Annotated in this window: 59 protein-coding genes and 4 tRNA genes (2 of these 63 only partly in view); 44 read left to right on the top strand and 19 right to left on the bottom strand. The window is 70.0% G+C overall.

The window, feature by feature from the left end:
• The 3 genes from WFK95_RS08610 to WFK95_RS08600 form a co-directional block, all read right to left on the bottom strand.
• A protein-coding gene (locus tag WFK95_RS08610) for an NAD(P)H-quinone oxidoreductase (protein ID WP_336670725.1) crosses the window boundary here: on the bottom strand, positions 1-275 show its 5' end (the start). Its footprint begins 697 nt before the window's first position; only the first 275 of its 972 coding nucleotides appear in the window; it begins with the start codon at positions 273-275; its stop codon lies off the left edge, out of view.
• Between the two features lie 50 nt (positions 276-325).
• Positions 326-1,231: an acetoacetate decarboxylase family protein gene (locus WFK95_RS08605; protein WP_336670443.1), complete on the bottom strand. Its 906-nt coding sequence runs from the start codon at positions 1,229-1,231 to the stop codon at positions 326-328.
• A gap of 91 nt (positions 1,232-1,322) precedes the next feature.
• On the bottom strand, positions 1,323-1,556 hold the full coding sequence (locus WFK95_RS08600) for a hypothetical protein (protein WP_224645685.1): 234 nt from the start codon (positions 1,554-1,556) through the stop codon (positions 1,323-1,325).
• A gap of 484 nt (positions 1,557-2,040) precedes the next feature.
• Between WFK95_RS08600 and WFK95_RS08595 the strand changes: the two genes are divergently transcribed.
• Positions 2,041-2,538, top strand: coding sequence for a hypothetical protein (locus WFK95_RS08595; protein ID WP_336670442.1), 498 nt, complete (start codon positions 2,041-2,043; stop codon positions 2,536-2,538).
• A 69-nt stretch (positions 2,539-2,607) separates the two neighbouring features.
• On the opposite strand, the gene WFK95_RS08590 is transcribed toward WFK95_RS08595, so the two are convergent.
• The 3 genes from WFK95_RS08590 to WFK95_RS08580 form a co-directional block, all read right to left on the bottom strand.
• Positions 2,608-2,682: transfer RNA gene (locus WFK95_RS08590), tRNA-Val, on the bottom strand.
• Positions 2,683-2,731: 49 nt separating this feature from the next.
• A tRNA-Cys gene (locus tag WFK95_RS08585) sits at positions 2,732-2,805 on the bottom strand.
• Positions 2,806-2,822: 17 nt separating this feature from the next.
• Positions 2,823-2,895: transfer RNA gene (locus WFK95_RS08580), tRNA-Gly, on the bottom strand.
• Between the two features lie 259 nt (positions 2,896-3,154).
• Between WFK95_RS08580 and WFK95_RS08575 the strand changes: the two genes are divergently transcribed.
• Positions 3,155-3,226: transfer RNA gene (locus WFK95_RS08575), tRNA-Val, on the top strand.
• 259 nt (positions 3,227-3,485) lie between these two features.
• The gene (locus WFK95_RS08570; protein WP_336670441.1) at positions 3,486-3,761 is read left to right on the top strand and encodes a helix-turn-helix domain-containing protein; all 276 of its coding nucleotides are present in this window, start codon (positions 3,486-3,488) and stop codon (positions 3,759-3,761) included.
• 56 nt (positions 3,762-3,817) lie between these two features.
• Here the strand turns inward: WFK95_RS08570 and WFK95_RS08565 are convergent, their stop codons facing one another.
• The 5 genes from WFK95_RS08565 to WFK95_RS08545 all read right to left on the bottom strand — a co-directional run bounded on the left by WFK95_RS08565 (position 3,818) and on the right by WFK95_RS08545 (position 6,548).
• Positions 3,818-4,288: a hypothetical protein gene (locus WFK95_RS08565; protein WP_224652038.1), complete on the bottom strand. Its 471-nt coding sequence runs from the start codon at positions 4,286-4,288 to the stop codon at positions 3,818-3,820.
• A gap of 210 nt (positions 4,289-4,498) precedes the next feature.
• Positions 4,499-4,723, bottom strand: a complete 225-nt coding sequence (locus tag WFK95_RS08560) for a hypothetical protein (protein WP_224652039.1) — start codon at positions 4,721-4,723, stop codon at positions 4,499-4,501.
• 82 nt (positions 4,724-4,805) lie between these two features.
• The gene (locus tag WFK95_RS08555; protein ID WP_336670440.1) at positions 4,806-5,471 is read right to left on the bottom strand and encodes a hypothetical protein; all 666 of its coding nucleotides are present in this window, start codon (positions 5,469-5,471) and stop codon (positions 4,806-4,808) included.
• A 67-nt stretch (positions 5,472-5,538) separates the two neighbouring features.
• Positions 5,539-6,102 carry a winged helix-turn-helix domain-containing protein gene (locus WFK95_RS08550; RefSeq protein ID WP_224652043.1) on the bottom strand — a complete coding sequence of 188 codons (564 nt, stop codon included), beginning with the start codon at positions 6,100-6,102 and terminating at the stop codon, positions 5,539-5,541.
• 107 nt (positions 6,103-6,209) lie between these two features.
• Positions 6,210-6,548 (bottom strand): hypothetical protein, encoded by a 339-nt coding sequence (locus tag WFK95_RS08545; protein ID WP_336670439.1) that lies wholly within the window; start codon positions 6,546-6,548, stop codon positions 6,210-6,212.
• Between the two features lie 280 nt (positions 6,549-6,828).
• On the opposite strand from WFK95_RS08545, the gene WFK95_RS08540 reads away from it, so the two are divergent.
• The 9 genes from WFK95_RS08540 (at position 6,829) to WFK95_RS08500 (ending at position 16,243) form a co-directional block, all read left to right on the top strand.
• Complete coding sequence (locus tag WFK95_RS08540) at positions 6,829-7,125, top strand: hypothetical protein (RefSeq protein WP_224652047.1); 297 nt, start codon at positions 6,829-6,831, stop codon at positions 7,123-7,125.
• Entirely contained in the window at positions 7,118-7,612 is a 495-nt protein-coding gene (locus tag WFK95_RS08535; protein WP_224652057.1) for a hypothetical protein, read from the top strand. Before WFK95_RS08540 ends, WFK95_RS08535 begins: the two co-directional genes overlap by 8 nt.
• The gene (locus WFK95_RS08530; protein ID WP_224652058.1) at positions 7,609-8,532 is read left to right on the top strand and encodes a hypothetical protein; all 924 of its coding nucleotides are present in this window, start codon (positions 7,609-7,611) and stop codon (positions 8,530-8,532) included. The genes WFK95_RS08535 and WFK95_RS08530 overlap by 4 nt, the downstream gene beginning before the upstream one ends.
• Positions 8,533-8,619: 87 nt before the next feature.
• On the top strand, positions 8,620-8,874 hold the full coding sequence (locus WFK95_RS08525) for a hypothetical protein (protein ID WP_224652060.1): 255 nt from the start codon (positions 8,620-8,622) through the stop codon (positions 8,872-8,874).
• Between the two features lie 219 nt (positions 8,875-9,093).
• On the top strand, positions 9,094-9,426 hold the full coding sequence (locus WFK95_RS08520) for a WXG100 family type VII secretion target (protein WP_224652062.1): 333 nt from the start codon (positions 9,094-9,096) through the stop codon (positions 9,424-9,426).
• Positions 9,427-9,509: 83 nt separating this feature from the next.
• Positions 9,510-9,806 carry a WXG100 family type VII secretion target gene (locus WFK95_RS08515; protein ID WP_107504231.1) on the top strand — a complete coding sequence of 99 codons (297 nt, stop codon included), beginning with the start codon at positions 9,510-9,512 and terminating at the stop codon, positions 9,804-9,806.
• A 327-nt stretch (positions 9,807-10,133) separates the two neighbouring features.
• A complete protein-coding gene (locus WFK95_RS08510; RefSeq protein ID WP_336670438.1) occupies positions 10,134-14,558 on the top strand; it encodes a DNA/RNA non-specific endonuclease in 4,425 nt (1,474 codons plus the stop codon).
• An 8-nt stretch (positions 14,559-14,566) separates the two neighbouring features.
• Positions 14,567-15,109, top strand: a complete 543-nt coding sequence (locus WFK95_RS08505) for a hypothetical protein (RefSeq protein ID WP_336670437.1) — start codon at positions 14,567-14,569, stop codon at positions 15,107-15,109.
• Positions 15,110-15,814: 705 nt separating this feature from the next.
• Positions 15,815-16,243 (top strand): hypothetical protein, encoded by a 429-nt coding sequence (locus WFK95_RS08500; protein WP_224644957.1) that lies wholly within the window; start codon positions 15,815-15,817, stop codon positions 16,241-16,243.
• Positions 16,244-16,434: 191 nt separating this feature from the next.
• On the opposite strand, the gene WFK95_RS08495 is transcribed toward WFK95_RS08500, so the two are convergent.
• Positions 16,435-17,127, bottom strand: a complete 693-nt coding sequence (locus WFK95_RS08495) for a GntR family transcriptional regulator (protein ID WP_224645184.1) — start codon at positions 17,125-17,127, stop codon at positions 16,435-16,437.
• A 180-nt stretch (positions 17,128-17,307) separates the two neighbouring features.
• Here WFK95_RS08495 and WFK95_RS08490 point away from each other — a divergent pair, with 180 nt between their 5' ends.
• Positions 17,308-17,739 carry a PaaI family thioesterase gene (locus WFK95_RS08490; RefSeq protein ID WP_224644958.1) on the top strand — a complete coding sequence of 144 codons (432 nt, stop codon included), beginning with the start codon at positions 17,308-17,310 and terminating at the stop codon, positions 17,737-17,739.
• 6 nt (positions 17,740-17,745) lie between these two features.
• Here the strand turns inward: WFK95_RS08490 and WFK95_RS08485 are convergent, their stop codons facing one another.
• Positions 17,746-18,291, bottom strand: a complete 546-nt coding sequence (locus tag WFK95_RS08485; RefSeq protein WP_224644959.1) for an isochorismatase family cysteine hydrolase — start codon at positions 18,289-18,291, stop codon at positions 17,746-17,748.
• 58 nt (positions 18,292-18,349) lie between these two features.
• On the opposite strand from WFK95_RS08485, the gene WFK95_RS08480 reads away from it, so the two are divergent.
• Positions 18,350-18,787, top strand: coding sequence for a VOC family protein (locus tag WFK95_RS08480; RefSeq protein WP_224644960.1), 438 nt, complete (start codon positions 18,350-18,352; stop codon positions 18,785-18,787).
• A 19-nt stretch (positions 18,788-18,806) separates the two neighbouring features.
• Here the strand turns inward: WFK95_RS08480 and WFK95_RS08475 are convergent, their stop codons facing one another.
• Both WFK95_RS08475 and WFK95_RS08470 read right to left on the bottom strand, forming a co-directional pair.
• Positions 18,807-19,148 carry a DUF1801 domain-containing protein gene (locus WFK95_RS08475; RefSeq protein ID WP_224644961.1) on the bottom strand — a complete coding sequence of 114 codons (342 nt, stop codon included), beginning with the start codon at positions 19,146-19,148 and terminating at the stop codon, positions 18,807-18,809.
• 69 nt (positions 19,149-19,217) lie between these two features.
• On the bottom strand, positions 19,218-20,627 hold the full coding sequence (locus tag WFK95_RS08470; protein WP_224644962.1) for a hypothetical protein: 1,410 nt from the start codon (positions 20,625-20,627) through the stop codon (positions 19,218-19,220).
• A gap of 453 nt (positions 20,628-21,080) precedes the next feature.
• Here WFK95_RS08470 and WFK95_RS08465 point away from each other — a divergent pair, with 453 nt between their 5' ends.
• The 11 genes from WFK95_RS08465 (at position 21,081) to WFK95_RS08415 (ending at position 32,206) form a co-directional block, all read left to right on the top strand.
• Positions 21,081-21,782 (top strand): hypothetical protein, encoded by a 702-nt coding sequence (locus WFK95_RS08465; protein ID WP_224644963.1) that lies wholly within the window; start codon positions 21,081-21,083, stop codon positions 21,780-21,782.
• 18 nt (positions 21,783-21,800) lie between these two features.
• Entirely contained in the window at positions 21,801-22,223 is a 423-nt protein-coding gene (locus WFK95_RS08460; protein ID WP_224644964.1) for a TIGR02611 family protein, read from the top strand.
• Positions 22,220-22,732 (top strand): (2Fe-2S)-binding protein, encoded by a 513-nt coding sequence (locus tag WFK95_RS08455; RefSeq protein WP_224644965.1) that lies wholly within the window; start codon positions 22,220-22,222, stop codon positions 22,730-22,732. Before WFK95_RS08460 ends, WFK95_RS08455 begins: the two co-directional genes overlap by 4 nt.
• A 150-nt stretch (positions 22,733-22,882) precedes the next feature.
• Entirely contained in the window at positions 22,883-24,880 is a 1,998-nt protein-coding gene (thrS, locus tag WFK95_RS08450; RefSeq protein WP_336670724.1) for a threonine--tRNA ligase, read from the top strand.
• 34 nt (positions 24,881-24,914) lie between these two features.
• Complete coding sequence (locus tag WFK95_RS08445) at positions 24,915-25,475, top strand: HIT family protein (RefSeq protein WP_068525168.1); 561 nt, start codon at positions 24,915-24,917, stop codon at positions 25,473-25,475.
• Between the two features lie 2 nt (positions 25,476-25,477).
• Positions 25,478-26,137, top strand: coding sequence for a phosphatidylinositol phosphate synthase (gene pgsA / locus WFK95_RS08440; RefSeq protein WP_336670436.1), 660 nt, complete (start codon positions 25,478-25,480; stop codon positions 26,135-26,137).
• Positions 26,137-27,051: a phosphatidylinositol mannoside acyltransferase gene (locus WFK95_RS08435; RefSeq protein ID WP_336670723.1), complete on the top strand. Its 915-nt coding sequence runs from the start codon at positions 26,137-26,139 to the stop codon at positions 27,049-27,051. Before pgsA ends, WFK95_RS08435 begins: the two co-directional genes overlap by 1 nt.
• Complete coding sequence (locus WFK95_RS08430) at positions 27,051-28,175, top strand: glycosyltransferase family 4 protein (protein WP_336670435.1); 1,125 nt, start codon at positions 27,051-27,053, stop codon at positions 28,173-28,175. Before WFK95_RS08435 ends, WFK95_RS08430 begins: the two co-directional genes overlap by 1 nt.
• Positions 28,176-28,189: 14 nt before the next feature.
• Positions 28,190-29,218: an NUDIX hydrolase gene (locus WFK95_RS08425; RefSeq protein WP_336670722.1), complete on the top strand. Its 1,029-nt coding sequence runs from the start codon at positions 28,190-28,192 to the stop codon at positions 29,216-29,218.
• A 9-nt stretch (positions 29,219-29,227) separates the two neighbouring features.
• On the top strand, positions 29,228-30,826 hold the full coding sequence (locus WFK95_RS08420) for a serine/threonine-protein kinase (protein ID WP_336670434.1): 1,599 nt from the start codon (positions 29,228-29,230) through the stop codon (positions 30,824-30,826).
• A 255-nt stretch (positions 30,827-31,081) separates the two neighbouring features.
• The gene (locus WFK95_RS08415) at positions 31,082-32,206 is read left to right on the top strand and encodes a hypothetical protein (protein WP_224644969.1); all 1,125 of its coding nucleotides are present in this window, start codon (positions 31,082-31,084) and stop codon (positions 32,204-32,206) included.
• Between the two features lie 43 nt (positions 32,207-32,249).
• Here the strand turns inward: WFK95_RS08415 and WFK95_RS08410 are convergent, their stop codons facing one another.
• Positions 32,250-32,969 carry a hypothetical protein gene (locus tag WFK95_RS08410; RefSeq protein WP_224644970.1) on the bottom strand — a complete coding sequence of 240 codons (720 nt, stop codon included), beginning with the start codon at positions 32,967-32,969 and terminating at the stop codon, positions 32,250-32,252.
• 152 nt (positions 32,970-33,121) lie between these two features.
• On the opposite strand from WFK95_RS08410, the gene pdxS reads away from it, so the two are divergent.
• From pdxS to WFK95_RS08350, 12 genes are all read left to right on the top strand, one after another.
• The gene (gene pdxS, locus WFK95_RS08405) at positions 33,122-34,054 is read left to right on the top strand and encodes a pyridoxal 5'-phosphate synthase lyase subunit PdxS (protein WP_224644971.1); all 933 of its coding nucleotides are present in this window, start codon (positions 33,122-33,124) and stop codon (positions 34,052-34,054) included.
• A 96-nt stretch (positions 34,055-34,150) separates the two neighbouring features.
• On the top strand, positions 34,151-35,494 hold the full coding sequence (locus tag WFK95_RS08400; protein ID WP_336670433.1) for an RDD family protein: 1,344 nt from the start codon (positions 34,151-34,153) through the stop codon (positions 35,492-35,494).
• Positions 35,491-36,294: a PP2C family protein-serine/threonine phosphatase gene (locus WFK95_RS08395; protein WP_224644973.1), complete on the top strand. Its 804-nt coding sequence runs from the start codon at positions 35,491-35,493 to the stop codon at positions 36,292-36,294. Before WFK95_RS08400 ends, WFK95_RS08395 begins: the two co-directional genes overlap by 4 nt.
• Before the next feature lie 20 nt (positions 36,295-36,314).
• On the top strand, positions 36,315-37,139 hold the full coding sequence (locus tag WFK95_RS08390; RefSeq protein ID WP_224644974.1) for an acyl-CoA thioesterase: 825 nt from the start codon (positions 36,315-36,317) through the stop codon (positions 37,137-37,139).
• A 27-nt stretch (positions 37,140-37,166) separates the two neighbouring features.
• A complete protein-coding gene (gene pdxT, locus WFK95_RS08385) occupies positions 37,167-37,772 on the top strand; it encodes a pyridoxal 5'-phosphate synthase glutaminase subunit PdxT (protein WP_224644975.1) in 606 nt (201 codons plus the stop codon).
• A gap of 37 nt (positions 37,773-37,809) precedes the next feature.
• Entirely contained in the window at positions 37,810-39,192 is a 1,383-nt protein-coding gene (locus tag WFK95_RS08380) for a WS/DGAT/MGAT family O-acyltransferase (RefSeq protein ID WP_336670721.1), read from the top strand.
• A 45-nt stretch (positions 39,193-39,237) separates the two neighbouring features.
• Positions 39,238-39,993, top strand: coding sequence for a YebC/PmpR family DNA-binding transcriptional regulator (locus tag WFK95_RS08375; protein WP_224644976.1), 756 nt, complete (start codon positions 39,238-39,240; stop codon positions 39,991-39,993).
• A 69-nt stretch (positions 39,994-40,062) separates the two neighbouring features.
• Positions 40,063-41,766 (top strand): VanW family protein, encoded by a 1,704-nt coding sequence (locus WFK95_RS08370; protein WP_336670432.1) that lies wholly within the window; start codon positions 40,063-40,065, stop codon positions 41,764-41,766.
• 88 nt (positions 41,767-41,854) lie between these two features.
• Positions 41,855-42,442, top strand: coding sequence for a crossover junction endodeoxyribonuclease RuvC (ruvC, locus tag WFK95_RS08365; protein WP_224645189.1), 588 nt, complete (start codon positions 41,855-41,857; stop codon positions 42,440-42,442).
• Positions 42,439-43,038 (top strand): Holliday junction branch migration protein RuvA, encoded by a 600-nt coding sequence (gene ruvA, locus WFK95_RS08360; RefSeq protein ID WP_224644978.1) that lies wholly within the window; start codon positions 42,439-42,441, stop codon positions 43,036-43,038. Before ruvC ends, ruvA begins: the two co-directional genes overlap by 4 nt.
• A 51-nt stretch (positions 43,039-43,089) precedes the next feature.
• Positions 43,090-44,127 (top strand): Holliday junction branch migration DNA helicase RuvB, encoded by a 1,038-nt coding sequence (gene ruvB / locus WFK95_RS08355; protein ID WP_224645190.1) that lies wholly within the window; start codon positions 43,090-43,092, stop codon positions 44,125-44,127.
• A 46-nt stretch (positions 44,128-44,173) separates the two neighbouring features.
• Positions 44,174-45,100, top strand: a complete 927-nt coding sequence (locus WFK95_RS08350; RefSeq protein WP_336670431.1) for an SDR family oxidoreductase — start codon at positions 44,174-44,176, stop codon at positions 45,098-45,100.
• Here WFK95_RS08350 and WFK95_RS08345 read toward each other — a convergent pair whose 3' ends face one another.
• The 3 genes from WFK95_RS08345 to WFK95_RS08335 form a co-directional block, all read right to left on the bottom strand.
• A complete protein-coding gene (locus WFK95_RS08345; RefSeq protein WP_224644980.1) occupies positions 45,101-47,083 on the bottom strand; it encodes a glycosyltransferase family 39 protein in 1,983 nt (660 codons plus the stop codon). It lies immediately after the preceding gene.
• Positions 47,080-48,333 carry a bifunctional glycosyltransferase family 2/GtrA family protein gene (locus WFK95_RS08340; protein ID WP_336670430.1) on the bottom strand — a complete coding sequence of 418 codons (1,254 nt, stop codon included), beginning with the start codon at positions 48,331-48,333 and terminating at the stop codon, positions 47,080-47,082. Before WFK95_RS08340 ends, WFK95_RS08345 begins: the two co-directional genes overlap by 4 nt.
• Before the next feature lie 70 nt (positions 48,334-48,403).
• The gene (locus WFK95_RS08335) at positions 48,404-49,426 is read right to left on the bottom strand and encodes an AraC family transcriptional regulator (protein WP_336670429.1); all 1,023 of its coding nucleotides are present in this window, start codon (positions 49,424-49,426) and stop codon (positions 48,404-48,406) included.
• Between the two features lie 121 nt (positions 49,427-49,547).
• Between WFK95_RS08335 and WFK95_RS08330 the strand changes: the two genes are divergently transcribed.
• The 7 genes from WFK95_RS08330 to WFK95_RS08300 form a co-directional block, all read left to right on the top strand.
• A complete protein-coding gene (locus tag WFK95_RS08330) occupies positions 49,548-50,528 on the top strand; it encodes a quinone oxidoreductase family protein (protein WP_336670428.1) in 981 nt (326 codons plus the stop codon).
• 35 nt (positions 50,529-50,563) lie between these two features.
• Entirely contained in the window at positions 50,564-51,448 is an 885-nt protein-coding gene (locus WFK95_RS08325; protein ID WP_336670427.1) for a TauD/TfdA dioxygenase family protein, read from the top strand.
• A gap of 52 nt (positions 51,449-51,500) precedes the next feature.
• Positions 51,501-52,553 carry a 3-keto-5-aminohexanoate cleavage protein gene (locus WFK95_RS08320; RefSeq protein ID WP_336670426.1) on the top strand — a complete coding sequence of 351 codons (1,053 nt, stop codon included), beginning with the start codon at positions 51,501-51,503 and terminating at the stop codon, positions 52,551-52,553.
• 14 nt (positions 52,554-52,567) lie between these two features.
• Positions 52,568-53,914, top strand: a complete 1,347-nt coding sequence (locus tag WFK95_RS08315) for an MFS transporter (RefSeq protein WP_443081535.1) — start codon at positions 52,568-52,570, stop codon at positions 53,912-53,914.
• Positions 53,911-54,501: an RBBP9/YdeN family alpha/beta hydrolase gene (locus WFK95_RS08310; protein ID WP_336670424.1), complete on the top strand. Its 591-nt coding sequence runs from the start codon at positions 53,911-53,913 to the stop codon at positions 54,499-54,501. Before WFK95_RS08315 ends, WFK95_RS08310 begins: the two co-directional genes overlap by 4 nt.
• A gap of 20 nt (positions 54,502-54,521) precedes the next feature.
• A complete protein-coding gene (locus WFK95_RS08305) occupies positions 54,522-54,890 on the top strand; it encodes a carboxymuconolactone decarboxylase family protein (protein ID WP_336670720.1) in 369 nt (122 codons plus the stop codon).
• 90 nt (positions 54,891-54,980) lie between these two features.
• A protein-coding gene (locus WFK95_RS08300) for a RecQ family ATP-dependent DNA helicase (protein ID WP_336670423.1) crosses the window boundary here: on the top strand, positions 54,981-55,326 show its 5' end (the start). It continues 1,763 nt past the right edge of the window; only the first 346 of its 2,109 coding nucleotides appear in the window; the start codon lies at positions 54,981-54,983; its stop codon lies beyond the right edge, outside the window.

The following is a 55,326-nucleotide window of genomic DNA, read 5'->3' as shown; positions in this document are numbered from 1 at the left end:
GCGTAGCCGCCGCCGGCCATCAGTGCGCACACCTCGTCGCCCACGGCGGGGCCGCCGACCTCGGGGCCCAGGGCGACGACGGTGCCCGAGATCTCCATGCCCATGACGTCGGTGATGCCGGGCGGCGGCGGGTAGAGGCCCTGGCGCTGCATCAGGTCGGCGCGGTTGATCCCGGCCGCCTCGATGCGGACGAGGACCTCGCCGGCGGCCGGGACGGGGGTGGGGATCTCGTCGACGACGAGGTTCTTCTGGTCGTCGACGACGATCGCGCGCATGGTGGTGGGGGTGGAGGTCATGGCGGGAGCCTTTCGGTCGGGTACGACGGTCAGCGGACGGAGAACGGGACGGGCATGTGCAGGGCCGCTTGTGCTCCAGTGTTCACGTCCAGCGCGATGGCGCGGAGCGGCTTGAGCGAACGCAGGTCGTCGGACATGCGGCCCTCGCCGAGCGTGAGGTCGAAACCGCGCGGGAACAGCGAGGTCCCGGTCGCGAGCAGGTTCGTCTGGTTCAGCGTCGAGAACCAGGCGCCCCCGCGCCGCGTGTAGGACGTGAGGGTCGAGACCTTCGCGCCGCTCGGGTGTCGCTTCTGTCGCGGGGTGCGGGCCGCGAAGGCGACGTCGACGCCACCGTCGGCGTTGGCGACCCGGGCTGAGGCGTTCTCGGCCGTGATGTCGACGTCGAGCTCGGTGACCCACTTGGGGAAGCCGTAGCCGTCGTGCCCGCGAACCTGCGCGATCTCGGTGTTGACGGGGAGCGAGAGGACGTAGGAGTGCAGGTGGTCGCCGCCGAGCGCGGAGGTGAGGTCCGCAACGCCCGGGCCGCCGTGGCGTGCCGGGCGGACCGCGACCCCGACGGCGGCCTCGGTGTAGAAGTCGATGTCGCAGACGTCGTAACGGAAGAACATGACCGAGGCGAGGCCCAGTCCTGGTGCGACCTCCAGTGGGGAGAGTTCCTCGGGGAGGCGCCGGCGGATCGCGCGGGTGGGGGCGAGCATGGTGAGTCGCGCGGAGGACATCGCGTAGTAGAAGTTCGGTGTGCGGGTGGCGCCGATGGGGGAGTCGACCCGCGTCTTGGGGAGCGTGCGGAAGAAGTCGACGCCGGGGACGCGCGGGTCGGCGGCGACCTCGTCGAGCGGGGTGTCCATCCGATACCGGTCGTAGAGGCCGTCCTTGGGGACGGTGACGGTACGCCCGCCCAGGTCGACCTGGACGCCGTCGGTTGCTGCGGTCATGTGAGCGATCCTCGCCTCGTTGATGTGTGCGGTGCTTACATGCGAGGGTATGACGCGATGTAAGCAGTGTCAACAAGGCGGGTGGGTCCGGCTACTTCCTGGGGTGTCCGAGATTGCGTCGGGCGTCGGCGAGGGCGCTCGAATGGAGGAACCGCTGGACGACGTCGGCGGACAGCAGGACTCGGTACGGCACCCCGAGTCGGGTGGCGAGGAGCCGGATCGGGTCGGATCCGCCGACCGACTGGCGGGCCGCCCAGATCAGTGCCGCCTGGATGCTCGGGAAGCCGGCGGGGCGGGCCCACGTATCCCACTTGGGTGCCGCCACGGCGCCCGTGCGCGCGCGGCGGGGATTGCGGGGGCGTCGGGGTGTTTCGTCGCTTTGGTCCGGTGTTCGCATTTGCATTCTCCCTCAACCTCTTTCGCGACCTGACGGGCCGCCGCTGCTGAATATCCACTCGCGCGAGGGGTGGCAGGCCGTTTTCCCGGGGTTGCGCGGGGTTGCATCCCGCAGTAGAGCAGCGCGTCGTGCGGTGGTCACGTGAGGTTGCGGCGCAAGGCGTTTCGTGGCGATGATCGTGTGATCGCAAATGTATGCTGCGCCCGGTCCGGTGGCGGAACCATCGATAGTGCTGCGGCGCAGGCTGGTTCGCGCTCAGGGGGTGCAAGCTCGGGTGTCATGGTGGGGCTGACCGGCTAGGATGGCGGTGCGCATCATGTCCGGCTGGAGATGGTGTCGATCAGATCGAACGTCGTTCCAGGGGCTGCAGCAGCTCGGCCCGTCGTGCACTGAGTGACCGGTGGGAGTGCCCGTGTCGACTCGAGTCCCCTCGCGTGCCCCTGACCGAGCCCTGCCCTGGAACGGGGCGTGCATAGCGCTGATCGCCGCCGCCGTCGCCACCGGGTTCATCGACGCGATCCCGGTCGAGGTGACGATCGGGCTGTGCGCCCTCGGCGTGGTGGCGGGTCTGGTCGGGGTGCTGTTGTGCATCGCCCACCTCCTCGCGGGGTGGCGCACCTCGAGCTCGTCGAAGAGGGTGGATCCGACTGCCGCCCGGGATGCCGTGCCGGCGGACGCGAGCGCCGCAGAGCCTGCCCCGTCGACTGTCGCGGAGCCTGTCGCGGTGCAGGCTCGTCCCGAGCCCGAGCCCGAGCCCGAGCCCGAGCCCGAGCCCGAGCCCGAGCCCGAGCCCGAGCCCGAGCCCGAGCCCGAGCCCGTGGACGGTGCTGCAGGATCCGAAGAATCTGCTGACTCGACAGCGGCGCCGACTGCTCGGTGCTCGTGCCACGGGCTGCCCGTCACGGGCTGACTCGGTGTCAGGTGGTGGCGAGAGGTCCGGATAACGCAAGAAACCCCCTGCGAACAGGGGGTTTCTTGATGGTGCGCGATACTGGGATTGAACCAGTGACCTCTTCCGTGTCAGGGAAGCGCTCTCCCACTGAGCTAATCGCGCTTACATGAAGTGGCGCTCAGCCGCTCCGTTGCGGAGTGGCTGAGCGTGTTGGAGGCGGCGACGGGAATCGAACCCGTGTGCACGGCTTTGCAGGCCGTTGCCTCACCACTCGGCCACACCGCCACGGTAAGCCCACTTCGAGCGGATGACGGGATTCGAACCCGCGACCCTCACCTTGGCAAGGTGATGCGCTACCAACTGCGCTACATCCGCATTCGTCCGGACCGGCGCTCGAAAGCGCCTTTCCGGTGCGAGAGAGAACACTACGTGAACATCGCGCGCTCTGCCAAATCGCCTGGTCACCCTGTGTTTCGTGCGCAGTCGGCGTGGTGGGGCGCACCCTGGAACAGCGTCGACTTACGCGTTCGGACAGTAGTCGCTGGTGGGATACCCGATTACCCTTTCGCTCACCCGTCGTGTTAGTGTTCTCTCTCGTTCGCCTCCCTGGTAACACGGAGACGCGCACGAGTTCGGTCCTATGGCTCAGTGGGAGAGCGTCCCCTTCACACGGGGAAGGTCGCTGGTTCGATCCCAGCTAGGACCACCGAGAAACCGCCTGGTGACAGGCGGTTTTCTTCGTTTCTGGAGCGGTTCGCGCACGAAGTGCGCACAATCCTCGGCAGGCAATCTAGGCCGCTGTTGGCCACGCCTGGCAGAATGTGGACATGCCGCGATCCACGCGCGGCGTACGAAGCGGCCTCGCCGCCGCGTATCGGCTCGTGCGGGCTCCCAACGCCGGTCCGCCTGACCCCCGCCGTGGATGGGGCTGCAGGGGGTGCCACCGGCGGTTCTAGGAGACTGCCGTGCCCACCCCAACCCCTAAGCGCCGCCCCGCCGGCGCCCATCGCATGAGCTGGCGAATGCCCGCCGCGCTGATCCCGCCCACCATCGCTGGTATCCCCGCGCAGGCCGTGAGCGTCCCGGTGGCCGCCGCCATGCTCGGCGTCAGCGACCGCAGCGTCCGTCGGATGATCGACTCCGGTGATCTGCCCGCCCGCAAGCTGCCGACCGGCAGCCTCTCGATCCGGGTGGCGGACCTCGACGCGGTCGGTGTGCCGGTCGAGCCACGCCGCGCCTGAGCCGAACAGCCAACGCACCCCGCCACCAGGAACGGTGGCGGGGTGCTTGCGTCGGGTCAGGCGGTGGCTTCGATTGCGGCCATCGCTTCAATCACCGCGACGCGCTCCATGATCTCCGCCCAGTGGTTTCCCACGCTGAGCGCGATGCTCGCGCGGGTCGATTCATCCAGGTGCTCCCGCGCCATGCCCGCGACCGGATCCTCCTCGAGGACGCTGCTGACGAAGCCGCCTGCTGCGGGATCCGATCGTGCGGAGTTCCAGCGGACGAACGCGACGGCGAGGGTGGCGGCGAAGGCGAGCGTGGCGGTCGACGTGTCGGGCTCGGCCTCTGTGAGCAGCTCGATCGTCGCGCGGCGGTACATGCGCTCAGCGTTGGTGAGGGTGGGCGGAACGGCCTCCGCGGCGAGCTCCTCGATGCGCTCCCACATCTCGCAGACCCACGTTTCCAGTGCCAGGCAGCCGACCGGGCCGATCTCCACGGCGGCCCGGTGGGCGACGCGATCGCCGCTCAGTTCGTCGAGCAGCATCGGCGACAGCTGCGCGCTGACTGCGGCGGATCGCGGCGGCGACGGCGCCCGAGTAGATCGCGACCGCGGCGGGCGCGGCGTGGTCTCGGGTGATGGTGTGCGCGGCGTGGCGGAAAGCTTCCTCGGTCATGTTTTTCCTTGTTTCAGCTCAGGTTCGGCGGACAAGGCCCGGCCACCCGCGGTGGCGGATGCCGCACCCTGGCGGCCGGCTCAGCGACGGTTCGGGTCGGGGTCGACTCGGCAGCCGGTGAGGCCGAGCTGATCGCGATCGACTCGACGGAGCTTGCTCTCGCCGATCGGGGCGGCCCAGGTGGTGGTGCTGTCGAACGAGGTGACCACTTGGGAACAAACCCCGTCGACGCTGCGCTGCTCGACGGTGGCCGGCGGGGCCACCCCGGCCGATCGCTGCGAGGTGAAGGCGAGCGCGAGCAGCACGCCGATGACGAGCGCCAGCGCGGCGATGAGGCCCGAGCGCGTGGCCGGGCGAGCGAGGATGTTCGTGACTGTTCTCCTTGGTTCAGTTGGGGATGGTGGTGGGCGTCGGGATCGGGGCGCCGTTGACGCCGGGCACGGTCTCGCCGAGCGTCGGCGCCGGCCCATGGCTCACCGCGTCGCGCAGAGCCGTGCCGGTCTCGGGGATGTTCACGGGTACCGAGTACACGGCGGCGTTCCACCGCAGCAGCAATGCGCCGCGCTCGTTGGTCCACAGGTAAGGGCCGGGCGAGCTGAGGTCATCTGCGGCGGGCACGTTGACCGCGGGCGAGCAGGGGTGGCTCTCACTCGCACCCGCGCCGGGCCAGGAACCGAAGCGCTGCTCGGCTGCGGTGTCCCGGGTGAGCGGGCCGCCCGCCGCGTGCAGGGGCCAGAGCGTTCCGTCGGGGAGCCGGACCCACGAGCAGCCCGGGCCGTAGCCGAACGCGAACGGGGTGCCATCCGTCGAGGCGGCCTCCGCGTACAGGCGATCGACCGCCTCGGGAATACCAGCCGCGACGTGTCGCCTCATCTCGCGCTTGGCCTCCTCGGCCTGCGCCTTGCGGTATGTGCGGACGGCGCTGTCGCTGGGCGAGGCGGTGACCGAGGAGGTCGACGGCGTCGAGGCAGTCTCGGTGGTGGTGTCGCACGCGGTGAGGATGGTCGCCGCGGCGATTGCCGCGGCGAGGGCGGGGTACTTCTTCTTGTTCATGTTGTCCCTTTCGTGGACGAGGTGAGGGGGATGCACCCTGGGTGTCGGTGGGGTGGGTCGCGGAGGTCTATGCGAAGGCCGGCTCGGGCTCCTCGGAGGCGGCCTCCAGCTCGCGGGCGGCCGTGACGATGCGCTGCACAGCGGACTCCGAGAGACCCGTCTCGTCGGCCAGATCGCGGTTCGACATGCCGTTCGCCTTCCCGCGAAGCACGCGCACCACGACCTCGACCGGCGCCTTCGTGCGGCCCGCGTCGACCAGCTGCTGCGCGCGAAGCAAGTACTCCGCGTCGTCTGCGTCGCGATCGGTCGCGGTCCGCGTCGAGGGCGAAGCGGCGGCGTGCGCCGCGGCGGGTCGAGGAGTCGGCACCGCGGCGAGCCGCCGCGACGTGGGTGCTTCGTCGCCGTGCTTCGCGGCTGCGTCGCGCGAATCAGCGCTGGTCACGGACAGTTCCTCGGTGTCTGCGTCGCGAAGTGCGTCGGGCCGCGTCGCGGGTTCCTCGGGCGTCGCGTCGCGGTTCGCGTTGGCGCACGTCGCGGTGTGCGTCGCGAGCTCCGCATCGCGAACGGAGGCGTTCTGCGTCGCGGTGCGTCGCGCGTCGCGCGTCGCCGGGGCTTCGACCGGCTGCGTCACGGGTGTCTCGTCGCGAAGCAACGGGGTGTCGACGTGGCGGCCCGCCGTGGGCTGCGTCGCGCCGGTGGGGGTGCTCCGCCACCAGGCGTGCACCCGCTGCGGCAGGGTTACGGAACCGGCCTGCTGCGCGCCGGCAGCGAGGTGAGGAGTCGATGCTGCGCCGCGGCCTGCATCGCGATGCGGTGCAGACTCGCGCGGGTGTCGAGATCGCTGCTCGTCGCCTCGTACCCCTCCTGCGCTGCGGCGGCGCAGGCGGAGCAGAGCCGGCGCACGCTGCCCTCGCACGACTGATTTAGCGATCCGGCTGCACCACACTCCTCGCACAGGTGGGCCGCCGGCTGCGCGGCGTCCCGAACCAGTGCGCGCATCTGCTGGTAGCGCTCGCCGTGGACGGTGTCGAAGCGGACGTCGAGCTCACCCGCCTCCTCTTTCACCTGCTTGAGCACGTAGTCCGGATCGATTGCGGCGAGCTGCCGGTCGAGGTCGACGAGTACCGGATACCAGCCGGGGCCGATGTCGATGTTCCGGCCCCACTCCTCGGGGATCCTGCGCAGGATCGGCTGCAGCGCGGGGTACTGGTCCTCGTCGTCCAGGCCCCGATCATCGCGCGGAGAACTGACAGTGTCGACAGCGTTTCCGATGCCGCCGACGGTTGCACTTGCATCGGAACCTGCAGCCGCTCAAGCTCATTCGGTACTCGTCAGTGCCTGGAGAGATACTGCCGGCATGACCGACGATGCCCCCGATGTGATCGCCCAGCTCCGCCAGATGCTCACCGACGCCGAGGAACGTGAGGATCCGGTCGACGCCGCCTGGGCCCGTCACGCCCTCGCCGTCGCCACGAAGGTCGTGGCGCAGATGGACGCCGTCGAGGCCCTGATCCTCTCCTTGATCCCGACGCGGGAGCGGGGTGCGATCACCGCGCTGGTGATGGCAGATGCCATGCTCCGGCTGACGGCCGCGGTGGACGCCGCGTTCGCGCAGGCGAAGCGCACCTCGGACGAGATGGCCGATCGTGGCTGAGTCGGAGGGCTACCGTCGACGCGTCGAGCTGCTCGACGCCGTCGACGCGGAGATGATGGCGGTCCATGAGCAGGTGATGGCTCTGATGCGGAAGGGGTTGCCCGAGGACGAGTTCACCGTGCGGATGCAGGTCTCGATGCACCTGGAGCAGCTCGTCGAGGCCGTCGACACCGCGCTCGGATATTTCGAGCTGCATCCCGCCGAGCTCGCCGAGCGAGCAGACCGCGTCGTCCTCGTCGAGCGCAGCGGGCCCACGCCGATCGAGACCACCTACCCGCTCGACGACTGGCGCCGGGAGGGGCCGAAGATCCTGACCGCGGCGTTGAAGCTGTGGGGCGTAGCAGGAGGACAAGTCCGCCTCTCTGGCAGCGCACTACGCGGCCGCGGCACCGTCTACACGCAGAGCGGCAGCTACACCGCCGCGGCGTGGTACGCCGCGAATGAGCACGGAGCCATCTGGCCCGCCGACACCGACGAGAAGTCGTGACCGAGAGCCGCACCCTGACCGATCTGATCCCCGGCGGCGGCACGGTCGCGCTGACCGTCACCGCGAGTACCTCGAACCTCGACATCGAGACGATGGTCCTCGACGCGCAGCGCGAGCAGGCCAACGCAGTACATGCCCTCCTGGCCGAGCAGTTCGCGTTCTGGAGGCGCGCCCTCTACGAGATGCGGGAACAGCTCGGCGGAGACCCCGCACCGGCTGCTCACCCGAGCAGCCTTGCACCCAATCCTATGCCCGGGCGGATGCGAACTTGGGACACGGACGATGCCGTGTGGCTGCAGTTCATTGCGCCCGGACGGGCGATGGACCTCGACAACGCAGAGGCAGTGCGCGTACCGGTGGAGCGCGACCGACACCGACGCCGACCTGGCGGCGGCCGCGGGGAAGTGGCTGACCGGCGGTGGTGCACCGCCCTACTGGCGGAGGGCGGTATTTTAGTAGGGCGCTATTCGGTGGGTCACGCCTGGACAGGCGCCGAAGCTGTCGTTGGAGGCGTACACCTATGTCCGGCCCCGTTTGTGACCGGCATGGCTAGCGCGCATAGTCATGCTCGCTCACCAGGGGCGGCTTCACGCACCTACGCGACCCTGTCTGCCGGCGGGAAGGTCCGGAGCGCGCTATGGGGAGGTGTCCGTCGCGGCGACGCGTTCGGCCTCCGCTCGGGCTTGGATGCGGGCGAGGGTTTTGGTGACGGCTTGTGGGCTGGTGCCGGCGTAGGGGGCGATGTGGGTCGGGCGCATCTGGCGGCGGTGTGCGTGGGCGATCGCGGCGCGGTAGTCCTGTTCGGCGGCACGTTTGCGCTGGGCGGCTGCCCGGATCGGCTCAAGGAGTTCGCGGATCTCGTCTTCGCTGGGTGCAGGGACGTACGGCATACCGCTCATTGTGACGCGGCGGCGGCGTGATTGTTCTGGCGGATCTGCGGCCGGGCCGGGTTGTCGCCTCCTGCGGTTTCGGTTGATGTCAGGGTCGCGGTCGGTACTGTCTGCTGCATGTCGCCTCAGCAGCCGTTGTTCGCATCGGCGCGTAAGCGTGGCCGGGATGTGGTTGTGGGTGAGCATGCGTGGTACCGCGGTGAGTACTGGCTGGTGAATTCGATCACGCTTCTCGACACCGCTGATTCGAGCCAGGCAACAGTGCAGCTCGACCTGCGTAACACCGTCGGGCATGGCCGCCGCTGGGTGTTGCCGGCCGATGTCGATGTCGCAGTCCGCGGGCAGCGCCGCCAGCAGCAACACCGCAACTAGGAGCTTCAACGATCTTGTGGCGGTTCCGCCCTGGGAGGCTGAGGCCGGAAGATGAGCGGGAAGATAAGCGCAGGACAGCCGTGTTCGCTAGTTGATGTGACGAAGCGTACGTTCGTTGCGGTAACTATTGCGGCCACACTTAACCGCCTATAAGGTTTGCCCAAATCCAACCCCCGTCGCACCAGCTGCCGGGGACACTCCTGGAGGGGCACGACGGCCATGGGTACTCGTTTCTCAGTCGCCAATCATGCGGTGACCACGCACGCGACCAACATCGAGCAGGTGTCCGGGGCGTTGAATGCTCAGGGCAAGCGGTTCGTCTCCGCGGTGGAGGCGTTGCCGGCGGCGTGGAAGGGGCAGTCGTTCATCGCGTGGGATCAGTTGACGACGCGGTGGGATGCTTCGTTCAAGGAGCTCAACGCGGCGTTGACGACGATCCGCGAGTCGGTGGGTCAGGCCGGGCAGCTGTACACCTCCGGTGAGCAGCAGCAGGCCGCGAACCTTGAGCAGGCGGCTCGGGGCATGGCCTGGGATCAGGCGAAGTTCCGCTGACTCCGGGGTTTTCGAGCCGACTTCTTATCTGCAGCCACGGACTCCCGTGAGCTGCGTCTGAGCCTTCCTATGAGGAGATGATCATGTCTGAGATGTATGCGTACGACGAGGGTGGCGCGGAAACCGCCGGTGATGATCTGGCGTCGATCGTCGCCGCGTTGGAGGCGAACCTGGAGCAGTTGCAGGGGTACGTGGCGTCGGTGGAGTCGCAGTGGAACGCGGATGAGCAGGTGCTCTACCGCGGTGTGCAGACCAAGTGGAACAACGCCGCGGCGTCGGTGAGCGAGATCCTGGGGCAGATGAAGACCGCGCTCGGTACGAACACTGAGCAGGTGCGTGACATGCGGTCGCAGGTCCGCTCCGCCCTGTCGCGCAACTGAATCCCTCAACGACCTCGCCGCTGTCCCTGCGGTGGCGGCATGCCGCGCCCGCCGGAGCGCTTCCCACACTTGCATGGAACGGACCCACCGATGAACTCCATCGTCGTCACCTTGATCGAGCGGCTATCGGTCGCGGCCCTCACCGGTGTCGCGATCGCGGCGTCCGCCGTGACCTCCTCGCCCACCGACGATGCATCTCCCGCAACGGGGGACCCGTGTTCGGAACGACAGCGATCAGATTCCCTTGAGTTGTCTCAGCTGTCTTGCTGATCCACTGCCCACCAGTTCCCGCCGAGCCAACGACCCCTGCCTAGAGAGGCCTTCGCGATGAGTTTCGACATCACTCCTGGTGACGGCCTCGTCGGGGAGCTGGAGCTGCTCGGTGACCTGATCGTCGGCGGGTTCCCGGAGGCCGTGTTCACGCTGCCGGGGGTGAGCGTTGATGAGGTGCTCGATCATGCGCGCCTGTATCTGGGATTCGCGGAGGCCGCGCAGGCGGCGCACTCGCGGGTTCGTGGACTCGAGATCCCTGAATTCGTGGGTGTGGAGGGTGAGTTCTTCCGCGGCCGAGTCCCCGGCGAGCTGGCGATGCAACTCGGCGCGGCGGTGGAGTCGTACTCCCGAGTCGGTTCGGGGATCAAGGAACTCGCCCGCGAACTCGACGCCTCCCAAGCAGCTTTGAAGCCCCTCGAGGCGCGGGCGCGGGCGGTGTTCGAGCACATGCAGAAGGTGTGGATCAAGGTCAACGTCCCGTTCACCGAGTACAGCGGGTTGCGCAGCGAGTGGGATGAGCTCGTCCGGGCCGCCGGTGTGGTGCACGAGCGGGTGGCGGTGGCAGGGCAGCAGGCGGCCGCGGCGATCACCGCGGGCACCGAGGCGATGGTGCCGGTCAATGACTACTTCTCCACGCTGCCTGGTGGAGCGGTGGCGGGTGGTGTTGTGGCGCAGGGTGTGCGGTCGACCGCCTCGCGTGCGGTTACGGCTGCCGGCGGTGTGACCGGTGCTCCGGGGCGCGCGGTGAAGGCGATCGCCGACGGGCTGGGTGTCGCAGCCGGCGCGGTCACCTCGGTTCCGCAGCAGATCACCGTCCGCGGGCAGCAGCTCGCCTACCACGCGGCGGAGCTCACCTCCTACGGGCCTCGGGTGGGCGATCAGCTGATCACCGATCCGCGTAGCGAGGCCGCGCAGCGCCTGGTCCGGGAGGGTCGCGCGACCAACATCCTGGGCCTCGACCCCACGGGTGTTCCGACGGCGATGCTGATGCTCGCCTCACCGAACACCCTCATCCGCGAACAGGAACCGAAGAAGCGTAACGCGGGCCGGCGGTGGACCACCGCGTCCGGGGCCGGGCAATCCCGGATCGCCGACACCACTGCCGTTCCCGCCGCCTCGTCTGTTGTGGTCGCGGAGCGGAGGCGGTCGGCACTGTCCACCGTATTCACCGGTGCCGCTGGTGCGGCGGGGTCGGTGCGGGACCGTGCAGGCGCGGTCCGCGAGGGCTCGGCGGGTGTCGCCCGTAACAGCCGGGGTGTGTGGATCGTCGGGGAACAGATCGCCCAAGCCGCACAACGCGTCACGCAAGTGGCCGGCAACGTCGAGCAGCTCGCCGCCCTCACCTCGTGGGCGGCAACCCAGACAGCGGCGGGGCAGCTCCCGCACGCTGCAGCCAAAGTTGCCGACGCTACGGTCGGGCAGCTGGTTTCGGTGCCGGGCCGGTTCATCAGCGGGTACGCCTCCATCGTCACCGACGGGATTTCGGGCACCGCCGCCCTGCTCGGCGTCGGGGGCGACCCGGTGCGAGCCTGGTCGGGCCTCGCGTGGAATGTGCTCAACCCGGTCAAGGGGGCGTCCCGGTTCGCGGTGGCGGCGTCACCATTGGAAGCCGCCGCTGATCCGGTGTACGCAGCCGGTGCGGCAGCGTTGTGGGGGACGAACGCCGCGATCGCGGCGGTCCCGTTCGCGTGGGTGGTCACCCTGCCGTTGACGTTCACCCTCGGTACCGCCCAAACCCTCCTGCGCCCCGGCCTCCTGTCGCGGATCGAAGCGAAGAAGACCCTCGATCAATCCCTCGACGCGACCACCGAGCAGCACCTGCAGGACACCGCCGCCCGCGCCACGGCAAACACGAGTCAGGTGCAGGTCACCACCTCCGATGTGGACGTTCACGCCCTCGATCATGGTGGGTACGTCACCTTCACCCTCCCCGACCTCGAAGGCGGGGAGCCCAAGGCCTGGTACATCCTCGCCACCCCCGACAGCCCCGGAAACTTCACCACCAACGTTCCCACCGCCCCGGACCAAGAACTCGTCGAACGCGCCGACGGCTCCGTCGTCCTGGTCAACACCGCCACCGGGCAGATCGTCCGCACCATCAAAACGCCCTGGGCGAAAGACGCACTCGGTCGGGATCAACCCACCTGGTACTCCATCGACAAGGTCGACGATGTGACGTCGACGATCACCCAGCACATCGCCCCGAACAAGAACGCCTTGTATCCGTTGGTGGCGGACCCTGTCTCCGTCACTAGTGGCGGCGAGATGACCAGCGGGAATACCCCACCGGTGGACTCGAAGGACAATCAAACACCCTCGAATCTCCCAGCTGCGAGCGCTGGCCCGAGCAGCGGCTCCGCTTCAGGTTCCGGTCCCAGTCGTGGCTCGAGCAGCAACCCACCTCCGGCTCGCACCGCACCCGTCGCACCTCCTCCGCCGCCGCCACCGCCGCCGCCTGCGGATCCGAGTTCCCCCGGCGATGACCGCAGCCAAGGCGACATCGGCGTGCGAGAGGACCCCGGAACAGGCACCGACAGCGGCACTGGCGCCGGTGGAGGGTTCGGTGGCGCTCGCATCGACAACGGCTCCGGTGTCTTCGACGGCGGCGCACACATCGACGACGGCTCCGGGCCGATCACACCACCGTCCGGCGGGTATGGAATCGGCGGGAGCGGCGGCGGCGTTGGGACCGGCAGCGGGTCCTCCCTTCCCGACCAGGACAAGAACAAGCCTGGCTGGGGATTCATCGACGGCGTCTACCGGGGCCAGGACCCGCAATACGCGGACGGCGTGTACCGCCCCGGTGAAGGCCGGCCGGACATGCAGCAAGTGGTTTTCCCGTTAATCGCCGCCGCAATCGCCGCAGTGACCGTCGTCGATGTTGTCATCGTCGGGTCGGTCGTGGTCGTGGCGACCAGTCTGCTCGTCCTGGCCCAGAACCCCGAAGCCCGCCACAGCTTCGCAGCGTTCGAAAAGGACGTCAGAGATCGCATCGGCGCAGCCTGGGACACTTCCAGCAGCGCGTTCCGCGGATGGTACGAACGCAACGTCGCCACCAAGGTCATCGAAGGTCAAGCTGTCCCCGCCCCAGGCGCCGGCACCCCGAAGCCACCGACGGCACCAGCACCCGCGGCGCCGGCACAACCCGGAGGCCAACCCCCAGCGACCGCGCCCGCACCACCGGTCCCGCCCGCAGCGTCCGCGCCGTTCGTCACCGCACCCGCACGCCCCAACACACCCGCCCCGCCCCAGATCGGCACCCCCACCCGCCCCGGCGTCGGCGCACCCACAGCACCTGCCACACCGGCGCGACCGTCGACACCCGCGCCCGCGGCTCCCGACACCCCCGACCGCGACACCCCGGATTCTCCGGACCGCGTCACCCCCGACGAACCAGACGACACCCCCACCAAGCCCGGAGGACTCCCCGCCGGCATTCCCGCAGGGATCCCCGGAGCCATCCCAGACACCAGCCCCGGCGGCACCCCGAACGGGGACCCCGCAGGTCCCCCTGGAAACGACCCCAACCAAGTCCCCGGAGGCGTTCCCGGCGGACACCCCGCCGGAACGCCCACCCCCGACGAACAAACCCCACCCCCCGACAAGGACAAGGACAAGGGCACACCAGTCCGACCCATCCCCGCACCCTCCACCAACCCCAATACCGTCCCCAACCCTGACCAACCCGGCGAGAGCATCCGAATCCCCGGACACAACAACCCCCTCGAAACCGGATCCACACCACCCAGCGAAACCACCAACCCCACCGAACCCCAGCCCAGCGAAACCTACAAACCCTTCACCACCACACCCGGCAAACCCGGCCTCGACATCACCGCCAGCACCGGAGACGGCGGGGACGGCACCCCAGGAGACAGTGGCGGCGGCAACGCAGACGTTGACGTCGCGGGAGACGGTGACGGAGAGGATGATCGGTCTGGCGCACCCGGACCTTTGAACGGCTACCCCCTGCCGAAAACTCTCGTCGGAGATCCGAAATACCCGAACGTTGTGAGTGACATCGTTGACGCACACGGAAACCGAACAGTCACCTGGGCCGACGGCGGGTACGTCACGTACAAGGCCCTCAACGGACGAGCTGCGACCGGCATCGAGGCGCTCGTAACCAAGGATATGGTGAAACAAGGGACCGCGGCGAAGCGTACGGTACTTCCCCCTGGTTGGGACCCAGCCAAAGCATGGACCAAGGGCGAACTGCAGCGAGGCCACGCACACGCGGCGCAACTTGGAGGTATGGGTGACGACGGACGTAACATATTCACGATCACCGAAACAGCGAACAAGAGGATGCGGCAGCACGAGGACGATGTCCGTGAGATAGTTGATTTTGAGATTCCAGTAAAGTATTCAGTTACCCCGATCTATGGCAATGGCGAGGACTCGGCGCCAACCAGCATCGAAGTTACAGCCCGCGGCGGTGGTCTTGACATCGATGACCCGATCGAGAACATCCCCTAGGAGAATCAATGGATATCACTCAACTGACACGGCTAGTCCCTCCCCCGATTGAGCCGGCTGAGATTGTCCGCTGGGACGAGGTCGAAGCTCGAATCGGAAAGCTCCCAGACGACTACAAGGAATTGATTAGCACCTACGGGCCCGGAACATTCTGGGGTGACCTGACAGTCAACGGACCTGAGTGGATTGAAGAGTCTGGGACGCAGCATGATCTGGTGGAAATCCTCCATCGGATTGCAAATCGCGGACCTGAATCGGTAAATCTCTCAGGCGCTCCCGATGGACGTGCTGCCGTCGGCACGGAATCCGACCAGTATCTGGCCTGGGGTGGCGCGAGCGGTACTCAAACAGGGTTTTGGCGGGTGACCGACGCCGACCCGAACAAGTGGCCGGTGGTGTTCACGGAATTGTCTGCGATCGACTATGAACCCGCGGGGTTGGTGGCATACCTCGTGTCACTCTTCGGCGGCGCCTTCGATTCGGTTGCTCTACCCGAAGACTGGCTTGAAGACTCAAGAGATCTGGGTGCGCCGCCGTTCGAGCGGGGGTGAATGCAGCGAGATCGTGTCTGTCGACGACGGCTGAATACTGGGTAGCGGACTCATAAGTGCACTACGCACCCTCCCGAATGAGTTCGCAACCACTCAGATTATCCCTTGATGATGCAGGCCAAGTATCGACGCGAGCTCTTGCGAACTCTGGACGGTTTGCAAGAATAGTCTCAGGTGTGTCTCGTCGCGAGTACACACGGCTGAGCGCTAGTCCTACGACGGGCTTCACGCCCTGTATTCCGAGGGGCTTCCGGGCCGCTGAACGACTCTCCGGCCCCTCGGCGGCCCGCGCTGATGGCGATGAGGATCAGAGGGTCATTCCGTTCGTAGCTAACCTCAAAGCGAGCGTTAACGAGATGCACGTCGGACAGCCAATGCCACCTAGAGCGAACAAGAGCCAGCGCCCACAGTGCTGGCGTTACGAGGATAATGAGGTCGGTTCGGCATGAAGCGGTGTGGGTCGGTTCTTCGTGACGCGGTAGTAGCTGTTGCGGCTGTGTCGGTGCCTGTCTGGTGCCGGGGTGTGCCGAGGTAGGTCACGCTGCGGGGACGGAGGTGGTGTCGTCGTCTGCAGTTGCGGATCCGGGGTATCCGGATCCGCCGGTGTCCGCGTGCAGCGACACAAGTACCTGTCTGGACTTGGGGGCTGTGGACGTGGACGGTGATCGCCGTCCTGATCCGGTAGGTTGGGTCCGCGGAACTTCTATGCAGGAGTTGGTGATACGACTGGCGACCGGCCGGCAGATCCGCGTCGCCGCGGATTACAACCGCTCCTCCCCGCTCATCGCGGCGATGACGGCGTGGTTCATCGAACTCAACGGTAGGCCCGGCGCTGAGATCGTCGTCCCAGTCGACGCAAACGCGGGCCTGAAATGGTTCGATGTCTTCACCTGGAGTGGCGGCAACCTGTCAATACCTGACCATCGGGTTGCCGGGGAGAACGCCGCAAATATGCAGTTAGATCGCCTACTCGCCCTGGTCGGGTCGATGTGCCCGCGACCTGTACTGTACGTTTCGATCCCAGCTAGGACCACCGAGAAACCGCCTGGTGACAGGCGGTTTTTTCGTTTTCGGGCGGAGCGTGACCCGCTTGTGACCCCACCGACGAGAGTTGTGTGCCTAATCCCGTCGTGAAGTCGTGGTCGAATTCCTTGCCCGCACGGGGCGGTAGTGCCGGGTCGTCGCGCCGGTGATCACTCCGGACTGCACGTGTCCATCCGCGAACCCGGGCCGTGCGAGCTCCTTCTTCAACGTCGAGCTGCAGGGCGCCCGGATGGATGTGGACGGCTACGACGGCGACGAGCCCGGGCAGCCGTGGGGCCGGATCACTCGGGAGCTACTTCCGCCCAGAGCCCGGCCTTCTCGAGCATCGCGATCACGTGGTCGGCGCTGTCCACGAGGTGCGCCTCCATGACCTTGCGCGCGCTCTTGGCATCCCGTGCCTCTAAAGCGTCGAGTAGTTCAAGGTGTTGCGCACGAGCAGCCTCGACGTGCGCCTCGATGGAGGCGTAGAACTGGTTGGGCAGGTGATTGACCACCCCGGCGAGGACTCGTGCGAGCCGGTCGGAGTCCGCTGCCACGTTGATCTCCCGGTGGAAGGAGTGGCCCAGATCGGCCACCCGCTCAGTGTCACCGGCGGCCGCGGCTTCCATTGTCGCGGCGTTGATCTCCCTGAGTCTGTCCACGAGCTCGGGGGTCGCCTTCTTCGCGGTGCGGGCGGCGAGTTCTCCCGCCAGGCGGCTCTGTGCCCAGAACAGGTCCCGAACGTCCTGCCGGGTGAACTTCGCCACCTGGAAGCCTCGGCGCGGAACCAGGGTGACGAATCCCTCGCTGCGCAGTGTCAGCAACCCCTCGCGCACCGGCGTGATGGAGACCCCGACGGCCTCCGCGATCGGTTCCATCCGGAGGAAGTCGCCAGGGCGCATGATGCCGGACATTATCTGCTCGCGTACGTAGCTGGCCACCTCGTCGGGCAGCTGGCGCCGCTTAGGACGCCCACGCGTGGGGATGTTGTTCATCGGGGCCACACCCGCCTCCTACTGTCGCCATTGGCCGTGAAACTTTAAAGAGAATATATCGTGACCCCGGGCCATGGTGGCTGGAGCGGACGGGCTTCGGGGCGATATTGCTGCCGCACCGCCCCGGGATTGATCATTGCCGGGAGCAATGATGTCGTACCGTCGTGAGACGGTGACCGCATGACATTCGACCGACAGGGCATTCTCTGGGACGCGATCAACGGAAAGACCCCGCCGTCACCGGCGGCGGCGCTCATGGGGTGGACGTTCCGGGCGGTCGATCCGGACGAGGGGACATTGGAGATCGGGTTCGCGCTCGACGAGCGCTTCACCAACCCGGTGGGGTCGATCCAGGGAGGCTTCGTCGCCGCGATGCTCGACGACACCCTGGGGCCGGCCCTGGTCGCGACGCTGGAGCCGGATCAGTTCGCGCCGACGGTGTCCCTGACGGTGCAGTACCTGGCGCCGGCACTGCCCGGCACGTTCGTCGGCCACGGGCGGGTCGTGAAGAGGGGACGGGAGATCGCTTTCCTCGAAGGACATCTCGTCGACGCCAAGGGAACGACGGTGGCGACGGCCACCGCGACGAGCGTCATCCGCACCCTGCGGTGAACCGCACTACGAGGTGAAGCGGATCCGCTCGGCGGGGACGACGACGATCGAGCGGCCGGGGTAGTCGAGACGGGCGAAGGTCGCGTTGTAGTGCGCGATCACATCCGGTGCCTCTACCGGATCCATTCCACGGTCGATCGTCGTCGTGTGGCAGTCCGATACGAGGACAACGTCGAGGCCCCTGGACAGCGCGCTCCTCGTAGTCGAGTCGACGCACGCCTCTGTCGCGAACCCGGCGATCACGACGCACGTGATGTCCGCAGCCGCAAGAATCTCGGGCAGGCCCGTCCCGCCGAAGGCGTCCGGCGAATCCTTGGTGATGACCACCTCGCCGTCGGTGGGGGCGACTGCCGGGACGATGTCCGGGATGCGGTCGCCGAACCGCTGGCGCGTGAAGACGACGTGTGCACCGCCCGCGCGGGCCCTCGCGAGTACGGAAGCAAGGCGAGTGAGGACGCCGTCCGCGGCGTAGGCGATCCGAGGGAAAGCGCCCTGGACGTCGACGATGACGAGCGCAGTCCGCGACCCGCTGAGTCGGTGCTCGACATCCATCCTGGTGAGCTTGCCATGTCACCTGCGGTGGGCGCCGACGATCGATAGCCTCGGAACCATGGCCATCAAACTCGAGAACGTCGCGATCGCGGTGCGCGACTTGGAAGCGACGATCGCGTTCTTCACCGATCTGGGACTCACGGTGATCGGCAGGCAGACGGTCAGCGGAGAGTGGACGGACACCGCCGTAGGCCTCGACGGGAACCACGCCAAGATCGCGATGCTGCAGACCCCGGACGGCCAGGGGCGGATCGAGCTGTTCGAGTACATCCACCCCGACGCGATCGAGACGGAGCCGACGCTGCCCAACGAGATCGGCATGCACCGTGTCGCGTTCTCCGTCGACGATCTGGAAGAGGCCCTGGCGATCGCGGCCAAGCACGGCTGTCACCCGCTGCGCGGCGTCGGCGTCTACGAAGACATCTACAAGCTCACGTACGTCCGCGGACCGAGCGGCATCATTGTCATGCTCGCCGAGGAGATCCAGAAGTCGTAGCGGCGCACCGGCCCGCGGGTCAGGGTCGGTTCAGCGCCGCCGCGCGGGTGACGAGGTCGCGGAAGGCTGTCTCGTCGAGCACGTCGGACTCCGTGATGTCGATGGCTCGGCGGGTGCCGGCCGTGAGGCTCGCGTTGAACAGCCGGTCGGGATCGTCGATCGAGGCGCCCTTGGCGAAGGTCACCTTGACCTTGTCCTTGTAGGTCTCCGCCGTGCAGAGCAGGCCGCCGAGCGAGAACGTCGGCACGCCATCGGGATTGGACGGCTTGCGCCACTTCACTTCCTCGACGGCGTCCGGCTCGGCCTCCAGGATCAGGCCGCGGATCTGCTCGACGGTGCGCTCTCGCCAGTCGGTGCTCATGGTCGAAAGGTACGCCGACGGCGGCCGGGGCGTGGACGCCCCGGCCGCCGTGCGGTCGTCATGCCGGTATCAGTGCACGTCCACCGAGGGGGTGTCGGTGACGCTGACGCCGCTGGAGCTGGCGGTAGCCGAGCCGGTGTCGGCCTCGACGCCGTGGGTGCCCGCGGCCGTGGTCGTCTCGACACCGCCCGACGGGCCGGTCACCGAAGCCGACCCGGTGCTCGGGCTCACCGACGCGCTGCCGGTCTCGACGTGGCCGCTCGCGCTGCCGACCGGCGTGGTGACCTCGGCCTCGGCCTTCGGGCCGGTCACCGTGGTGTTGCCGTTGGGCGCAACGGTTGCCGACCCCGTCGAGACCGAGGCCTCGCCGCTGGCGACGGGGGTCGTGACCGAGCCGCTCGCGGCGGGGCCGGTCACCGAGACGCCGTTCGCGCCTGCGGAGGCGCTGCCCGTACTGGCCGTGACGGTGCCGCCGCCGACCGGCGTCGAGACGGTGCCGGTTCCCGACGGACCGGTCACCGAGACGCCGGCCGGGGTGATGCTGCCGCCGCCACCGTTGACGTTGAGCCCTGCCGTGACGACATTGCCGACGTTCACGCCGGCCGTCACGTCCGGAGCGTCGACGGTGAGGCCGCCGGTTCCGACGGTGATCGTGCCGGGCGTCACGCCGACGGTGCCGCCGCCGAGCGGCGTGGTGATCGCGCCCGAGAGGCTCGGGGTCACGAGAACGAGCTGGCCGTTCTGGAAACCGATGCTGCCGAGGTTCAGGACGAGGTTGCCGCCGCCCAGAGGGGTGGTCAGGCCGAGGTTGATCGCCGGGAGGCCCACGATGAACGTGTTGGCACCGTAGGTCACCTTCACCGGCACGATCGTCGCGCTCGCCGCACCGAGGCCCAGGGGCGCGGTGGCGTTGAGCCCGAGCGACGGGGTCCACGTGGTGAGACCGCCCGCGGTGATCGCGCTGAGCGAGGTGTTCAGGCCCAGCGAGCTGCCCAGCGGGCCGTTGATGTTGGTGATGTTGCCGCCGACGCTGCCGACTCCGAGCCCGGGGCCGAGACCGACGAGGCCGTAGGTGGTGCTGGACAGGCCTCCGAGGCCCAGCGGAGCACCGACGGTGAAGGTGTCCTGCTGGCCGAGGCCGACCCAACCGGCCGGCGCGCCCGGCACCTGAGCGGTCGAGACGATCGGGCCCGACGTGTTGCTCACCGGAATCAGGCCGCTGAGAACGGGGATCTGGTTCCAGGCGGCGACGCCCTGGTTGATCTGCGGCGCGACGATCGGGATCGTCACCAGCGGAATGCCGCCGGGGAGGAGGGGGGCGGCGCCGAGGATCGCGTCGACCTGCGGGATGCCGGTCGGTGCCGCGTTCGCAGTCGCCGGGGTGGCGACGGTCAGTGTTGCGGCGGCCGCGACGGCGGTGGCGGCAACGGCGCTGCGGCGCACCGTCTTCCGGGCGTGCTTGGGTGAGGTAGGGGACATGGGAGGACCTCCGGTTCATGAAGGTTCGGCACGCTCGATCGAGCGCGCCGGTCGGTAGGGATGTGGACCCAGCAGAAAATAGAGGCGTCTGCGCTCGGTGCGAGTGCCTGAAGCGGCGCCTGTGCATCTCCTGGGAGTTCTGAAGTTATCAGTATTTCCACGGTTTCCCAATAGCTTTCGAAGCTATTCGTTCAAAGCGATTCTGGCTACTACGCAGTAGCGAAATCCAATGAGTTCTAACAGAACCCGTTCCACTCCTTTGCGATCAAAGGCCGCTGCTCAATCGATGTATTCGTAACCGATTGGGGTCGCCGTGAATGACGAGCGCAAGCGCGATGAATGGCAATCTAGGCACGCTAAAGATCCGATCCGCACAAGTGGATGTGCGAGCTGTCCTCCACTGTTTCGCGACGTTCCGATCGACCCGTTATCGTGAACGTCATGTTCACTGCGATGCAACGACAGGATGTCGGCAACCGCCTCATCGCCGCCGCCGAGGCGACGGAGGGCGTTCATGCCGGGGCCGTGGTCGGCGCCGCGGCGGCAGGAGCACTCGACGCGTTCACCGGCATCGACCTGATGTTCGCCGCCGCAGCGGATGTCGCGATAGCCGACCTCCGCGAACGATGGACCGAGCTGATGTACCGCGACTTCGGCGCGATCCACCACACCGCGGATCCGGGCGGCACCGTCTATTTGCTTCCCGACCTTCTGACGGCGCGGATCGCGGTCGTGCCGGCTGCGCGGTTCGGCCCCCGGCCGGGCGAGCCCTTCCATCAGGTCTTCGGGCCCGCCGGGCCGCAGGCGACGGCACCGTCGGGCCACCCGGACCTGGTCGGACCCGCCTGGCTCGCCGCGCTGCGCACCCGCGCGGCGCTGCTCCGCGGCGACGGACCGGCAGCTGCGCTCGCCCTCGACGGCCTGCGCGACGCACTGATCGCGCTCGCGGGCGCCCGCACCGGCGCTCCGCCCGGATACCTCGAGCCCGCGGACCGTGATCGGATCCGCGTCACCGAGACCGGGTCTCGCGATACCGGCGCCGTGGCCAAGGCCTTCGGCGTCGCGGTGCAGATCCTCGACGCCGAGCTGCAGGCCGTCGCGCCCGCGATCGCGGACGCCGTCGCGCTCCCGCTGCTCGAGGAGGTCGCCGGCTGACGCCGGTACCGTGGAACCATGCATGACCAGCAGAAGGAGTTGCCGCGGAGCGGTCCGCGCGCGTGGCGCGCACGGATCAAGGCGTCCCGGCACGGCTCGCTCGCCTGGCGGATCTGCGTCGGCGTCGTCGGCGGCGTCGTGCTCATCGCGGGCATCATCGCGATCCCGTATCCGGGGCCGGGCTGGCTGATCGTCTTCGCCGGGCTCGGCATCCTCGCCACGGAATTCGAGTGGGCGCACCGGCTTCTGCGCTTCGCCCGCGAACGCTACGACCGCTTCGCCGCGTGGCTCTCTCGGCAGAACATCGTCGTCAAGGGCGCCTTCGGGGTCGGCACCTGCCTCATCGTGCTGGCCACCGTGTGGCTGCTGGGCGCGGCCGCGATGATCGGCGGCTGGTTCGGCATCCACTGGCCCTGGCTCGCCAGCCCGATCTTCGGGTGATCGCGGACCTCCGGCGTTCGGTCGCCGCCCCCGACGACCGCGTCGCCGGAGTCCTGTACTGGTACGCCCTGTCGGGAGCGCTCGCCCGCGTGGCCGTCGCCGGCCGGGACGCCGGGGCGGCGGTCGTCCGGTCCGGGGCCGGAGGCTGGCCCGAGGTGAGGGAGACGGCACCGTCGGACGACCCCGGCGGCGGTCTCGCGCGCGCCTGCCGCCGCCTGATCCCCGAGATCGCGCGCGAGTCGGGCGCCTCGCAGCGGTCCCTCTGGGCCATCGCGACCGACTCGATCGCCTCCGCATCGCTCGATACGGCGGATCCGAGGACCGTCGCCGACGGGCTGCTGCGCGCGTGCGGTCCCGAGGCCCCACCAGCGCGGTTCGAGGAGGTGCCCGGGCGCGGCACCGTCGTGCGACGGGGCTCGTGCTGCCTGCTCTACCTGTGCCCCGGCATGGCGAAGTGCCTCAGCTGCCCTCGGCAGACGCCGGACGAGCGGCGGACGAGGCTCGCCTGAGCGTCGCCTCCGGCGAGCGGCACGCGCGGTGACCGATAGGATCGGATCCACTGACAACCGCGTGCGGCCAGGTATGCCGCCCGCTACATGACTAGGAGCACTGTGAGCACCACCTTCGTCGTCCCGGCAGGAATCGCCGCCGGGGCAGCCATGCGCGATCTGGACCTGCCGAACAAGGGCCCCGAGGCCGTCGTCGTCGTCAAGACCACGGACGGCACCCTCAAGGACCTGAGCTGGATCCCCGAGACCGACACCGAGGTCGAGGCCGTCGCGGCGAACACGGAGGACGGACGCAGCGTGATCCGCCACTCGGCGGCGCACGTCCTCGCGCAGGCCGTGCAGGACGGTTTCCCCGGCACCAAACTGGGCATCGGCCCGCCGATCAAGGACGGCTTCTACTACGACTTCGACGTCGCCGAGCCCTTCACTCCCGAGGACCTCAAGAGCCTCGAGAAGAAGATGAAGCAGATCATCAAGGCGGGGCAGAAGTTCAGCCGCCGCGTCTACGCGAGCAAGGACGAGGCCCGCGCCGAGCTGGGAGGTGAGCCCTACAAGCTCGAGCTCATCGACGACAAGGGCGCGGCCGACGACAGCGAGGTCATGGAGGTCGGCGGCGCCGAGCTCACCGCCTACGACAACCTCAATCCCCGCACCGGCGAGCTGATCTGGGGCGACCTGTGCCGCGGCCCGCACGTGCCCACCACCAAGTACATCCCCGCGGTGAAGCTGACCCGCAGCTCCGCGGCGTACTGGCGCGGCGACCAGAACAACGCGGACCTGCAGCGCGTCTACGGCACCGCGTGGGAGTCGCCCGAGGCGATGGACGAGTACCTCGAGCTGCTCGCCGAGGCGGAGAAGCGCGATCACCGCAAGCTCGGCGCCGAGCTGGACCTGTTCAGCTTCCCGGACGAGCTGGGCTCCGGTCTGCCGGTCTTCCACCCCAAGGGCGGCATCATCCGCAAGGAGCTGGAGGAGTACTCGCGGCAGCGGCACATCGACGCCGGCTACGACTTCGTCAACACCCCGCACCTGACCAAGAGCACGCTCTACGAGGTCTCGGGCCACCTGGATTGGTACAAGGACGGGATGTTCCCGGCCATGCACCTCGACGCCGAGTACGACGACGAGGGCAACGTCACCAAGCCCGGCCAGGACTACTACGTCAAGCCGATGAACTGCCCGATGCACAACCTGATCTTCGACGCCCGCGGCCGCTCGTACCGCGAGCTTCCGCTGCGGCTCTTCGAGTTCGGCTCCGTGTACCGGTACGAGAAGTCCGGCGTGATCCACGGCCTGACCCGCGTGCGCGGCATGACGCAGGACGACGCCCACATCTACTGCACCAAGGAGCAGATGCACGAGGAGCTGACCACGACCCTCGAGTTCGTGCTCTCGCTGCTCAAGGACTACGGCCTCGACGACTTCTACCTCGAGCTGTCCACGAAGGACCCGCAGAAGTACGTCGGCTCCGACGACGTGTGGGAGGAGGCCACCAAGACGCTCCAGCAGGTCGCCGAGGCCTCGGGCCTCGACCTGGTGCCGGACCCGGGCGGCGCCGCCTTCTACGGCCCGAAGATCTCCGTCCAGGCGAAGGACGCGCTCGGCCGTACCTGGCAGATGTCCACCATCCAGCTGGACTTCAACCTGCCCGAGCGGTTCGAGCTCGAGTACACCGCGCCCGACGGCACCAAGCAGCGCCCCGTGATGATCCACCGCGCGCTGTTCGGTTCGATCGAGCGTTTCTTCGGTGTGCTCACCGAGCACTACGCCGGTGCCTTCCCCGCGTGGCTGGCGCCCCAGCAGGTGGTGGGCATCCCCGTCGCCGAGCAGTTCGGGGACCACCTCGAGACGGTGATCCGCGAACTGAAGAAGCACGGGATCCGCGCCGAAGTCGACCACAGCGACGACCGGATGCAGAAGAAGATCCGCAACCACACCACGCAGAAGGTGCCCTTCATGCTGCTCGCGGGCGAGACCGACCGCGACGCCGGCGCGGTCAGCTTCCGGTTCCGCGACGGAACCCAGGTCAACCAGGTGCCCGTCGACGACGCCGTGCAGCGGATCGTCCACTGGGTCCACTCGCGCCGCAACGAGTCCCCGACCGCCGAGCTGCTGGGCCCGGCGGAGGCCACCGTCGGCATCGCCTGACCGGGACCGCAGGGACGACAGGGGAGAGGAATCGATGACGGACGCCACGGACGGCGACGCGCGCGGCGCGCACACCGACTTCGGGGTCGGCGACGGTGACGAGAGCATCGAGCGGCTCTGGACGCCGTACCGGATGCGCTACCTCGTCGATTCCCCTCCCGTCCCGGAGGGCAGCACAGCCTTCCTCGAGATCCCCAAGCTGGCCGACGAGGACGGGCTGATCGTGGCCCGGGGCGAGCACTGCTACGTGGTGCTCAACCTGTTCCCCTACAACCCGGGCCACTGCATGGTGGTGCCGTACCGGCAGGTCGCGGAGCTGGAGGACCTCACCGACGACGAGGCCTTCGAGCTGATCAAGCTCACCCAGAAGACCATCCGCGTGATCAAGCGGATCTCGCGGCCGGCGGCGTTCAACGTGGGCTTCAACCTGGGCCGGTCGGGCGGCGGTTCGATCGCCGAGCACCTGCACCAGCACATCGTGCCGCGGTGGCCCGGCGATGCGAACTACATCACGGTGCTCTCGGGCACTAAGGTGATGCCGCAGCTCCTCGGACAGACCCGGGCGCTGATGGCGAAGGCCTGGGAGGAGGTCTAGCAGTGTCGTCGATCTTCAGTCGTGAGGCGGTCTCCAAGGTCACCCACCCGATCGCGAAGGTGCTGATCCGGACCGGGTTGACGCCGGACGCCGTGACGCTCTTCGGCACCGCCTGCTCGGTGACCGCCGCGCTGTGGCTCTTCCCGACGGACCACCTGTTCGTCGGCACGTTGATCATCTGGTTCTTCGTGATGTTCGACATGCTCGACGGTGCCATGGCCCGGGTGCGGGGCGGCGGCACCCGGTTCGGGGCCTGGCTCGACGCCACCTGCGACCGGGTGGCCGACGGTGCCATCTTCGCCGGCCTGGCCTGGTGGGCCGTGTTCACCGAGGACAACCGCTACAACCTGTTGATCGCCACCCTGATCTGCCTGGTCACCTCGCAGGTGATCAGCTACGCCAAGGCGCGGGCCGAGGCCTCGGGTCTCAAGGGCGACGGTGGCTGGATCGAGCGCCCGGAGCGCCTCATCATCGTGCTCGTGGGCGCCGGCATCACGGGCCTGGGTGTCTGGTGGGCGATCCACGTCGCGATGTGGGTGCTCGCCGTGACCAGCGTCGTCACCGTTCTCCAGCGGGCCCTGACCGTGCGCCGCTCGCCCGGCGCCACCGACTTGCTGCCGCTGCCGCAGGCGGCCGCGCAGCACGAGGAGGACCAGGCGTGATCGATCCGCGCGAGGAGGTCGCCGACCTCGCCTACCGCACCGGCTGGGCCGTCACCAAGCGGATGCCGGAGTTCGCCGCCAAGTTCCTCATCGACGACGTGGGCGGGCGGATCGGCGCGCGTGGCGACAACACACAGCTCCGCAAGAACCTCGCGCGCGTGCTCGGGACCACCCCGGACCTGGTGCCGCAGAGCCTGATCGAGGAGTCCTCACGCTCCTACGCGCGCTACTGGCGCGAGTCCTTCCGGCTGCCGTCCATGGACCTGGTCGAGCTCGGTGCGCGGCTCGACGAGTACGTCGACACGCCCAGCCTGCACGACGCGATGGCCGCCGGTACCGGCGCGGTGCTTGCCCTGCCGCACAGCGGGAACTGGGACATGGCCGGAGTGTGGCTGGCGCAGAAGTACGGCCGGTTCGCGACCGTCGCCGAGCGGCTCAAGCCGGAATCGCTGTTCCGGCGGTTCGTGGAGTACCGCGAGTCCCTCGGCTTCGAGATCTTCCCCCTCTCCGGCGGCGAGCAGCCGCCCATGCCCGCGCTCGCGCAGCGGCTGCGCGAGGGCCGCCCGATCTGCCTGCTGGCCGAGCGCGACCTCACGCGGCACGGCGTCCCCGTCACGTTCTTCGGCGAGCGCACCCGGATGCCCGCGGGCCCCGCGAAGCTCGCGATCGACACCGGCGCGCCGCTGTTGCCGGTGCACTGCTGGTTCGAGGGCGACGCCTGGGGTTTCCGGTCCGAGGCTCCGATCGACGTCTCCGGCGGCATCGAGGACGCGACGCAGCAGCTCGCGCAGGCCTTCGAGCGCAACATCGCCGAGCATCCCGCGGACTGGCACATGCTGCAGCCCCTGTGGGAGTCCGACTGGTCGCAGGCGCGGCGCGACCGGATCCTCGGCGAGGGTCCCGAGGTGCGCTGATGCGGATCGGGATGATCTGCCCGTACTCCTTCGACGTCGCGGGCGGGGTGCAGGCTCACGTCGTGGACCTGGCCCGCGTGCTCATCGAGCGCGGCCACGAGGTCTCGGTGCTCACCCCGTCGTCGAAGGAGACGGTGCTGCCCGACTTCGCCGTCTCCTCGGGCAAGGCCGTCGCGATCCCGTACAACGGCTCCGTCTCCCGGCTCTCCTTCGGGCCCAAGGCGTTCGGCCGGTTGCGGAAGTGGATCCGCAAGGGCGAGTTCGAGGTGCTCCACGTGCACGAGCCGAACGCGCCGAGCCTCGGCATGCTCGCGCTGGCGATCGCCGACGGTCCCATCGTCGCCACCTTCCACACGTCGACCGAGAAGTCGCTGGTGCTCTCCGTCTTCCAGAGCGTGCTGCGCCCGTCGCACGAGAAGATCCGCGGCAAGATCGCCGTCTCCGAGCTGGCCCGTCGCTGGCAGATGGAATCGCTCGGCTCCGACGCCATCGAGATCCCCAACGGCGTCGACGTGCGCGCCTTCGCCGACGGCGATCCGCTGCCCGGCTACCCGCGACCGGGTAAGACGGTGCTCTTCCTCGGCCGGTACGACGAGTCGCGCAAGGGCATGGCCGTCTTCCTCGAGGCGCTACCCGCGATCGTCGCGGCCCAGCCCGACATCGAGGTGCTCGTCATCGGCCGGGGCGACTCGGAGAAGCTCCTGCGCGACGCCGGCCCGTACGCGAAGCACCTGCGGCTCATGGGCGCCGTCACCGACGAGGAGAAGGCCGCCGCGCTGCGTTCCGCCGACGTCTACGTCGCGCCCAACCTCGGCGGCGAGAGCTTCGGCATCGTCCTCGTCGAGGCGATGGCCGCCGGCACCGCCGTCGTCGCGAGCGACCTCAACGCCTTCGAGCGCGTCCTCGACGGGGGCGAGGCCGGCCGCCTGTTCCCGGTCGGCGACGGTGCTGCCCTCGGCCGCGCGATCGTCGAGCTGCTCGACGACGACTTCCGCCGCGCCGAGCTGGTCACCCACGCCTCCGAGGTGGTCTGGCGCTACGACTGGTCCGTCGTCGCCGAGCAGGTCATCCGCGTGTACGAGACCGTCGCCGTGCCCGGCGTGGTCGTGTCGATCGACGACTGAAGGGGGCCGCAGTGCTGAATCTCACCGCCACCACCGTGCTCGTCATCGGCCTGATCGTGATGGCCGTGCTGATCGTCGCGGCCCTGGCCTACCAGACGGCGCACCGTCTGGACCGGCTGCACGTGCGGGTCGACCTCTCGCTCGCCGCGCTCGACGCCGCCCTCGCCCGACGGTCCGCCGTCGCCCGCGCGGTCGCCGCCACGCTGCCGCCCGAGCAGGGGCAGATGCTCCGCGCCGCCGCCGACCGCGCCGAGAACGCCGCCCCCGAGGACCGGATGCCGATGGAGAACAGGCTCTCCGGAGCCATCGGTGCGATCGACATCGAGACCCTGCCGCGCTCGCTCGTCGCGGAGATCGCCGACGCCGACACCCGCGTGACGATGGCGCGCCGGTTCCACAACGACGCCGTCCGCGACACCCGCGCCCTGCGCGGCCGCCGGTTCGTGCGCTGGCTGTACCTGGGCGGCACCGCGCCGATGCCCCAGTACTTCGACATCGTCGACCGGGGCGGCATCCTCCCGGCCGCGCTGCTCGCCGTGAACGACGAGCGGCGCGTCTCGGCCCGGGTCATCGTCGTGGACCCCGACGGTGCCGTGCTCGTCGTCCGTGGCCACGAGCCCGTCCCGGAGGGGACGCGGCCCGCGGGCCACTGGTGGTTCACCGTCGGCGGGGGAGTCGAGCGCGGTGAGGACCTGCGCGCCGCCGCCGCCCGCGAACTGCGGGAGGAGACGGGCCGGGTGCTCGCGCCGTCGGAATTCGTCGGCCCGCTCTACCGCCGGGAGGCGGTCTTCTCCTTCGACGGCGAGGTGATCGACTCCGTCGAGTACTTCTTCGCCGTCGAGTGCGAGCGGTTCGACCCGGCACCGTCGGGCTGGACGGACCTGGAACGCCGGACGCTCGACGAGATGCGCTGGTGCACCCCCGACGAGATCCGGGTGTTCGCGGACCCCGTCTACCCCGCGGCGCTCGCCGACCTGATCCCCGATGTGCGGAGCGCGTTCGCGTCCGGGAAGGCGCCGGGCGAGCCGGCCGTGATCGAGTAGGGAGGCGCGATGCAACCGAAGGAGATCTCCGGATACCGGGTGGTGCGCCGCCTCGGCGCGGGCGGCATGGGCGAGGTCTTCCTCGTCGAGCACCCGCGGCTGCCGCGGCAGGACGCGCTGAAGCTGCTCGGACCGCAACTGGGCGACGACCCGAGCTTCGCGACGCGCTTCCTCCGCGAGGCCGACATCCTGGCCGGCCTGCGGCACCCGAACATCGTCACTATCCACGACCGCGGCGAGTACGAGGGTCGGCTGTGGCTCGCGATGGAGTACGTCGAGGGCGAGGACGCGGCCCAGTACCTGCGGACGCGGGGCCCGCTGCCGCCCGCGATGGTGGCCGACGTGATCGAGCAGGTCGGGAGCGCGCTGGACTGGGCGTGGAGCGAACGCCGCCTGACGCACCGCGACGTCAAGTCCGGCAACATCCTGCTCGCGCCCGTGCGGCCCGGACGGCCCGTCGGGGTGAAGCTGGTGGACTTCGGGATCGCCAAGGCCAGCGACGAGGCCAGCTCGCTCACGGCGACCGGCGTGGCCGTCGGGACCATGGCCTACCTCGCGCCCGAGGTGATCGAGGGCAATCCCCTGGACAACCGGGCCGACGAGTACTCGCTGGCCTGCGCGGCGTTCGAGCTGCTCACCGGCACACCGCCGTACGGCCCCGGCTCGCCCAGCTCGGTTCTGATGGCGCACCTGCAGGCGCCCGTGCCGGACCCGGCTGCGCGGGTGGCCGGCATCCCGCCCGGGCTGGCCCGCGTCTTCGAGCGGGCGCTGGCGAAGCAGCCGCGCGACCGGTTCCCCGACAACGCCGCCTTCGCTCGGGCATTCCGGGCTGCGCTGACCGCCCCGTCTTCGGCGCCGGCGCCGACACCGCACGTGGGGGCCGGGCCCACCGTGATCCGGCCGACCCCGCCGCCCACTCCGCCCCCGGCGTACACGCACGCCGCGCCTCCCGTGCCGGCCCAGGGGCTCGCGGGGACGCCGGTGCCTGCGTCGACGGCCGTCGGGGGCGTGGGCGCCGGGACGGCTCCGGCGCGCAACGGCCGCGTGTGGGCGTTGGCGGCCCTGGCGGCGGTGCTGGTGATCGCGCTCCTGGTGGTCGGCTACCTGGCGTTCGGCCGGGGTGGGGACTCCGCGTCGGCCGATCCGACGGGCGCGCCTGTCCCGTCGGGCACTACCGCGCCAGCGGAGACGTCTGCGCAAGCCACGTCGGCAGCGCCGACGGGCGCCTCGGAAACCGCCTCGGCGCCGACGGTCCCGGGCACGGACGCCTACGGCTTCGTCGGGAGCCCGGCGCGGTGCGCCGGAGGTGAGACGCTGCAGCTGGCGCTGCTCACGTCGAAGGCGAACGGCGGCGGCTCCCGGGTCGTGATCTGCGGTTCCGCCGGTGAGTTCACCTACCGCGGCGCGCAGATCTCCGGGGACAACAGCGGTATCACGCTCACCGCGACCGGAAACGGTGCCGGCGTCTTCCGCGCCGTCAATCGCGATGCGAAGGGCAAGGACAAGGACGACACGATCTACACCGTGAGCTCCGGTGGCCTCGTGATCACCCGCGGCGACGGCCGCGCCGTCTCGTCGGAGCCCGCCCGCTCCGTCTGGACCCGCTGACCCCCGGTCAGTGGTGAGGCCGATGGTGTTGGACGCGATGTTCGACTGTTGAGCGGTTGACCGCCTATGAAACCCTGTCCGCGGTGGACACGGATTCATAGTCGGCAGCGGCTTTCGCCAGCCCGCGGACCCGGCGACCGGGGCATCCGCCTAGGCTACGTGCAGCGGCGTGGGGGCCGCAGTTCGATCACATCGGGGGATGCGACGTTGCTGAGAAGGCAATTCACTACCGGTTGGAACTGGGCGTTCGGTCCGATGGCGCCGCGCTACGGGCCGACGCCGAGTCGGTTGAGGACGACGGCGGCGGTGGTTGGGAGCCTCGCGGCCGCCCTCTCGTCGTGGTACTGGAACTCTTCGTCGATCGGAGTCGACAGGCTCTTCCAGGCCGCAGTGATGGGCGTCGTCAAGGTCGCGCTTATCGCTGCTTGCATCGTCCTGCTGTGCAGCTGTGCGTCGTTCTTCCTTCCGCGCGGGCGCGCGTCGGTCGATCCCTTCTGGTTGATGCGCAATCTCGGGGGACCACTGATCGCCTTCGTGGCACTGGTGGCACTCGTAACGGTGCCTGTCGTCGCCTCCGCCCTCGGCCCCGTGTCACTACTTCTGCTGCTGGGGCTGCCACTCTGGTTGGGGGCCGTGATCAACGCAGCCAGATTGGGCGCGGCGTACCAGTTCCGTCTCGGCGAGGCCCATCCGTCGCTGGCATCGGTGTGCATCCTTGCGACGGGCGCGTTCGGACTCGTGGAGGCGCTCACCAAGACGGCGGTGACCGGGCATGAGTTCGACCCGTTAGTCGTCTGGCTGCTAGTGACCTTCGTGGGTCCGGTCGCCACGATCGGGCTCGCGCTGTGGGACTTGCGAATCCACACGCCGCGTGTCGACCGCCTGACGATGGTGGCGCTGGCGGCAGTGATGGCCATGCTTGCGGGAGTCGTCGGCCATCTTGCCGGATGGCACGAAGGCGGGCGCCCCGATGTCGCCGACAAAGCAAGCGGAACGTCATCGAGCACCCCAACGCCCGAATCGATCGCTTCGACGCTGACACGGTCCGGATTCGTCGACGGCCCGAACTGCGAATCGCGTGGCACCGTCGTCTACCGCGCAGTCACGGATCCGGACCCGGAGAAGGGAGGGAACGGCTCTCGATTCGTCATCTGCGACGCGGGAGAGTCCCTGTGGTACCAGGGGCAGCGGCTGAGCAGGAGTGTCGGTGGGTACATGCCGGCCGACCGCACGCCGCGGGGATACCGCGCGACGCTCCGTTCGGAGGGTGCTACCGCGACCTACGAGTGCTTCTTCGATGCGAACCCGCTTTTCGTCGTGACGACGATGAACTCTCGCCTCGAGGAGCGCGTGATCTGGTCGAGTACAGGCCCGGCATAGAAGCCTGATGCGCTCACGCGAAACGGGAGATCCCGACGACGTCCTATTCCGATCGGACGACCGGGCCGCCTGCCCCGGCTTCGACGGTGACGACACGGCCGTCGCGGTGCGCGGCCGTGAGCACACCGTCGGTGTCGCGCACCGCCCAGTTCTCCGCCCAATAGGTGTAGCCGGGCACCACATCACGGACCGGGATTCCCCAGAAGGCGTGGTCCGGCACCGTCTGCACCTCGATCTCGTGGTCGTGGAGCATCACGCGCCATCCGTTCCAACTGACCTCGGGAGACCAGTCAGACACCGGCCGGCGCACGATCACAGGCACCGTCTGCCAGCCGTCCCGGATGTCCCAGATCCCCGGAGGGCAGTCAGGAGCGGCGAAGGCGTCACGTGCGGTTGCCGCGTCTGTGACGACGAACAGCTCGAAGGCGTGCGGGTCCTCGAGTTCCAGCCACCCAGCATCGATCGAGATGAATCGGCCGGAGTGGTCGATGAAGGTGCCCCCGACGGTGAACATCCAGTCGATCGCCATGTCGACTTCGTCAGCGACCGGACCGTGGATCACGAACTCCTCGGTTGATGCGCTGATCCGAGGGAGCGCCCCGTGCGCGATGTCGTCCGCAGTGAGGTACTCGTCCTCGCCGTCCGGCGACGGCGCCAGGGACCAGCGGTTCACGAAGTCCTCGACGGCCTCGGGCGCGAAGCCCGGTCCGACTTGAAGATCCGTGTCGATGAGGAATGGAAGTACGCCGACGGTGATGCTCATGGACGCGGCGTAGCCCTGCGTGGATGCCTACACATGCCGCCACTGTATCGACGATGTCGTGAAGTGCATGTCGTCTGCACTGTCCGGGTGAGCGCGCCCCGGCGACCCGGGCTGGGAAGCGCGCACCGTCATCGGGAATACTGGAGCCCCACATGTCCCAGCTACGAGGAGACCCATCAGTGACCACTGATCCCCAGACCGCACCCGTCACCGGCACCGCACGCGTCAAGCGCGGCATGGCCGAGATGCTCAAGGGCGGCGTGATCATGGACGTGGTGACCCCCGAGCAGGCGAAGATCGCCGAGGACGCCGGTGCGGTCGCGGTCATGGCGCTCGAGCGCGTGCCCGCCGACATCCGCGCGCAGGGCGGTGTCAGCCGCATGTCCGATCCGGACATGATCGACGGCATCATCGAGGCCGTCAGCATCCCGGTCATGGCGAAGGCCCGCATCGGCCACTTCGTCGAGGCGCAGATCCTGCAGGCCCTCGGCGTGGACTACATCGACGAGTCCGAGGTCCTGACCCCGGCCGACTACGCCAACCACATCGACAAGTTCGCCTTCACGGTGCCCTTCGTCTGCGGCGCGACCAACCTGGGTGAGGCGCTGCGCCGCATCACCGAGGGCGCGGCGATGATCCGCAGCAAGGGTGAGGCCGGCACCGGCGACGTCTCGAACGCGACCACGCACATGCGCAAGATCCGCGACGAGATCCGCCGCCTGACCTCGCTGCCCGAGGACGAGCTGTACGTCGCGGCCAAGGAGCTGCAGGCCCCGTACGACCTGGTCGTCGAGGTCGCCAAGAACGGCAAGCTGCCCGTCACCCTGTTCACCGCGGGCGGTATCGCCACCCCGGCGGACGCGGCGATGATGATGCAGCTGGGCGCCGAGGGCGTCTTCGTCGGCTCCGGCATCTTCAAGTCGGGCAACCCGGAGCAGCGCGCCAAGGCGATCGTCGCCGCCACGACCTTCTACGACGACCCCGGCAAGCTCGCCGAGGTCTCCCGTGGGCTGGGCGAGGCGATGGTCGGGATCAACGTCGACGACATCCCGCAGCCGCATCGCCTGGCGGAACGCGGCTGGTAACGGCATGTCGCCCGCCGGTGTCCGACGATTCGCGCTAGCGTCGAGATGCGCGTGTCGGGCAGACGCGGGATCGAAGTGGAAGCAGTGAGGCGGAGGATGTCAGACCAAGCAACGGCCAGGGCCACCCGGGGGTACGGGGCCCAGACGTCCCTGGGCGGGTCGCAGGTGGAGGCCGCGCCCAACGTGTTGCGCGTGCTCGCGTACATCGCGGACCTGTGTCTCGCATCGGCGGTGGTTGCCATCGCCCTGATCGTCAACGTCGTGGCCGGGCTCGAGCTCGGCTGGGTGTTCCTCGGCGTCGGGGCCGCGGTCGCGATCATCGCGTCGATCGTGCTGCACGGCGTCTACGGCGCCAGCCCCGGCAAGCTGCTCGCGGGCCTCAAGGTGGTCGACGCGAACTCCCACCGCCCGATCGGCTTCCCGTCGTCCGCGATCCGCTCGGTCGTCTTCAACGTCCTGGCGCCGCTCGTCTACCTCCCGGCCTGGTCGATCCTCGCCGACGGTGGCCGCCGTGGTGTCCACGAGAAGGCCTCCACGTCGACCGTGGTCGACGATGCCGACGTCGCGATCCCGGCCCGCGCGCAGGCACCCGCACCGTCGGGCCCGCTCGGCGGCCTCGTGACCGGCGATTCCGACAACACACTGCAGCGCATCCCGACCCCGCTGCCGGAGGAGACCCGCGTCGACGCGGTCGCCGCCGGCGCGGCCACCGAGGTCGTCGAGACCGGGGAGCCGCGCGAGCGGCTGCAGCCGCCGTCGCTCCCGCCGCTCCCGGACGACGTGCCGGGCCTGCGCCCGATCCCGCCGCGCTTCGGCCCGCCGCCCACCGAGGGCGACGAGCCCACGACCGGCTTGCCGCCCGCCGCGGCCTTCGCGCCCCCGCCGGCGCAGGCCTCGCAGCCGCAGCCGCCCCAGCAGTTCGCCCCGCGCCCCAGCGGGCCCACCGGTCCCAGCGGTCAGCCGCGCGGGCCGGTGCAGGGCCAGCCGCCCGTCGGCCCGCCCGCCGGCCGGCCGGTCGCGCCCCAGGGCGGTCAGCCGCTCCAGGGGCAGCCGCAGCAGGGCCAGCCCCAGCAGCCGCGCCCGGCGGCGCCCGCCCCCGCGGGCGGGGCGCCGATCGTCCTGCGCTTCGACGACGGTCACTCGGTCGACGTCCGCGGCGACGGCATCATCGGCCGCGAGCCGGTCGTCCCGCCCAGCGCGGACCCGGCGAAGGTCACCAAGCACGTGCTGGTCGACGACACCGCCTCGGTGTCGAAGACCCACTTGCTGTTCGGCATCACCCGCGGTGAACTGTGGGTGGAGGACGTGGGCTCGACCAACGGATCCGCGATCGCCCTCGGCGATTCGTGGACCGAGCTCACCAAGGGAGTCAGGTACGCCGTGGAGAAGGGCAGCGTCGTGCACATGGGTCAGCGCAGTTTCAAGGTGTTCGGCGGATGACGGCAGAAGCGGGGGAGGCGCGCTCCGAGATCGTCTACGGGGTGCAGGGCGGCGTCTCCATGAAGTGGGTCGCCATCAGTAATCCCGGTCGGGTGCGCCTGACCAACGAGGACGGTGCGCTCACCGGCCCCGGCATGTTCCTGCTCGCCGACGGCATGGGCGGCCACGACGCCGGCGAGGTGGCCTCTGCGGCCGCGCTCGAGGCGCTGGCCGAGGTCTTCGGCCCCGAGCCGGCCGACGCTCAGGTCGTGATGGAGCAGGTCGTCGACCGGCTGCGTGACGCGCACGCCGCGATCGAGGCCATCGACTCGGAGACCGGCAAGCGTGCGGGCACCACGGTGACCGGCGTCCTGCTCACCACCTACGAGGGCGTGCCGCACTGGCTGGTGGTCAACATCGGCGACTCGCGCACGTACCGGCTCGCGGAGGGCTACTTCGAGCAGCTCACGGTCGACCACTCGCAGGTCCAGGAGCTCATCAACGGCGGCTTCCTCAGCCCCGAGCAGGCCCGCGTCGACCCGCGCCGCAACGTCATCACCCGCGCACTGGGTGCCGGCATGGAGCCCGACGCGGACTTCTGGATCGTGCCGGCCCAGCCGCACGAGAAGCTGCTCGTGTGCTCCGACGGCCTCAACGGCGAGCTCACGGACGACGAGATCCGGCAGATCCTCGAGAGCGACGTGCCGATCGACGAGTGCGCCGACCAGCTCGTCGCCGCGGCGCTCAACGCCGGCGGCCGCGACAACGTCACGGTGATCGTGGTGGACGCCACCACGGAACCGACCGATCCGGACTGGTGACCTGAGTAGAGTCATCCCTCGTGGCTGACATCGAAGCGCTGCTGAGTCTCGAGCAGATCGACCGCGACATCTTCCGCGGCATTCACGCACCGTCGGTGCTGGTCCGGACGTTCGGCGGCCAGGTGGCCGGCCAGGCCCTGCGGTCGGCGATCGAGACCGTCCCGGACGCCATGCAGGTGCACTCGCTGCACGGCTACTTCCTGCGCCCCGGCAACCCGGACGCCGACACGGTGTTCCTCGTGGATCGCATTCGCGACGGCCGGTCCTTCTGCACGCGCCGCGTCAACGGCGTCCAGAACGGCGAGGCGATCTTCTCCATGTCGGCCTCCTTCCAGCTGCCGGGGCAGGAGGGCATCGAGCACGCCGACGAGATGCCGCCGACGCAGGACCCCGAGTCGGTGCTGAGCCCGCGGGAGGACCCCAACGCCACCCGCGAGAGCCTCGGGCTGTTCGAGGAGTGGAGCGACTGGGACATCCGGATCGTGCCGCAGGACGAGACGGTCCCGTACGTCGGCCGGGCGGTGCACCAGCAGGTCTGGTTCCGGCATATCAAGCGCCTGCCCGACGATCTGAACATCCACGTCAGCGCCCTGGCGTACATGAGCGACATGACCTTGCTCGGCTCCGCGCGGGTTGCGCACCCGGGCGTCGACACCCAGGTCGCCTCCCTCGACCACGCCATGTGGTTCCTGCGCCCCTTCCGCGCCGACGAGTGGCTGCTCTACGACCAGACATCCCCGTCCGCGGGCGGTGGGCGCGCCCTCACGGCGGGCCGGATCTTCGCCCAGGACGGCACGCTCGTCGCCGTCGTCATCCAGGAGGGCCTGCACCGCTTCCGGGCGTGACCGCGCCGCCGCTTAGGCTGGCTCCCCGTGACCGTACGGATCGGAGTCCTCGCTCTCCAGGGTGACGTGCGCGAGCACCGCCACGCGCTCGAGGCGGCGGGAGCCGCCACGACGACGGTGCGGACGGCGGCGGACCTCGCCGCCGTCGACGGCATCGTCATCCCCGGTGGGGAGTCGACCACCATCAGCCGGCTGCTCGGCGTCTTCGACCTGTTCGACCCGCTCCGCGAGGCGCTCGCCGGCGGGCTCCCGGCCTACGGCTCGTGCGCGGGGATGATCCTTCTGGCCTCGGAGGTGCTCGACACCCGTCCCGACGCCCGGTGCCTCGGCGCCATCGACATGACGGTGCGTCGGAACGCCTTCGGCAGGCAGGTCGACTCCTTCGAGACCGACCTCGCGGTCGAGGGCGTCGACGGCGATCCCGTGCGCGCGGTCTTCATCCGCGCGCCGTGGGTGGAGCGGGTCGGCGAGGGCGTCGAGGTGCTGGCGAGGGTGCCTGCGGAGGCCGGCCCGACGGCGGGTACGGTTGTCGCTGTTCGACAGGGTGTGACGATGGCCACATCCTTCCATCCCGAGGTCACGGGCGATCTGCGGATCCACCGTCGCTTCGTGGACATCGTCCGGCGGGGATGACACCGCCGCCGCAGAGGGGAGTGGCGTCGTGAGCTACATGCCGGTGACCGATTCGATGTTCCTGATGGCGGAGTCCCGCGAGCATCCGATGCACGTCGGCGGTCTGCAGTTGTTCACGCCGCCCGAGGGCGCGGGACCCGATTTCGTGCGCTCCGTGGTCGAGACGATGCGCTCGCACGTCGCCGTGAGCGAGAAGTTCGGTCGCCGGCCCGCCGACCCCGTCGGGATCCTCGGCAACACCTGGTGGTCCGAGGTCGACTCCATCGACCTCGAGTACCACGTCCGGCACTCCGCTCTGCCCCAGCCGGGCCGCATCCGCGAGCTCTTCCAGCAGGTCTCGCTGTGGCACGAGACCCTGCTCGACCGGCACCGTCCGATGTGGGAGGTGCACGTCATCGAGGGCCTCGAGGACGGGCGCTTCGCGGTCTACTCCAAGGTCCACCACTCGCTGGTCGACGGGGTCTCCGCGCTGCGGTACATGACCCTGGCGCTCTCGCCCGACCCCGACGACCGCGAGGGCCGCGTCGTCTGGCAGCCCGGTCTCGGGCGCCGCCGGAAGCCGGAGACGGCGGCGGCACCGTCGAAGGGGGGCCTGCCGTTCAACCCGCTCAGCGCGGCGAAGCAGATCGGCGGCCTCACCGGCGAGGTGCTGGGCATGCTGCCCGCCTCGATGAAGGTCGCGGGCACGTCGATCCGCGACCACGACTACAAGGCGCCCTTCCAGGCCCCGCACACCATCTTCAACGTGCCGATCGGCGGCGCGCGGCGGTTCGTCGCGCAGTCGTACTCCCTGGACCGGATCGACGCGGTCCGGAAGAAGGCCGGCGCCACGGTCAACGACATCGTCCTCGCCATGTGCGGTGCCGCGCTCCGGGCGTACCTGCTGGAGCTGAACGAGCTGCCGGACCGGTCGCTGACGGCGATGGTGCCGGTCTCGCTGCACAAGGAGGGCGCCGAGTCGTCGTCGAACGCCGTCGGCGCCGTGATCTCGACGCTGGCGACCGACCTCACCGACCCGGCCGCACGCGTCACCGCGATCCAGGACTCGGTGCGCGCCGCGCGCAAGGTGATGGGGGAGTTGTCCCCGCTGCAGGTGTTGGCGTTGAGTGCGGCCAACATCGCGGGCCTCGCGCCGGGCATGCTGCCCGGGTACCGGGGCGTCGCGCGTCCGCCGTTCAACCTGGTCATCTCGAACGTCCCGGGGCCGCGCGAGGCGATGTACTGGAACGGCGCGCACCTCGACGGCGTGTACCCGGCGTCGATCCCGTGGGAGGGCCAGGCGGTGAACATCACCATCTGCACGAACAACCGGAATCTCGAGTTCGGGATCACCGCGTGCCGGACGTCGGTCCCGCACGTGCAGCTCCTCATCCACCACCTCGAGGACGCGTTGACGGAGCTGGAGAAGGCTTTCACGTAAACTCGCAGGGTTGATGCAGCGCACCCGAACGGAATCGAGGGATCGATGAGCGGCCATTCCAAATGGGCCACCACCAAGCACAAGAAGGCGGCGATCGACGCCAAGCGCGGCAAGCTGTTCGCCAAGCTGATCAAGAACATCGAGGTCGCCGCCCGGACCGGTGGTAGCGATCCCGACGGCAACCCCACGCTCTACGACGCCATCCAGAAGGCGAAGAAGACCTCGGTCCCCAACGACAACATCGAGCGGGCCCGCAAGCGCGGCGGTGGCGAAGAGGCCGGCGGCGCCGACTGGCAGACCATCATGTACGAGGGCTACGGCCCCAACGGCGTGGCGGTGCTGATCGAGTGCCTCACCGACAACCGCAACCGCGCCGCCGGTGAGGTCCGCGTGGCGATGACCCGCAACGGCGGCAACATGGCCGACCCGGGCTCGGTCTCGTACCTGTTCACCCGCAAGGGCATCGTCACCCTGGACAAGAACGACCAGGCCGAGGACGACGTGCTCATGGCCGTGCTCGACGCGGGCGCCGAGGAGATCAGCGACCTGGGCGACCAGTTCGAGATCATCTCCGAGCCCACCGACCTCGTCGCGGTCCGCAGCGCCCTGCAGGAGGCCGGCATCGACTACGAGTCGGCGGAGTCCGGCTTCCGCGCGTCGGTCGAGGTCCCCGTCGACGCCGACGGTGCACGCAAGGTGTTCAAGCTGGTCGACGCGCTGGAGGACAGCGACGACGTGCAGAACGTGTACACCAACGTCGACATCTCCGACGAGGTCCTCGCGGAGCTCGACGAGGACTGAGTGCCCTGAGATTGCCGTATCGCATCGCCCCTACTGTGCGGTAATAATGCGTCAGGATATTCTCAGGTTGTGACTTCCACCCGAACAGCGCTGCGGCGCGCCCCGGCCCTGGCTCTGGTGGCGGCCCTGCTGCTCGGGGCCGGCGGTGCCGCCGTCTGGGAGTCGGGGCGCGCCGAGACCGTCCACGGGGCCACCGCGGTGGGCGTGGAGTTCGGGGCGCTGGGACGCGACGATGCGACCCACCGCCTCGACGGCGCCGCCAAGCGGGTGGACGCGGAGCCGATCACGCTCCGCACCGCCAAGGGCGAGGTCCGGCTCCAGCCCGCACAGCTGGGGCTGACCATGGACGTGCCGGGCACCGTGCAGCGCGCGATCGACGAGCGCTCGCCGCTGCGCGACCTGATCGGCCTGGTCAGCGACCGGCACGTGCACCCCGCGTCCACGCTGAACCGGCAGGTCTTCGACGCCGCGATCACGAAGGCCGCCGGCGCCCTGACCTCGGAGGCCGGCGACGGCGCCGTGATCTACCGGGGCGGCAAGCCGGTGGCCGTCGAGCCCAAGGCCGGCGACAGGATCGACCTGGGCAAGGCGGCCGAAGCCGTCGCCGCCGCCTGGCCCGACTCCACCGACATCACCGTCCCCACGCAGGCCGTGACGCCCACCGTCTCCGCGGACGTGGTGCGCTCCGTCGCCACCGGGGCCGCCGCACAGGCGGTCGCCTCCGACGTCGTCCTGCGGCGCGACGCCGCGGGACAGGTGGCCGCTGGCACCGTCGGCCGCGTCTCCGGGGCCGACATCGGCACGTTCCTGTCCTTCCAGCCCGACGGTGCCGGCAACCTCGCGCCCAAGGTCGACCGGGAGGCCGCGAAGAAGGTCCTCGGCTCGCGGCTCGAATCCGCCGTCGCCAAGCCGAAGGACGCGAGCTTCGACCTCTCGGGCGGCACCCCGACGGTGACCGAGGCCGTCCCGGGCCGCGAGGTCGTGTGGGATCCGACGATCGACGCCGTCACCAAGGCGGTCACCGAGCAGTCCACCCAGGGCCGCACGGCGACCGCGCAGTTCAAGGCCGTCGAGCCCAAGGTCTCGACCGCGAAGGCCAAGGAACTCGGCGTGCGCGAGGTGGTCAGCGAGTTCTCCACCGGCGGCTTCAGCGACGCCTCGGGAGTGAACATCCGCCGCGTCGCGCAGCAGGTGAACGGCGCCGTGGTGCTGCCCGGCGAGACCTTCTCCCTCAACGGCTACACCGGCCCCCGCGGCACCGCGCAGGGCTACGTCGAGTCCGGCATCATCAACAACGGCCGCCCCGACAAGGCCGTCGGCGGGGGCATCTCGCAGTTCGCGACCACGCTGTACAACGCGGCCTACTTCGCCGGCCTCGAGGACGCGGGCCACACCGAGCACAGCTACTACATCTCGCGGTACCCCGAGGCACGCGAGGCCACCGTCTTCGAGGGCGCGATCGACCTGCAGTTCCGCAACGACACCCCCTACGGCATCGTGATCGAATCCAGCGCGGGCTCGTCGTCGGTGTCGGTGCGGATGTGGAGCACCAAGACCCGCGAGGTGTCGTCGAGCACCGGCTCCCGCAGCCTGCCGACGCAGCCGTCGACCATCCGGCTCGCGAAGGGGCCGCACTGCGTCGCCAGTACCGGGCAGCCCGGCTTCACCACCAGCAACACCCGCACGATCACCGACGCCCGGAGCGGCAACGTCATCTCCCGGCACACCCGCACCGTCAAGTACGACCCGGTGCCCACCGTCATCTGCGAGTAGCGGGCGCGTCGCTGCCTCCCGGCATCGGGCGGGCGGGTATGCTCTCGAACAAAGGTTTGACTGTTCGACGGTGCGCGGAGGTACGGCGATGCGGGTGATGGGGGTGGACCCCGGGCTCACGCGCTGCGGCCTGTCGGTGGTCGAGACGGGCGCGGGCCGCAAGGTCACGGCGCTCGACGTCGACGTCGTCCGCACGCCCGCGACGATGCCGCTCGCGGAGCGGCTGCTGGCGGTGTGGACCGCGGCGGAGTTCTGGATGGACACCCACGAACCCGACGTGATCGCGGTCGAGCGGGTCTTCGCGCAGCACAACGTCTCCACGGCGATGGGCACCGCGCAGGCGGGCGGCGTCGTCGCGCTCGCCGCTGCGCGCCGCGGCATCGACGTGCACTTCCACACCCCGTCGGAGGTGAAGGCGGCCGTCACGGGCAACGGCAACGCGGGCAAGGCGCAGGTGACGGCGATGATCACCCGGATCCTCGGGCTGCAGAAGGCGCCGGAGCCCGCGGACGCCGCGGACGCCCTCGCCCTCGCCGTCTGCCACAGTTGGCGGGCGCCGATGATCGCGCGGATGGCCGAGGCGGAACGTCGTGCGGCGGAACAGAAGAAGGTCTTCGAGCAACGGCTCGCGGCGCAGCGCCGCGCGGCGAAGAAGGTGACGGGGGGAGTGCGATGATCGCGTCGCTGCGCGGCGAGGTACGGCACATCGGTCTGGATCACGTGGTGATCGAGTGCGGCGGCGTGGGCTACAAGGTCCTCGTCGCGCCGAACACCGCGGGTGCGCTCACCCGGGGCAACGAGGGCTTCCTGCTCACGTCGATGGTCGTGCGCGAGGACTCGCAGACCCTCTACGGCTTCACCGATGGACCTCAGCAGGAGCTGTTCCACCTGGTGCAGACGGTGCAGGGCGTGGGGCCCCGGCTCGCCATGGCGGCCATCGCGGTCCTCGATCCCGCGCAGATGCAGACCGCGATCGCGGCGGGCGACCTCAAGACGCTGTGCCTGATCCCCGGGATCGGCAAGCGGGTCGCCGAGCGCATCCACGTCGAGCTCAAGGACAAGGTCTCGGCCGCGCCGTCCGACGGCGGCGGCGCCACCGGGGCGACGGTGCCGGCGGGCGGCGTCTCCCAGCAGCTCCTCGACGCCCTGGAGGGCCTGGGGTTCACTGCGAAGCAAGCCGAACCGGCGGTCGCCGCGGCCGTGGAGGCCGGGCCCGACAAGTCCGTCTCCGAACTGCTGCGCGACGCCCTGAAGTCCCTGGGACGCGGGTAGATGCACTACGACGACGAGGTGGGCAGCGAGTTCGACGAGGCCGAGGGCATCATGGGCCCGGCGGCGCTCACGGGCGACGACACCGAGTCGCTGCGCCCGAAGTCGCTCGACGAGTTCATCGGGCAGCCCAAGGTCCGCGAGCAGCTGCAGCTGGTCCTGCACGGCGCGAAGCTCCGCGGCGGCACCCCCGACCACATCCTGCTCTCCGGCCCGCCCGGCCTGGGCAAGACCAGCCTCGCGATGATCATCGCGGGCGAGCTGGGTACGGCACTGCGGGTCACGTCCGGCCCCGCGCTCGAGCGCGCCGGCGACCTCGCGGCGATGCTGTCGAACCTCGTCGAGGGCGACGTGCTGTTCATCGACGAGATCCACCGCATGGCCCGCCCGGCCGAGGAGATGCTCTACCTCGCGATGGAGGACTTCCGGGTCGACGTGGTGGTCGGCAAGGGCCCCGGCGCCACCTCCATTCCGCTCGACGTGGCGCCGTTCACGCTGGTCGGGGCCACCACCCGGTCCGGCGCGCTCACGGGCCCGCTGCGCGACCGGTTCGGCTTCACCGCCCACATGGACTTCTACGAGACGGCCGATCTGGTCCAGGTCATCGAGCGCAGCGCGAAGATCCTCGGTATCACCATCGACCGGGAGGCCGCCGCGGAGATCGGCAGCCGCAGCCGCGGTACGCCCCGCATCGCCAACCGTCTGCTCCGCCGCGTCCGCGACTTCGCCGACGTCCGTGCCGACGGGACGGTCACCGTCGACGTCGCACGCGGGGCGCTCAAGGTCTACGACGTCGACGAGCTCGGCCTCGACCGCCTCGACCGCGCCGTGCTCGGCGCACTGATCCGCAGCTTCGGGGGTGGGCCCGTGGGTGTCTCGACGCTGGCCGTGGCCGTCGGCGAGGAGCCCGGCACCGTCGAGGAGGTGTGCGAGCCCTTCCTCGTGCGCGCCGGCATGCTGGCCCGCACCCCGCGCGGCCGCGTCGCGACGATGGCCGCCTGGCACCATCTCGGCCTGGAGCCTCCGGCGGGGGCACTCGCCACGGGCATCGAGGTCCGCGCCGACGTCGACCCGGACGAACGCCTCTTCTGACGCCTGTTCCCGGCCTGCGGCGCGGTCGAGCGGGTAGACAGGGGAGGTGGACCCGGTCGGGAAGGACCTGCGAGGCCGCGTGGCGGTCGTCGCCGGGGCGACGCGCGGCGCCGGCCGCGGCATCGCCGCAGGCCTCGCGGAACGGGGCGCGACCGTCGTGTGCACCGGCCGCAGCAGCCGCGACGGCGACCCGTCGATCACCTCCGACTACCCGCGGCGGGAGACGATCGAGGAGACGGCCGAGCTCGTGGACGCGCTCGGCGGCACCGGCGTCGCGGTGCAGGTCGACCATCTCGATCACGAGCAGGTCTCCCGCCTCGCGGACCGCCTGCGTGCCGAGTACGGGCGGATCGACGTGCTGGTCAACGACATCTGGGGCGGCGAGCTGCTCAAGGGGCCGCCGCCGACGTGGAACACGCCGCTGTGGCGACAGGACCTCGATGCCGGGCTGCGCCTGCTCCGCCTCGCCGTCGAGACGCACATCGTGACCGCCCACTTCCTGACACCGCTCCTCATCGAGCGCCCCGGCGGATCGCTCGTGGAGATCACCGACGGGACCGCTGATTTCAACGCCGACACGTACCGGATCTCGGTCTTCTACGACCTCGCCAAGGCGTCGGTGAACAGGCTCGCCTTCTCCCAGGGGCACGAGCTCGCCGAGTACGGCGCGGCCGCGGTCGCAGTGACCCCGGGATGGCTGCGCTCCGAGATGATGCTCGACGCCTACGGGGTCACCGAGGAGGACTGGCGGACCGCCCTCGCGGAGCGTCCGGGCCGACCCACCGCGCCGCCGGCCTTCGGATTCTCCGAGTCGCCCCGCTTCGTCGGCCGCGGGATCGCCGCGCTCGCGGCGGATCCCGGCCGGGATCGATGGAACCAGCGGTCCGTCAGCTCCGCGGAGCTCGCCGCCGCCTACGGGATCACCGACGTCGACGGCACCCGGCCCGACAGCTGGGCCGGGCGCCGCGACTGATCACGCCTTCGGCGCGGTGAGGTCGTAGACCGTGACCCCGTCGACGGTCCGCGACGGATAAGTCGCCTCCACCCACGACCGGATCTCGGCCGCCGTCCCGGATCCGCCGAAGCCGCCGAAGCCGCCACCGGACTCGGCCAGGAAGTAGTGGATCCTGCCGTCCCGCACGTAGTCCTGGAACTGCGCGAGCGTGGGGGAGGGATCGGTGCCGTTGAAGCCGCCGATGGGCATCACCGGCTTCTCCGTGGCGAGCTGGTAGCCCGCCGCGGCGTTCGCGCCGATCGTCGCCGCGACCCACGTGTAGCGGTCCGCGTCGGCGAGCAGGAGCGCGGTCACCTCGGGGCCGGCCGTACTGCCCATCAGGAACGACGGTCCGCCGCCCCGCTCGTCCCCGCCCGGCCCACCGGTGCGGGCACCGTCGGGCCGCGTGCCGCCGGCCGTACCGCCGACACCGATGGGCCGCTCCATCCGGCCCTTGGCCCCGCCCGGTCCGAAGCCGTGCCCGCTCGAGGGGCCCGCCGAGACGATGGCGCCCTGCCGCGGCGTCGCGATGGTCTCGACGGTGAAGGCCACCTGACCGGCGAGCGCGGTGAACAGGGCCGTCGCGGCGATCGCCCCGGCGAGGCGCCGGGTGCGCGCGACCGCGGGGAGCAGGGTCGCGAGGATCGCCACCGTCGAGGCGACCGCCGCCACGGCGATCGCCCAGCGCAGCCACGGATTCCATTCCGGTGTCTGGTCCAGGATGTACCAGGCCGTCGCGCCCGTCGCGGCGACGGCGAGGGCCGCGACCGTGCGGACCCAGGCCCGGTCACGCTCCCGCCAGCCCACGGCCACTCCGATCGCGACCAGCGCCGCGATCGCGGGCGCCAGGGCCACGGTGTAGTAGGCGTGGAAGATGCCCGCCATGAAGCTGAACGTGATCCCTGTGACGAGCAGCCATCCGCCCCAGGCGATCACGGCGGCGCGATCACCGTCCGTGCGCGGGGAACGACCGCGCAGGACGAGCACCAGGACGATCGCGATCAACGCCGCGGGGAGCAGCCAGGCGATCTGTCCGGCCTGCTCGGGCTGGAACATGCGCAGGACGCCGGCGTCGCCGAACATCCCGCCTCCGCGGTGCCCGGGCATCTCCATGCCGGCGGGGAGCTCGAAGCCCGCGGGCATCTCCATGCCGCCACGGCCCGGCCCGACGCTGCCCTTCTCGTTCCCGTTGAGCCGGCCGAGGCCGTTGTAGCCGAGCGTGAGCTCGAGGATCGAGTTGTTCTGCGAGCCGCCGATCCACGGCCGGGACGAGGCGGGCCACAGCTCGACGGTCAGCAGCCACCACCCGGCGGCGACGACCATCGCGGCGCCCGCGGCGAACAGCTGCGCGACGCGCTTGCCGAGTTTCGGTGGCCCGGCGACCAGGTAGGTCAGCGCCAGCCCTGGCACGATGAGCATCACGGCGAGCTGCTTGGTGAGGAAGCCCAGGCCCACGAAGGCGCCGCACGCGATGAGCCACCGCCACCGGCCGTCCTCGACGGCGCGCAGCATCGCCCAGGTCGCGGCGATCATGAGCAGCACGAGCAGGGCGTCCGGGTTGTTGAACCGGAACATCATGGCCGCCACCGGCGTGACGGCGAGCAGGAGGCCGGCGAGGAGGCCGGCGCCGGGGCCGGAGCGGCGGCGCACCGTCGCGTAGAGGAGCGCGACGGACGCGACGCCGAGCAGCGCCTGCGGAACCAGCATCGCCCAGGAGTTCACGCCGAACAGGCGGGTGGACAGTTCCATCACCCACAGCGAGGCGGGCGGCTTGTCGACGGTGATGGAGTTCGCGCCGTCCGAGCTGCCGAAGAACATGGCCTTCCAGCTGACGGTGCCCGCCTGCACGGCGGCCGAGTAGAAGGCGTTGGCCCACCCCGCCCGGCCGAGCGACCACAGGTAGGCGATCGCCGTCCCCACCAGGAGGACGGCGACCGCGATGCGCTCGCGGCTCTTGGTCACTGGAGCCCGGCCTTCGCCGAGGTCGCCGACCGGAAGATCAGGCGCAGGCCCAGGAACCGCGTCACGGTCGCGACCAGGTTCGCGACCACGAGCACGGCGAGCTGCACGCCGCGCCCGGCATCGGGGGCGACATGAGCGAGGACCGTGAGGCTGCCGGAGGTGAGCGCCCACGTGAGCAGGAAGACCGCCAGGCCCTGCAGGTGGTGCCGCGCCGCGCCCTCCCGGCCCCGCACACCGAAGGTGAAGGAGCGGTTGGCCGCGATGTTGCCGACCGCCGTGATCAGCAGGGCCGCGAAGTTCGCGCCCTGCGCCCCGATCAGCGGGTGCAGCATCAGGTAGAGGATCGCGTACGCGACGGTGCTCGCCACGCCGACCGCGGCGAACCGGGCCAGCTGACCCACCATGTTGCGCGGCACGCCCGCCAGCTGCGGTTCCTCGCGGCCGAGGGCGCGGCGCACGTTGTCGAGGGGGAGAGCGCCCCGGCCCAGTGCCCGCCCGACCCGGATCACGCCCTTGAGGTCCTTCTTCACGGTGTCGACGATGTCGACCCGGCTGTCGGGGTCGTCGGTCCAATCGACGGGGACCTCGTGGATCCGCAGGCCGGCGCGCTCGGCGAGCACCAGCAGCTCGGTGTCGAAGAACCACTCGCCGTCCTCGACCAGGGGCAGCAGCGCGCCGGCGACGTCGGTGCGGATGGCCTTGAAGCCGCACTGCGCGTCGGAGAACCGCACGCGCAGGGTGGTGTGCAGCAGCAGGTTGTAGCCGCGGGAGATGAGCTCGCGCTTCGGCCCGCGCACGACGTTCGCGCCCCGTCCGAGGCGGGTGCCGATCGCGAGATCGCTGTGGCCGGAGAGCAGGGGGGCGACCAAGGGATGCAGCGCCCTGAGGTCGGTCGAGAGGTCCACGTCCATGTACACGAGGACGCGCGCATCGGAATCCGCCCACACCCGGCGCAGGGCGCGGCCGCGCCCCTTGGCGTCGAGGTGCACGACGCGCACGCCGTCGATCGCGGCGGCGAGCGAGTGCGCCACGCGCAGGGTGTCGTCCGTGCTGGCGTTGTCGGCGATGGTGATCCGCGCCGGGATGTCGAGCTCGGCGTCGAGGTACTCGCGGAGCGTCTCCACGCAGTGCGCGATCGTGTGGGCCTCGTTGTAGACGGGGATCACGATGTCGAGGACGGGGGTCCCGGAGCGACCGGGCAGCGCGGCTCCGGTCTCGACCGTGCGGTCGGGTGCGGTCTCGGTTGTCATGGCAGCAACCCTCGGTCGCCGCGCTGGAGCTACCCTGCGGGCGGTCTGTGCACCTGCTGGGAGACGTCGTTCATCGGTCGCCGCCCGCCGCGGCGGCGCGCCATTGCCGGGGCGTGGTGTCGAACCGGCCGCGGAACCAGCGGGAGAAGTTCGACGGGCTGGAGAAGGCCAGGATGCCGGCGATCTCGGCGAACGAGTAGGTGCGTCCGGCGACCAGGTGTCGGGCCAGCGCGGCGCGGGCGTCGTCGACGACCTCGGTGAAGGTCGTGTCCTCGGCCGCGAGCCGCCGGTGGACGGTGCGCCGGTCCACCCCGAGGCTGCGCGCGACCTGCTCGGCGGAACACCGCCCGGTGGGGAGCAGCAGGTCGACGAGCTCGCGGATGCGGGCCGTCGCGTCCCGTCCGCGGGCGTCGCCGCCGTCGAGGAGCCTGCGGGTGTACTCGCGCAGCTGCGGGTCCGAGGTCGCGGTCGCGTGGTCGAGATCGCTCGCGGGAAGCCGGATCCCGTTGTGGTCGGCGTCGAAGTGCAGGGCGCCGCCGAACATCCGCCGCGCGGTCTCGACCCGCACCGGCGGGGGATGGCCGAAGGACACCGACAGGGGAGTCCAGTCCCGGCCGAGCAGCTCGCGCAGCACGCCGTACACCACGCCGACGGCGAGGTCGACGGCCTGCCGGTCGGGTGCGGGGCGCTCGAGGTCGAGTTCGACGCGCACGGTGGCGATCCCGTCGGCGACGGACAACCGGGTGTGCAGTGCCTCGTTGTACATCCGTTCGTGCCGGATCAGGACCTGCAGCGCGCTGCGGACGTCCGGCTCCTCCCGCAGCACCAGGCTGAGCGGGCCGAGGTGCGACAGCCGCCGAAGCTCCGCGAGGCGCAGCCCCAGGTCGTCCCGCCCGGTGACCGCCGCGGTGCGTTCGAGCAGGTCGTTCACCGCGTCCGCCGGGATCCAGCGGTCCTGGACCGTGACGCCGCTCGGGTCCAGCCCGCTCGCGCGGAGCAGCAGGCGCGGGTCGGCGCCCAGGGTGCGCGTGAGCTCGGAGAAGTTGGCCAGCGACGCGTAGCGCGCCAGGGGTCGCTTGGCTGTGACCACCATCACCTCCGTGTCCCGATGTGAATAGTCATCCGTCCCGTAGGGAACAGTTTACGCCGAACTTCGCTCGTACTGTCATCTGCATCACATCCCGAGAACCGCTCCGGCGAGAGGAATCCACGACATGGCGAACGCGATCCGCTTCCACGAGACCGGCGGACCCGACGTGCTGCGGCTCGACGACGTCGAGGTGGGCGCACCCGGTGTCGGCGAGGTGCGCGTGCGGCACCACGCCATCGGCCTGAACTTCGCGGACATCTACTACCGCACCGGCCTGTACCCGGTGCCCCTGCCGAACGGCATGGGCGTCGAGGCGTCGGGCGTCGTGGAGGAGGTGGGACCGGGCGTCGAGGGTTTCGCTCCCGGCGACCGCGTGACGTACACCTACACCGGAACGCCGCTCGGCGCGTACAGCACCGAGTTCGTGCTCCCGGCGCGGCACCTGATCCAGCTGCCCGACGGCGTGGACTTCACCACCGCCGCCGCCTGCACGATGCGCGGCCTCACCGCGGCGTACCTGATGCGGCGCATCCACCCGTACCGCGAGGGCGACACGATCCTGCTGCACGCGGCCGCAGGCGGCGTCGGGCTGATCGTCGCGCAGTGGGCGAAGCTGCTGGGCCTGACCGTGATCGGCACCGTCTCCACCGAGGAGAAGGCCGAGGTCGCCCGCGCGAACGGCGTGGACCACATCATCTACTACCGCCGCGAGGACACCGCGCAGCGCGTCCGCGAGCTGACCGGCGGGGCGGGCGTTCCCGTCGTGCTGGACAGCATCGGCGCGGCCACCGTCGAAGCGTCTCTGAACAGCCTCGCCAAGCGCGGCCTGCTCGTCTGCTTCGGGACGTCGTCCGGGCCGATCCCGCCGATCGACCCGATGCAGCTCGCCATCAAGGGCTCGCTGTTCGTCACGCGGCCGGGACTCGCCGACTACATCGCCGACCCCGCCGAGCGGGCCGACCTCGCGGGCGAGCTGTTCGGCCACATCGCGGCCGGCCGCATCACGATCCAGGTGGGGCAGACCTACCCGCTGGCCGACGCCGCCCGCGCACACAAGGAGCTCGAGTCCGGAGCTCTCACCGGATCGTCGATCCTTCTCCCCTGAACCCGAACTCCGAGAACGAGAAACCAGGCAGCACCATGACCGTCACCTCCGCCCCCCGGACCACCGGAACCATGCGCGCCCAGCGCCTCACCGCCCACATCGGTGCCGAAGTCACCGACGTGGACCTCGCCGAGGTGGCGCACGACGAAGCCCGGTTCGCCGAGCTGCGCACCCTGCTCGTCGAGCACAAGGTCCTGTTCTTCCGCGATCAGCCGATCAGTCGCGCCGATCACGTCGCCCTCGCTCGGCGCTTCGGCGACCTCGAGGACCACCCCGTGCTGGGCAGCGACCCCGAGCACCCCGGCCTGGTCCGCATCTACAAGGACCTCGACAGCGACCGCGAGGCGTACGAGAACTCCTTCCACTGCGACGCCACCTGGCGCGAGTGCCCGCCCTTCGGGTCCGTCCTGCGCTGCGTCGAGGGGCCCGAGGTGGGCGGCGACACCATCTGGGTCGACATGGTGGCCGCCTACAGCGCCCTCCCCGCGGAGGTCAAGGAGCGGATCGAGGGCCTGCGCGCACGGCATTCCCTCGAATCCAGCTTCGGGGCGCGCCTGCCGATCGAGCAGCGGCACGCCCTGCACGCGAAGTTCCCGGACGCCGAGCACCCCGTCGTGCGCACGCACCCGGAGACCGGCGAGAAGATCCTGTTCGTCAACTCCTTCGCGACCCACTTCACGAACTTCCACAACGACGCGAACGTCCGCTTCGGCTTCGACTACGCGCCCGGCGCCGGCGAGCTCCTGCAGTACCTGCAGCGCCAGGCCGCCGTGCCCGAGTTCCAGGTGCGCTGGCGCTGGACCCCGGACAGCTTCGCGATCTGGGACAACCGCTGCACCCAGCACTACGCCGTCCAGGACTACTGGCCGGCCGTGCGCCGGATGGAGCGCGCCGGCATCGTCGGCGACCGCCCGTACTGACCCCCACACACCGAGACACCCAGCCCCACAACCACGCACGAGGAGAACCATCATGCATTTCCACGACGACGCCCTGTTCCCCGAGGTTCAGGAGAAGCAGGTCATCACCGTCGCGCCGTACGGCCCCGAGTGGGAGCTCGACGACTTCCGCGAGGACCTGCCGCTCACCATGGAGCAGCACGTCCAGCAGGCCGTCGACTGCTACGAGGCCGGCGCCACCGTCCTGCACATCCACGTCCGCGAGGAGGACGGCCACGGCTCCAAGCGGCTGTCCAAGTTCAACGAGCTGCTCTCCGGCCTGCGCGAGGCCGTGCCGGACATGATCCTGCAGGTCGGCGGCTCGATCTCCTTCGCCCCCGAGGGCGAGGGCGCCGACGCCAAGTGGCTCTCCGACGACACCCGGCACATGCTGGCCGAGCTCGACCCCAAGCCCGACCAGGTCACCATCGCCATCAACACCAGCCAGATGAACATCATGGAGCTGATGACCGAGGGTGACATCGAGGGCACCTCCATGCAGCGCCCCGAGCTGTACGACACTTACCGCGAGATGACGGTGCCCGCCGGACCCGAGTGGGTCGAGGAGCACCTGCGCCGCCTGACCGCCAACGGCATTCAGCCGCACTTCCAGCTCAGCTCGATCCCACAGCTGGAGACCGTGGAGCGCCTGATCCGCCGCGGCAAGTACATGGGCCCGCTCAACCTCACCTGGGTCGGCATCGGCGGCGGTTTCGACGGCCCGAACCCGTACAACATCATGAATTTCATCAACCGCGTCCCCGACGGCGCGATCCTCACCCTCGAGACCCTGATGCGCTCGGTGCTCCCCGTGAACACCATGGCCATCGCGATGGGCCTGCACACCCGCTGCGGCAACGAGGACACCATCTGGGGCCGTCCCGGCGAGAAGATCAAGTCCGTCGACCAGGTCAAGCAGCTGGTGCGGATCAGCCACGAGCTCGGTCGCGACGTCGCCACCGGCAAGGAGGCCCGCGACATCTACCACATCGGCGAGCAGTACGGCTCCGTCGACGAGACCCTCGCCAAGCTGGGCTACGCGCCGAACCGGCAGCTCGGTCAGCTCGGATTCACGCAGCACGCCTGAACGGATGAATGACAATGGCCCTCATGACCACCCGCTCGGGTGACATCGAGGACTCCGACGGTACGCCGACGGGACCCGCGCGGTCCCGTCGGCGGATCTACCCGTGGGTGGTCTTCGCGCTCGCATTCGCACTGCTCCTGTCCGACTACATGTCCCGCCAGGTGCTCGCCGCGGTCTTCGTCCCGCTGGGGCAGGAACTGCACCTCGACAAGGCCCAGCAGGGCTCGCTCATCTCCGTGGTGGCGCTCATGGTCGGCGTGCTCACGCTGCCCGTGTCGATCCTGGCCGACCGCTGGGGCCGCGTCCGCAGCCTCGTTCTCATGGCCGTGATCTGGTCCGTCGCCACGCTGGCGTGCGCGTTCGCGCAGAACTACGAACAGCTCCTCGCCGCCCGCTTCATGGTGGGGGTCGGCGAGGCCGCGTACGGCAGCGTCGGTATCGCGTTGGTGCTCAGCCTGTTCGCGCCCCGCGTGCACGCCGCGCTCTCCGCGTCCTTCATGGCCGGCGGCTCCTTCGGCACCATGGTCGGCACCGGACTCGGCGGCCTCATCGCCGTCCACTTCGGCTGGCGCTGGTCCCTCGGCGCGATGGCCGTGCTCGGCCTGCTGCTCGTCGCCGTGTTCAAGGTCGTGGTCACCGAGGCCCGCGTCAAGCGGAACCAGGTCGACGAGGCCGGCGCGGCACCGTCGTGGGAGAACGCGGAACCCATCCGCGTGGCCCGCGCCCCCCTGTCGAGCCTGTTCACGAACTCGCCCGTCGTGTGCGCCTACATCGGCAGCGGCCTGCAGATGTTCATGGCCGCGGTCATGCTGACCTGGCTGCCCACGTACTTCAAGGAGGCCTACCACCTCTCGGTCGACAAGGCCGGCGGCGCGGCGGCGATGTTCGTGCTGCTGGTGGGCTCCGGAATGATCGTGTGCGGCTTCCTCGCCGACCGGTACAGCCTGAGTGACGGTACGCGGAAGTGGACGGCGGGCATCGCCTACTGCACCATCGCCTTCGTCGCGCTCATGATCGCCTTCCGGATGCCCACGGGCACCGCGCAACTCGTGCTCCTCGGCATCGGTGCGTTCTTCGCCGCGGGCAGCTCCGGCACGGCGGCCGCCATGGTCGCCTCGTTGACGCACCGCTCGGTGCAGGCCTCCGCCATGGGCACGCTCACGCTGGCGAACAACCTGCTCGGGCTCGCGCTCGCGCCCATCCTCATCGGCGCGCTCGCCGACCGGATGGGCCTTCTGGGCGCGCTGCAGCTGGCCCCGCTCGTCTACGTCCCCGCGGTGCTGTTCATGGTCTTCGGCAAACGGCTGCACCCGCGCGGGCTCGCGAAGCTGCAGGCCCTGAACGCGGAGCCGGCGCGGTGACCGGGCCCGTGCCCGTGATCGTTCCGGGCCTGCGGGGGAGCGCACCGTCGCACTGGCAGGAGCTGTACGCCGCCCGGACCGACGGCGCCGTCACGGTGCCCTTCCCGGCCGAGGCGGACTGGCACTCGATCGACGAGCGGACCCGGCTGCTGGGGGAGACCGTCGCCGCCGTCGACGGCCCGGTCGTCCTGGTGGCGCACAGCGCCGGCGTGCTCGCCGCGGTGCGGTGGATCCGCTCCCTGCCCGACGGTGCGCCCGAGCTCGGCCGGGTGGTGGGCGCGGTGCTCGCGACGCCCCCCGACTTCGGGGTCGACTGGCCGGAACCGCACCCGCGGCCCGCGGAGCTGTCCGCGGCCGGCTGGGAGCCGATCCCACGGCGGCGGTTGCCCTTCCCGTCGGTCGTCGCCGCCAGCCGGACCGACCCGCTGGCGCGGTACCGAGTGACCGCCGGGCTGGCCGAGGCGTGGGGGAGCAGGCTCGTCGACCTCGGCGACGCCGGGCACCTCAACCCGGCGTCGGGGTACGGCGAGTGGCCGCTGATCGACGAGCTGGTCGCGGAGCTCGTCGCCGCCGGGAGCCGGTCGTGACGGAGTCGGTGGTCGGCGCCATGCGCGACGCCGGTCACTGGAATCCGATGTGGGACGGCGTCGCCGAGCTCGACCCGGAGTGGACGGAGTCCTTCATGCGGACCACGATGAGCACCTACCGGGGCGGGGTCCTCACCCCGCAGGTGGTGGAGCTGTTGTGCATCGCGGTCGACGCGGCCTGCACGCACCTCTACGCGCCGGGCGTCCGCCGGCACATGCGGGCGGCGCTCGACCTGGGCGTCGAGCCGCGCGAGATCCTCGAGGTGCTCAAGCTCGCGACCACGGTGGGCGTGCACTCGATCAACGTCGGCGCGCCGATCCTCATGGAGGAGCTGGAGGCACGGGAGCGCGCCTCCGGCGACCGCGGAGCGGCCCCGGACGGCGAATAGGCCGATCGCGTCGCTGCGGGACCGCAGCGGCGGCGCGTGTCGGTGGGTCCGTCTAGCCTCGGGGTGCAACCGATCAGGGGAGTCGCGGCGATGACGGAACGAATGCTCACGGGAGAACGGGCGGAGCGGGCCCGGCGGGTGATCGAGGCCCTCGCCGGGCCCGGCGCCGCGCTGCGGGACGACCAGGAGACGGCGGTTTCGGCGCTGCTCGAGCCCGCGGCGCGCGTGCTCGTGGTGCAGGCCACGGGCTGGGGGAAGTCCGCCGTGTACTGGGTGGCCACCGCGTTGCGCCGGGCCGAGGGGGCGGGCCCCGCGCTCATCGTCTCGCCGCTGCTCTCGCTCATGCGCGACCAGGTCGCCGCCGCCGAACGCGCCGGCCTGCGCGCAGCCACCCTGAATTCGTCCAACTTCGAGGAGTGGAACACGATCGAGGCGG

The organism is Tsukamurella sp. USMM236, assembly GCF_037148755.1.
In the GTDB taxonomy this organism is placed as follows: domain Bacteria; phylum Actinomycetota; class Actinomycetes; order Mycobacteriales; family Mycobacteriaceae; genus Tsukamurella.
This window is presented reverse-complemented; position numbering and strand designations above follow the sequence as displayed.

Bases quoted from the DNA above. Each gene is read 5' to 3' on its own strand.
- WFK95_RS08605 (WP_336670443.1), bottom strand. From the start codon at position 1,231: ATGACCGCAGCAACCGACGGCGTCCAGGTCGACCTGGGCGGGCGTACC.
- WFK95_RS08565 (WP_224652038.1), bottom strand. From the start codon at position 4,288: ATGCTGCTCGACGAACTGAGCGGCGATCGCGTCGCCCACCGGGCCGCC.
- WFK95_RS08555 (WP_336670440.1), bottom strand. From the start codon at position 5,471: ATGAACAAGAAGAAGTACCCCGCCCTCGCCGCGGCAATCGCCGCGGCG.
- WFK95_RS08540 (WP_224652047.1), top strand. From the start codon at position 6,829: ATGACCGACGATGCCCCCGATGTGATCGCCCAGCTCCGCCAGATGCTC.
- WFK95_RS08525 (WP_224652060.1), top strand. From the start codon at position 8,620: ATGTCGCCTCAGCAGCCGTTGTTCGCATCGGCGCGTAAGCGTGGCCGG.
- WFK95_RS08520 (WP_224652062.1), top strand. From the start codon at position 9,094: ATGGGTACTCGTTTCTCAGTCGCCAATCATGCGGTGACCACGCACGCG.
- WFK95_RS08515 (WP_107504231.1), top strand. From the start codon at position 9,510: ATGTCTGAGATGTATGCGTACGACGAGGGTGGCGCGGAAACCGCCGGT.
- WFK95_RS08510 (WP_336670438.1), top strand. From the start codon at position 10,134: ATGAGTTTCGACATCACTCCTGGTGACGGCCTCGTCGGGGAGCTGGAG.
- WFK95_RS08505 (WP_336670437.1), top strand. From the start codon at position 14,567: ATGGATATCACTCAACTGACACGGCTAGTCCCTCCCCCGATTGAGCCG.
- WFK95_RS08500 (WP_224644957.1), top strand. From the start codon at position 15,815: ATGCAGGAGTTGGTGATACGACTGGCGACCGGCCGGCAGATCCGCGTC.
- WFK95_RS08495 (WP_224645184.1), bottom strand. From the start codon at position 17,127: ATGAACAACATCCCCACGCGTGGGCGTCCTAAGCGGCGCCAGCTGCCC.
- WFK95_RS08490 (WP_224644958.1), top strand. From the start codon at position 17,308: ATGACATTCGACCGACAGGGCATTCTCTGGGACGCGATCAACGGAAAG.
- WFK95_RS08485 (WP_224644959.1), bottom strand. From the start codon at position 18,291: ATGGATGTCGAGCACCGACTCAGCGGGTCGCGGACTGCGCTCGTCATC.
- WFK95_RS08480 (WP_224644960.1), top strand. From the start codon at position 18,350: ATGGCCATCAAACTCGAGAACGTCGCGATCGCGGTGCGCGACTTGGAA.
- WFK95_RS08475 (WP_224644961.1), bottom strand. From the start codon at position 19,148: ATGAGCACCGACTGGCGAGAGCGCACCGTCGAGCAGATCCGCGGCCTG.
- WFK95_RS08470 (WP_224644962.1), bottom strand. From the start codon at position 20,627: ATGTCCCCTACCTCACCCAAGCACGCCCGGAAGACGGTGCGCCGCAGC.
- WFK95_RS08465 (WP_224644963.1), top strand. From the start codon at position 21,081: ATGCAACGACAGGATGTCGGCAACCGCCTCATCGCCGCCGCCGAGGCG.
- WFK95_RS08460 (WP_224644964.1), top strand. From the start codon at position 21,801: ATGCATGACCAGCAGAAGGAGTTGCCGCGGAGCGGTCCGCGCGCGTGG.
- thrS (WP_336670724.1), top strand. From the start codon at position 22,883: ATGCGCGATCTGGACCTGCCGAACAAGGGCCCCGAGGCCGTCGTCGTC.
- WFK95_RS08445 (WP_068525168.1), top strand. From the start codon at position 24,915: ATGACGGACGCCACGGACGGCGACGCGCGCGGCGCGCACACCGACTTC.
- WFK95_RS08430 (WP_336670435.1), top strand. From the start codon at position 27,051: ATGCGGATCGGGATGATCTGCCCGTACTCCTTCGACGTCGCGGGCGGG.
- WFK95_RS08420 (WP_336670434.1), top strand. From the start codon at position 29,228: ATGCAACCGAAGGAGATCTCCGGATACCGGGTGGTGCGCCGCCTCGGC.
- WFK95_RS08415 (WP_224644969.1), top strand. From the start codon at position 31,082: ATGGCGCCGCGCTACGGGCCGACGCCGAGTCGGTTGAGGACGACGGCG.
- WFK95_RS08410 (WP_224644970.1), bottom strand. From the start codon at position 32,969: ATGAGCATCACCGTCGGCGTACTTCCATTCCTCATCGACACGGATCTT.
- pdxS (WP_224644971.1), top strand. From the start codon at position 33,122: ATGTCCCAGCTACGAGGAGACCCATCAGTGACCACTGATCCCCAGACC.
- WFK95_RS08400 (WP_336670433.1), top strand. From the start codon at position 34,151: ATGTCAGACCAAGCAACGGCCAGGGCCACCCGGGGGTACGGGGCCCAG.
- WFK95_RS08395 (WP_224644973.1), top strand. From the start codon at position 35,491: ATGACGGCAGAAGCGGGGGAGGCGCGCTCCGAGATCGTCTACGGGGTG.
- WFK95_RS08380 (WP_336670721.1), top strand. From the start codon at position 37,810: ATGCCGGTGACCGATTCGATGTTCCTGATGGCGGAGTCCCGCGAGCAT.
- WFK95_RS08375 (WP_224644976.1), top strand. From the start codon at position 39,238: ATGAGCGGCCATTCCAAATGGGCCACCACCAAGCACAAGAAGGCGGCG.
- ruvC (WP_224645189.1), top strand. From the start codon at position 41,855: ATGCGGGTGATGGGGGTGGACCCCGGGCTCACGCGCTGCGGCCTGTCG.
- ruvA (WP_224644978.1), top strand. From the start codon at position 42,439: ATGATCGCGTCGCTGCGCGGCGAGGTACGGCACATCGGTCTGGATCAC.
- ruvB (WP_224645190.1), top strand. From the start codon at position 43,090: ATGGGCCCGGCGGCGCTCACGGGCGACGACACCGAGTCGCTGCGCCCG.
- WFK95_RS08340 (WP_336670430.1), bottom strand. From the start codon at position 48,333: ATGACAACCGAGACCGCACCCGACCGCACGGTCGAGACCGGAGCCGCG.
- WFK95_RS08335 (WP_336670429.1), bottom strand. From the start codon at position 49,426: ATGGTGGTCACAGCCAAGCGACCCCTGGCGCGCTACGCGTCGCTGGCC.
- WFK95_RS08330 (WP_336670428.1), top strand. From the start codon at position 49,548: ATGGCGAACGCGATCCGCTTCCACGAGACCGGCGGACCCGACGTGCTG.
- WFK95_RS08325 (WP_336670427.1), top strand. From the start codon at position 50,564: ATGACCGTCACCTCCGCCCCCCGGACCACCGGAACCATGCGCGCCCAG.
- WFK95_RS08320 (WP_336670426.1), top strand. From the start codon at position 51,501: ATGCATTTCCACGACGACGCCCTGTTCCCCGAGGTTCAGGAGAAGCAG.
- WFK95_RS08315 (WP_443081535.1), top strand. From the start codon at position 52,568: ATGGCCCTCATGACCACCCGCTCGGGTGACATCGAGGACTCCGACGGT.
- WFK95_RS08305 (WP_336670720.1), top strand. From the start codon at position 54,522: ATGCGCGACGCCGGTCACTGGAATCCGATGTGGGACGGCGTCGCCGAG.